This is a genomic window from Providencia sp. PROV141 (genome assembly GCF_028481645.1).
GTDB classification, from domain to species: Bacteria; Pseudomonadota; Gammaproteobacteria; order Enterobacterales; family Enterobacteriaceae; genus Providencia; species Providencia rettgeri.
Genome location: NZ_JAMPPR010000023.1, coordinates 1 through 56,863, shown reverse-complemented (window position 1 = coordinate 56,863; position 56,863 = coordinate 1). Strand labels below are relative to the sequence as shown.

The following is a 56,863-nucleotide window of genomic DNA, read 5'->3' as shown; positions in this document are numbered from 1 at the left end:
TAGTATCTACCAATAGACTCTGGATAAATATGCCCTGATTCCCTACATTGTCTGTTACCGTAACGTTTAATACATGTGAGCCATCTGCTAGGTTATCAGTGATGGTGAGTGACCAATCGCCTTGCTCATTGGCTTTGGTGAGGTACTCTTTTCCAGCCACCTTAACGATAATATTAGAATTGGGGTCTGTTTTCCCCGTAAGCGTTGGCTTGACTTTATTGGTCAAGAAAACCGCTGAGTTATCAAGCAGTACACTAGCATCGGGTTTTGATGTTTTGATGGTCACACTCTCAGTGATAGTTTTTTGGTTACCCGCTGTATCCACTGCAGTAACTTGATAAGCTAGTACACCATCAGACAGTGGCTTCTCGACTGTAATTCGCCATACCCCTTTATCATCAGCAATTGTCGATAATGTTTGCCCTGAAATCGTTAGCGTTACCGAACTCCCTGCTTCAGCTTTTCCTGCAAAAGTAGGAACTTGCTTATTCGTCAGCCTTTCTCCTGTCGTTTCAATATTTGAATGCCCATCAAGGTTAACAGAGAGGTCATCAAACTGCGTGTCCACTTCAAATTGACCACTCACGGTGACAGGCTTGCCATCACCGGAAGAAGCAACTAATGAGTATTCATATATTTTATCTTCTAACGGTTCTGTGATTTTTAATGACCATTTCCCGTCTTTATCCGCGGTTATAGGGTACTTATGATCATTAATCGTTAGATAAGCCTGACTATCGAGAGAAACGACACCCATAAATGTTGGTGTATTAATATTCGTAATGTTATCGCCCTTTTTACCTGAGTCGGACTCTTCGCTTAATTTTCCCTGAATAAAAACCTGTGCCATCGGTTTAGCTATTTGGGGCGTTGCGGATGGTTTATTGGCAGACTGAGTGGATGATGATGAGGAACTTGTTGGCATAGCGACAGGTGCAGATGGTGGAGAGAAGGTTAAGTCGCTGTCTTCTACTGGTACTTTTTCTACTTTGCTTTTTTGATTTAGCTGTTTTTTCGCTTCAGCGAGCTTTGTCAATGATGAGCTTAATAACACTTCTTTTTCATCTTTCTCTGAAGACAAGGTCTGAAGTGTCTTTTCTAATTGTTGATTTTTTTGATTTAATTCTGCCAATTTTTTACTGAAACTTTGTTCATCATCTTGCCGATTATCATCTTGCTGCTCGTCATCATCTATTTGTTTACTCTTATTTTTTGAGGCTTGATTATCTGCATATTCAACGATATCACTCGTTAATTGCTCTTTGATATAAACGGCATCGGCGCCCACATTTAAGGTTATTGAGGATAGAATTTCATCTTGTGAAAGAATCGCCCCCTGCTCAGTCGATAATGTCATATTGCCTAAAATAACTTCTGACAACCCATTTTTAATGTTCTCAATAGAGCCATCTGGCTTAGTGATAATTAAATCAAGTCCTTGAACTTTAAACTTTTGGATTTCTATATTTTTTAATTTATCTGTGATAGTTTTATCTTTCATGTTCTATATCATTATATTAATAAATGAGGTCATCAGCGAATACTCACATGCTGGCGTTAATAAAAACAATTATATCCATTTAATTAAAAATAAAACGCCTTCTAATATAATTTGGCCTGACATCCTTTCTTTTTGAGCTCAAATTCAAGTGAGTTCATTGCAATAGAGACTATAATATGAGCATGAATTAATAACGTTGTTTCTAAAATGAAAGAATCAGATATGGAAAACGATGACGATAGCTCTGATGAAGAACTCGCCCCAATGGTTGATGGGCTAAGTGGAACATTATGCATAATTATTCTAGTTTCTATGGTATTTATTTTTAGCGGAATGAAAACCGCAGAAACTTATATTCACTATGGAGAACTAAACTTTGAAAAAACAAAAATAGACATACCAAATAAACGAATTTATTTTAAAGGCGGCATTCATTTATCAAAAAGTGAAATTCCTTTAATAAAACAAGAAATAATTAAAAACAAAAGTAAAAAAATCATTATCAATGGTTATATCAATGATAAAGTCAGCCACAGTAAAGAAAAAAACATCTATAACCTTCTTTATATGGCATCACTAATTAAAAATCTGGGAATAAATAAAGAGGTTGTTCTAAAACAAGGAACAAGTGAACATTGCCCAGGTTGGAATTCATGTATTTATTGGGATTACAAATAACATGTACTATCTTGGATTATTTTTTTATGCTGCAACGTTTCTCGCTTGTTTTTTATTACAATCAGTACGTGAAATGGTTCAGCAATGTCTATTACTTGCTCCTGAAATAAGCTACACGATGATTGGGATTTATATTTACCCTTTAATTATCTTCTTATTTCATCGATTTTTTAATAAAAGTAAACAAAGCAACTATACATTGCTTTCAAACCAAACTAAATTATCTGCATCTGTCACGGTATCATTAGGGTTAATTGGAACATTTATTGGCCTAACAGGGATGATCACTGCTATCTCAGCATCGCTTGGGGGAGAAGGTGATATCTCAGAAAAAATGAATGCTATGATTTCATCTATCTCAATGGCACTGAATTCAATGTCTTTTGCATTCTTAACGTCCATTCTTGGTGTTTCTATTTCAGTTTTGCTATTAGTTAGTTTGAATTTCTTTCATTTCTTTTACCAAAAAGAAAATAAAAAAACTGCACAACAGACACCTGTAAATTACTCAGAAGAACTTAATCACATTCAAGAAACCCTAAACAAATTACAGAAAGTGAATATTACTATAGCGCAAAAAATGATTTCTGTGACTGAAAGTAATGAACTTGTGACCGATATTTCGTCACACCTCCTAACTTTATCCAACACTGTACAAGACCACTTAGCCGTTTTACAGTCAATAAAAGACGCTGATGACGACTGGAAAAGAAAATTAGCGGTTTACTTATTAGAAGAAAAAATAAACAAAAGAAATGAAAATGAGAAAATATCAGAAGAAATATTAAAAATCGACCAAACTACGCAATGGCTAAAAGAAAACACCATTGAGAGCAGAAAGAAACTTTTAACCTTATTATCAATGGATTAAGTATATGCGCCCTATCACATTAGGTTTATTATTAACTTTACTATCAACAAGTTATAGTTTTGCCAATCAAGGCACAGAAAACTTTCAAACCTTTATTAACCGAGTATTAGAAAATTCTAATCCAGTTCAAATAAAAGCGTTAGAATTAGAGGCTGAAAACCTTAGAGCAAAACAGACAGATTATTATTATCTACCTAAAATATCAGCATCAGGAAAAACAAAAAGCCATGATGGGAGTACCAGTAGTCATATTACTGCCAGTTCATTAATCTATGACACTGCGTTAAGTCACCGGTTTAATGAGAAAAACTTGAAATTAAAAATTTCCGCACTTTCACTAAACAAAGAAAAAGAAGAACTTTACACCGCAACAACAAATAATTTAATTGGTATTTATTACCTCAATGAGCTAACAAAAACAACAGCTGATTTAAATAATAATGCTAAAAATATTTTCAAGCTCATTACTCACCGTTATAAAAGTGGCATAGCAAAATACAGTGATGTTGAGCAAGCCTCTTTGTTGATGCAACGGATTGAAACAGAACTACAGAATATAGAAAAAGAGATTGAACAATATAAATCAAATATTGAGCTTTTATCTGGGATTACCTTTCCTTCGAAAGGTGTACAAGTACCAAAAAATCTATTAAAAAAATTACAAGCAACCGTTATTGATAGTGAAAATGCACAACAAAATAATGAATATAACTTGCTGCGCATGCAAGCTGAGGCAATGAAAGAAAATGCTTATCAACAAAACCCATTCTTGAATGTTAATGTTATTGCTGAAGAACGATTTATTGATCAAGTTAGAAGCCGTAACGAATCTTACATGGGAATGGAAGTTAAATTAAATATTTTTGACCTTGATAAAATACTGAGCGAAAAATCTCAACTAAAACTGTATGAAGCAACAAAAGGAAAAGCAGATTATAAATATAAAGAATCAACCGCTAAAATTAAAAATTTAAAACTAATTGCTAACTCAAATTCGACTGAACTTACAGGGCTGCATGCACAACGTAAGACTATGCGTTCAATAATTAATAGCCAACAAAGGGAATATGAGATATCACAGTCCTCTTTCTATGAAATGGTGAATACACTTTTTGATATGTTAACAATGGAAAGACGCATCGCTGAGTTAATGATTGCTGATATGAAAAACAAAATGGAATATATCCAATTAACAGGGAAGTTAACTGAAATTGAAACGTTATCTAAATAAACTAAATCAATTACCTAAAAAGGTGAAAATACTTCTCGGTATCACATCCTTATTTATTGGGTATATTTTATTAGCTAAAATCGAAATATCCTCTCCAGGAGAGGGAGTTATCTCAGGTGTCTCCAACCGACTAGAAATAGTCAGCCCAGCGTCTGGGTTTATTAACCAATTCGCGATAAAAACTGGTGATAAGGTCGAGAAAGAGCAAATTTTATTTTCCTATACGAATTTAGATGTCTTTCATCAAGAAAAAACATTAACCAACCTCGTTACATTTGCTAATGAACGTATTAATGAGTTAGAAGAAAATAAAAAATTGTTAAATAAGATCCTTGATGGAAGTATAAAAACAGAGTCTGAATATTTTTTCTTTGCGAAAGGGTTACAGAGTAAAACATTAAGCGCCTATAGAGAACTCTATGGCCACATTCTCTTACGCATGGAGATAAGCAATTTGCGAGATAAATATATCTCACAAATTAAAGAATCTAGTGAATTAGAAAAGCAGATTAACATTCTGAAAAAAAAAGATTTATTATTAAAAAATGCAAGAGCTCCTGAAATTGAAAAACTCAATAATAACGCTGAACTCAGCCGTACCAACGCACTGATGACATCAGGAGAATTAAATGCTCAAGGGCTATTACGAGAAATCTCACTGCTAGAAAAAAAATATACTGCGCGGCTTATCGGTGAGATCCAAGAAAATGAAACTCTCCTTCATCGCCTGAAAAAAGAGAAATTAGAAAACAGTGGGCAGATGGATTTACTGCGCAATAAAATAAGAGCGAATAGTGTGTTATCGCCAGCGAATGGTGTGGTACTAAGCATCGAAAAAGATTTAGAAAAAGGTTCTTATGTTGAAGCTTCTAATTTAGTGATGGTAATTAAAAAACAACAGGATACACGAGTCATTGAAGGTAAAATATTAGCGAAATATCGACCCTTTATCGCACCGAAACTGTCAGCAAAAATTGTGGTAAATTCCCCCGGATTTAAAAAAATCATTAGCGGAAAGGTCACAAAAATTAGCGCTGACTCCTTCACTGACAGAGAACGAACCAACCAAGAACGCTATTATTCAGTACAAATTACACCTGAACAAAATACCGAGCTTCTTCCAGAGCATGACGGCTTACCGGTGATGCTCTATATCTCAAGTAAAGAGATTTCAGTATTTCATTATTTAACCGCATTAGTTAGCGATAACATGACATTTAACGTTTGGTGACCCTATGTTAGGTTTTATTTCTGCATTATCTGCAGCTGTCGCAACCATGACATTACTCATGGCCGTACTCTTAGCCAATGTGTTATCGAGTACAATGGCAGCTGAACAAAATAAAGGTAAAACTGCATTTATCGGAATTGATGACAACAATACTGAAACTTCCTCATCTATAAATAACGATAGTAGCGATGTAGATGGCAATGGCAATGGCAATGGCAATGGCAATAACATAGTGAAATCATTAATGTTTAGCCACGATACCTTGAAATTAATTGTTAATAAAAAAGTTAAATCTATTGATGTTTATTGCAGTTATGGAAATAACATATCTTTTGACGCCGCAATGACCTACACCATCTATAACACAGTGTTAATTAAAAAAAACACACCTAATGTACACATTAAAGCATTAAAGCCGGTTGAAGATAATCAAGGGATTAACGCTTGCTTCCTGAAGAGTGAAGAAAATGAAAGAAAGTAATTTCCATGATGTTATTAATCAATATTTCAAGATATTAGGAGAACCATTTACCCCTCCAACACTCTCGTATGACAATAAATATATACTAAATAATATAAACGAATTTATTGATAATGATTTTTTCAATTATCAATATGTTTCTATTGTAGATTTTAGTGAAAGAAAGCTACCAGCACTGTTTATTATGGAGATAACTGATGAAAAATATATTATCATTAAAAATCATCGAGGCCAGCTAACCAATCTAACAACCGATTCTGCGATAACACATCAACTAATTGAAAATAAACATTTATTTTCATTCTCTGCACGTGAAAACATGCTCAATGAAGCGAATATATATAAATCATTGATTAAATTAACACCAAAATCAAATTTATTTTCACTACCTTTAATCGTATTTGCACTATTATTGCCTTTATATTCAAACCTATTTAATTCCCGACTCGTTTATAGCGAGTCCATAAGCTCAATCTTATATATTAGTTTTATTTTCATTGTCGTTATTGGTTTAGAGTTTTTTATTAAACACATTATTCATGAACAAAATATAAAAAAAACAAAGCTTAATATCAGCATTTTTAATCGTTATTTTGTTAACCTATTAAAACAATCTAGCTGTAAAAGTGCTTCAATTAAGGTAAGAACAGCAGAAGCGTCAATCTTACAGATATGGGAAATTAAACCACAAATTATTTATGATATTGGGTTAGCCATTTTATTTTCATTTTGCATTATTGGCATGTTAGGTTTTTATTCATTATTGCTATTGAGCTATTATGCTGGGCTTATCTTTTTATGTCTGCACGTCCGCTTTCTTTCCTACAAAAATATGCTGAGAGCTAATGCCTTAAACTATGAAAAATCAGCCATGTACTACTCATTAGAACAAAAAAAACATGAACTTTGTTTTGCCAGAGATGATCATTTTAAGCAGTACATCAGTATAAAAACTAATGAAGATGAAAAAATAAAATTAAAACTAAGCGAGGCCAATCACCATTGGATGGAAATTATCAAAGTAAATACGTTTTTATCCATGATCGTAATGTACATAGCTAGCTATTTGGCTATCGGTGAAGGGAGTTTAAGCTTAGCTTCCGTAATTGCCGTCATGATCATTAATGGTCGACTTTCTGGTGCAATCACAAGCGCGATTAATCGCTTATTTATCGTAAAAACGCACCTATTTCATATCAAATCCAGTATTGATCAGTTAAAAAACAATCAGCTTATTCATTTCAAAGTAGATGGCATAACAACAGATTCAATAACACATTTTAGTGCAAAAAATCTTAGCGTTAGTATTCATGGTAAAACGATTATTAACCCGCTCAATATTGAAGCCAAACCCGGTGATGTCATCGGTATTACGGGTATTTCAGGAGTAGGAAAGACATCATTAATGAAAGCCTTATGTGGAACTTCAGAATACTCATCAGGGGATATTACAATCAATGGTATTGGTATCGATGAAATTTCCCAATCCTTTTTAACCGAAAAAATTGCCTACCATAATGGTATTTCAGCATTCATTCATGGCAGCATTCGTGACAATTTTAATTTCTACGGTGTATTCGATAACAGTATCATTGTTCGACTAACCAAATTATGTTGCCCGAATTTACTGATAAGTAAAGAAACATTAGACGATACACTCGTCACTGACATCGCCGCCTCTACCGGGGAAAAACAAAAGTTACAGCTCGTCCTTGCTCTATTAAAACAACCTGACATGCTATTTTTAGATGAATCAACATCATTTATGGCAACCTCTGATGCACTCTCATTCTTACAATTAATGAAACAAGAGTTTAAATTAAACAAATCAATTATTTTCTTTTCTACTCACGACTTAGGGTTAGCCTCATTTTTTACAGCACATATTGAATTATCATCGGGTCACGCTAAACGCATTAACTCCCCACAGCATCACAATGAAATTGTTATTCCTAAAATTAGCTTGAGCTAATAAAGCAAAACGCCCACTTAATTGTGGGCGCTTTGCTTAAGTTTTCATTCAATGAATTTAACTTTGGTGTGTTTTTATGAACCGTATTACAAGAACATAAAGAACACCATACCAACGATTGCCCCTGTCGTACCAAGGATAGTTTCCATGACTGTCCAAGTTTTTAAGGTTTGCGCTTCTGTCGCCCCCGTAAACTTGCCATATAGCCAGAAACCAGAGTCATTCACATGGCTTAAGATCAATGAACCGCCTGAGATACAAATCGCTAAAGCCGCCAGCTGTGCTCCTGAGTAACCTAACTCACTGATAACAGGGAGTACCAAGCCTACTGCAGTTAAACATGCAACAGTGGCAGAACCTTGAATAACTCGTACTGCACCAGCTAATACAAAACAAGCAACCGCAATCGGTAAGCCAGCACCAATTAAAGAGTCACCTAACGCAGGGCCGACACCTGAATCCACTAAAATTTGTTTAAATACACCACCAGCACCCGTCACCAATAAAATGATCCCAGCTGGTTGAATCGCTGCAGAACAAACTGCCATGACCTTTTCTTTATCCATACCATAACGGAAACCTAGGCCATAAATCGCCAGTAAACACGCTAGCAGTAATGCGGTGAAAGGATGACCGATAAACTCTAACCAATGCTCAAGCGTGGTTCCTTTTTCAACTAAATGTGTACCGATGGTTTTTAAACCCACTAATACCAATGGGAAAAGCACTAAACACAAGCTAAATCCAAAGCTTGGCATTTTGCCATGTTCTGTATTTGGTGCTTGATAATCTGCTGGAATATCAATATGAACAAAGTTACTGATAAATTTACCAAATAAAGGTCCTGCTAAAATCATGCCTGGGATAGCAGCACACAGACCAATTAAAATCATCCAGCCATAATCTGCGCCCATTTGTGATGCAACCAACATTGGGGTTGGCCCCGGTAATAAGAACGCTGCTGCAGCGGCAACCCCTGCAAATAATGGGATAGCAAGACGAACAACGTTATGGCCAGTACGGTTCGCTACCGCAAACACCACTCCGATTAACAAGACAATCGCCACATCAAAGAAGAGCGGTAATGCACAAATCAGCCCTGCAACACCGACAGCATAATGTGCATTTTTTTCACCAAACAGGTTAAGTAACTTATTCGCTATCTGGTCTAATGCGCCTGTTTCATGCAGAATTTTACCGAACATAGCGCCCAATGCTACGACAATGGCTAAGAAGCCGAGTGTTCCTGCCATTCCTTTTTGCATGGTTTCAGTGATCTGTTGAACAGGCATCCCTGAAAATAGCCCAGCTCCGATTGATACGATCATTAATGCAACAAAAGCGTGCAACCGTGCATACATGACTAAAAATAAAAGTAAAACGACCGAGCCAACAGCTGTTAGCACTAAGGTTAACGTGCTAAGCGTTTCGACTGAGTTCATGATTTCTCTCCTGCGACAATTTGTTTAATCGTTGAGCAGGTATTACCGATGACATCTTCAAGTGTTTGGCGAATATCAACAACATGAACATCAGTTTCTGCTGTAGTTGGTTCTTCTAAAGTAGCAAATTGAGTTTTTAACATTTCAGGTTTGAAGAAGTGCCCTTTACGTGCTTTTAATCTTTCTTCAATGACAACTGAATCTCCTTTCAAGTAGATAAAAAATAAGTTTTTATTATCAACTCTTAAAATATCTCGATATTTTTTCTTCAGTGCTGAACAGACCACTAAAGAAACAGAATTGGTTCTCTGCATAGCAAAAATCGCTTGGTTTAATGCTTCCAACCAAGGTTGGCGGTCATCATCATTCAATGCATGACCCGATGCCATTTTTAAAATATTTGATTTAGGGTGAAGAAAGTCACCATCAAGGAAGGCAGCTTGCAGTTGCTGTGCGACACCTGTGGCAACAGCAGACTTACCACTACCCGATACCCCCATTAGTACAAATGTATAGTTTTGTTTTTGGGTATCATTCATCGGAAACTCCTCAGATATTCACTATTGTCCTGGCTTTAGTTAAAAACCGGCATTTGTTACCGGTAACAAGTTACGGGTAACATTATCATCAGTGCAGATTTATTTAGCAATCAAATTGGCGAAGAAGAGAACAGATTTGTGATAGTTATCGCAATAATATAGAGGGTGCCAAGATATAAGTTTTTAATAATTTGAAGTTCAACAAATAAAGCTATCGTAAATAATTCACACTACGGCGCGAAGTATGACGGATAAAGCTACCCTAAATAATTTGAATTAATAACTCGCATTATAGCGTGCTCTTTATCCTAAATAATTCGTGTTGTAGCTAGACGCCAATCGAGCTAACCTCTGGGAGCATACATAAGTATGTGACTAGAGTTAGCAAGTGCAGGCAACGACGCTACGGCACGAAGTATGACGGATAAAATTAGATACTTTCGCCAGTAAGGACAGAAAACCCTACATCAAAATGCGTCTCGACAAGCTTCTTACCAGACATTCTTGCCAACAAAACTTCTGCCGCCTTACGTCCCATTTGGTCTCTTGGCGTCAAAATACTTGCCAGTTTTGGGGTCATCACTTGCCCTACGTCATGGCCATGAAAGCCTGAAATAGCAAGGTCTTGTGGAATTTGAATTCCTAGACGTTGACACTCAAAAATCGCCCCTATCGCCAAGTCATCATTGGTACAAAATAAACCGTCGGTATCTGGGTATTTAGCACGGCAATCGTGCAGTAGTTGAGCGCCTAGCGAATACGACGAGCTAGCTTGTGTCATCACATTACGAGGCTCAAGATTTGCATCGAGCATGGCCTGCTCATAACCCTTTAAACGAATAAAAGTACGCTCATCATGTCTTGCTCCTAAATACACAACTTTACGGCAGCCACGCTCAATCATCGCCTGGGTCATTTGGCGAGAAGCTTCAAAGTTATCGATACCCACTGCGATATCTAAGCAAGGAGAAACGCTATCCATAATCTCAACAACAGGGATCCCCGCAGTTTTCAGCATACGTAATGTGCGTTCAGTGTGTGTTCGTTCGGCTAAAATCACACCATCAATATTATAAGAAAGTAGCGAGGTCAGCCGCTCTTCTTCTTTTTCTGCTAAATAACCATAGTGAGCAAGCATGGTTTGGTAACCATGACGATCTGTCACCGCTTCAATTCCACGGATGACTTCGGCAAAAACTTGGTTAGTCAAAGAAGGCAGTAGCACCCCAATAGCATGACTGGTTGAATTCGATAAAATATCGGGCGCCTTATTCGGAATATACCCGGAAGCCTCCACCGCTTGAGCAATTTTATCACGCAAAGCTTCTGAAACCTGCTCAGGGTTTCGTAAAAAACGGCTCACCGTCATTTTTGTGACGCCAACTTGGTCGGCAACATCCTGCAAAGAAGGTCTTTTTTTCTTCATAAGTTCAAAGCGATATCCAATTCGTTAACGATAACTATGTTCTGCTATCTATTAATGGATAGCAATCTTTGTTACTGATTTACATCACATAAACATCGAATTTTCTGAGCACGGCAACTTTTATGGTTGACTCTCTATCATGACTCCGCTAATTTTCGCGTTATATAATTATTATCATAACGAAGCAATAAAATTAGATTATGGCAATCAATCGTAGGCAGTTCCTTAAATCCAGTGCAGCGCTGGCTATTTTTTACAGCTTACCGAGCTTTGCGCAAACTCGCCTAGCCGTTGAAGCTGCCATATTTGGAAAACTCCCAGCACCAAAAAATATTCACCGAGTCATCAGTTCAGGTCCTCCTTCCGACTTACTGATGTTCGCATTAGCTCCTGAAAAAATGGTGGGTTTCGCCTCTATTTCGCTGAAAAAAGGGCAAACCGGTCTTTTTGCACCACAATGGCTTGATCTACCTGTTTATGGCCGCTTAGCAGGCCGTGGGAGTACCCTTTCTCTTGAGCAGCTGCTGTCTTATAGCCCAGACCTGATCATTGATACTGGAAACATTGACGAAACTTATCGCTCACAAGCTGAAAAGGTCGCCAAACAAACTCATGTACCTTATTTATTAATCGCAGGCGGGTTAAAAGATTCACCTCAACAACTTACACAACTAGGTGAAATTTTAGGCGTTATCCCGCAGGCTCAAACACTGAGCCAACTCGCTCAACGCTATATTAGTGATGCCACTTTATTTGCCAATCAAAACCAACAGAAATCGCTGAGTTTTTACCTTGCAAGAGGAGCAAAAGGTTTAGAAACTGGCGCTAAGGGCTCAATTCATACTGAAGCGATTGAAATACTCGGGTTACGTAATGTAGTTGATATTCCTAATTTCCATGGCCTGACTACGGTTTCTATGGAGCAATTATATCAATGGAACCCTGACATCATTATAACTCAATATGACGAATCCATTGAATTGATGACAAATTCCGCATTATGGAAAGGCCTTGATGCCATCGCCAACAACCAACTACTACTATTTAGTGGTATGCCATTTGGTTGGTTAGATGGGCCTCCAGGGGTTAACCGCCTATTGGGAATGAGGCGCCTACAAAGCCATTTTGATAAAAACATTGCAGTGAATATTAAGCATGATATTGCTGAGTTTTTTACTCATTTCTACCATTCATCATTAACAGCACAGCAAGTTGATTTGCTCATGGAAAAATCATGAATGATGTACTGAGACAAGGGAGAAGATCCCTTATATTAATCATCATTTTATTAATAAGTTTTGTTATTTCCTTAATAAGTGGTAAGTACTCACTTACATTCAATGAGCTTTATCATCTATTTGTCAGCCAGTTATCTTCTCATAGCGAGTTGAGCAACCCGCGCCATGAAACCATTTTCTGGCAAATACGATTTCCTCGCACGTTAGCCGCTATTGTCATTGGTGGAGGTCTGGCTATTGCAGGAGCAGCTTACCAAGGTATGTTCCGTAACCCATTAGTTTCCCCTGATATTTTAGGCGTTTCCGCCGGTGCTGGCGTGGGTGCTGTTATCGGTATTTTCTTTGGCCAATCCTTATTTTACATTCAACTGAGCGCATTTATTGGTGGACTAATCACGGTCTCCTTAGTCTGTTTTATTGCTCGATTAGCGCGGCAACATGATCCTATTTTATCCTTGGTACTGGTTGGTGTTGCCATCAGTGCACTATGTGGTTCAGCCATCTCTTTAATGAAAATTCTTGCTGATCCCTACACTCAACTGCCTTCCATCACATTTTGGTTGTTAGGTGGATTGTCATCGATTACCCAAGCTGACTTAGTCTCTGTGTTACCGATGATGGTTATCGGTATTATTCCGTTATTATTATTACGCTGGCGAATGAATTTACTCAGCTTATCGGATGAAGAAGCTAAAAGCCTTGGGATCAATGTCAGCTTAACCCGTGCTATCTTCATTGTTTGTGCCACCTTACTCACGGCAAGTGCGGTTTCTATTGCGGGAATTATTGGCTGGATAGGCTTGATTGTGCCTCATATCACTCGAATGATAGTGGGCGCTAACTTTCGCTATCAGCTCCCTGCATCACTGGCAATTGGTGCTATTTTATTACTCATTACAGACACCTTAGCACGGACTATTGCGGCAATTGAATTACCCATAGGCATTTTAACCTCTGCAATTGGTGCTCCCTTCTTTTTAGCTATTTTGTTGCAGACAAGGCGGGTGAAATGAGTATTTTGTCTTTACAAGAGGTCGCTATTGGCTATCATGGCATATCAATCATTGACAGTATTAATCTTTCGTTACCTAAAGGTGAGATTAGCTGCTTATTAGGCGCTAATGGCTGCGGTAAAACCACGTTAATGAAAACTTTACTGGGATTATTACCGGCAATTAAAGGTAAGGTCTGGCTCAATGGGCAAGAGATTCAGAACCTTAAACCACGCGAAATCGCCAAAACTGTCGCCTATGTTCCCCAAGCTCATGATACCCCCTTTACCTTCACGGTACTTGATATGGTTATGATGGGCTTAACACCGCATATTTCATTGTTTTCGGTTCCTAAAGAAACAGAAAAAAGTTTAGCCTATCAACAACTCAAGCATCTGAATATCTCACATTTAGCATCACGCCTATATAGCACGCTTAGTGGCGGAGAAAAGCAATTAGTATTGATAGCAAGGGCTTTAATACAAAAGCCATTACTTCTAATTATGGATGAACCTGCCGCTAGCCTTGATTTTGGTAATCAAATTCGCCTACTTGAGCAAATCGAAAAATTAAAATCTCACGGTATGACAATTTTGATGTCAACTCACCATCCACAACATGCCGCAGCCATTGCTGACAATGTTATTTTGCTTAATCAACAGCAAAAAGCGAGACAAGGGTTACCAAAATGTATGTTAACACTTACTAACTTGTCAGCCCTCTATAATGTGGATAAACATAGTATTCAAGCTCACTTTCAGCTTCCATCAACGTTTTCTAGTTAAGGTCAGAAGCCATGTTAATCAATCAAATCGATTTTGCAAAAATGTACCAGCAACATATGCAACAAGCTCAACGAAGCCGTAAAGAACCGGAACATTGGGATAAAAAAGCACAACAAATGGCGCAAACTTGCGCTAACCCTCATGACCCATATTTAGTCCAATTTCGTGAGTTAATGGATTTAACAGGTGCTGAAACGCTGCTTGATGTAGGCTGTGGTCCTGGCTCCATCAGCCTGTGCCTTGCGAATGAATTCAAAAATGTTATTGGTATTGATTATAGTCGTGGCATGCTTGAGATGGCTGAACTGCGCGCAAAAGAACTCGCTATTGCACATGCACGCTTTGAAGTACTCGCATGGGAAGATGATTGGAGTTCATTGCCAAAAGTGGATATTTCAGTGGCATCGCGTTCAACACTCGTTGATGATTTAAAAGCCGCTTTACTCAAGCTCAATCGCCAAACAAAATTACGGGTTTACACGACTCATACCATCAACCCAACATTTATTGATGAACACATTATTCGCTTGATAGGCCGCGAAGTTATTCGTCTGCCAACCTATATTTACGCCGTGAATATTTTGCATCAAATGGGCATTAATGCGCGCGTTGATTTTATCAAAAGCCCTAAGAAAGGTGGGTTTGATAGCTTTGACACTTTCGCTGACAGCGTCAATTGGTCTCTTAAAAATATCACCCCAGAAGAAACCGCTATCTTACGTAAGTACTATGATGAGCAAACGGCTTTAGGTAAAACAATCCATTATCCATCCAGAGATTGGGCAATGGTATCTTGGGATGTGGTTGATGAATCGGAACTAACATTATGATTTACCTACCCGATACATTAATCGACCAACTACTGCTAGATGACATTCAATACGGAGACCTCACCACACGGGCACTCGGCTTGCAGTCCCAAATGGGGATAATAACCTTTACATCTAAATTCGGAGGTTGTATCAGTGGGCTCACTATCGCCAAACGCATGCTAGAGAAGCTGGGGATCACATGTGATTGCCATTTTCAAGATGGCCAATTGGTTGAGCCGCAAAGTGTTTTAATTTCTGCCACTGGGCCGATTGAAGCCTTGCATCAAGGCTGGAAAGCGGTGCAAAACGTGCTTGAATGGTGTAGTGGTGTTAGCCACTACACCCAGCAAATGGTCAGTATTTTGCGGCAATATCAACCGGATGGGCAGCTTGCGTGTACTCGAAAAACCATTCCTCATACCAAGCCTCTTGCCTTAACTGCGATTTTGGCAGGGGGCGCTATTATTCATCGAGCTGGCAGCGCAGAAAGCATTTTACTGTTCACCAACCATCGTCAATGCCTTGAAAACCCAGATGATTGGGCTAGCCATATAAAAACACTGCGCCAAGCAGCCCCAGAAAAAATGATTATTGTTGAGGCCGATAATTACGAGCAGGCCATTCTTGCAATCAATGCACAAGCCGATATTGTACAACTCGATAAACTGCCCATTGAAAAAATTCAGCAATTACAAGAACTCACTAAGCAACACCACCGACCTTGTCGGCTATCCATTGCTGGTGGAGTTAATTTAAAAACAATAGAAGCATTCGCGCAAACTGGTGTGTCACTCTTAATTACATCAGCGCCTTACTACGCAGCACCGCGAGATATAAAAGTGAAGATTTTTAAGCAGTAAGCTAAGAAGTTAGCGTCAAAAAAAACTTTGTAGAAACAGCCTACCCGTCGGCTGTATCCACTGATGGTTAATGACGCATATCGTTATATAAAAAATAATATATCGCTATTCATAAAACTGGAAAGACATAATGAAAGTAAAACAAATTACCTATTGGGTTGGGATGGCTTTATTTACGACACAGGGCTACGCAGCCTCACCTAACACTGAAAAAAATACCGATGTGATGTCCGTTTGGAGCACCCCGCTTGCAGCTGATGCTAACGTCATCACAGAAAGCCAAATGAAGCAGTTGAATAAAACAAACGTCGCACAGGCGCTAAGCACAATGTCTGGAGTTTCTATTCAAAAATCAGGAAACCGCAATGAAACTCAAGTCAATGTACGTGGCTTTGATAGCCGCCAAGTACCTATTTTCTTTGATGGTATTCCAACTTACGTGCCTTATGACGGTACACTAGACCTTGGCCGCTTTATGACTAGCGAGCTAGCCAGCGTTGAGCTATCTACCGGCTACACCTCTCTATTACAAGGCCCGAACCTGATGGGCGGGGCTATCAACTTAACCACCGCCACGCCTCAAAAACCCTTTGAAGCCAATATTAGCTTAAACCAAGGTTTTGCCCGCGGTGCAGATAACGCCCACAATATCAGCGCACGTTTAGGGGGTCGTAACGATCTCGGCTTTATTCAAGTCAGTGGCAGTCAATATAAGCAGCGCTTTATGGGAATACCGGGTTCAGAAAATAATAACCCATTAGCGGGTAATAATGGTCGTCGCCCGAATTCGGCAACTGATGACAAACGTATGATGGTGAAAGTAGGCTGGACACCACGAGAAGCAGATGAATACGTCGTGACTTATTTAAAACAAGATGGCGATAAAAATAGCCCACCGAGTGTGACAAATAGCAAGCCTCAAATTTGGCAGTGGCCTGCTTATGACAAAGAAAGTATCTATTTCAACGGTACAACCCAAGTCACCGACGATATCGCCTTACAGAGTCGCCTATACCACGATACATTCAAAAATACGCTTCATCAGTATAAATCTGTCAAAGATTACGAAAAAGGCCTTTATAACTACAGCCGTTACGATGATTACAGTAACGGTGCTGACATGCGTGTTGATTTCACCGTGCGTGAATTAGATATGCTGTCATTTGCTGCACACTGGAAAGAAGACGTCCACCGTGCACGCGCCAAAAGAGATGTCCCATTCGACCGCTATAAAGATAATACCTATTCTATTGCTACCGAATATCAATGGGTTGCTATGGATAACTTAGATATTATTGGTGGTATTGGCTATGACTGGCGCAAAAGTGCTGACGGCAAGCGCTATGATTACAAATCTGGTGATTTTGAAAAATACGATGGTAATAGCCAACATGCGTTCAACTGGGAAGTCATGGCTCGCTACCACTTAGCAAATGAAGATACCGTGCAATTCTCAGTTTCAGAAAGAAGCCGTTTCCCAACGCAGAAAGAGCGTTATACCAAAGAAAAAATGAAAAGTGACGACACCTTCGTCATTAACCCACATATCGATACTGAACGTGCTCTTACCTATGATTTGACTTACAAGGGACATATCTCACCCACTTTGTCATATACTTCAAGTCTCTATTATAACCATGTAACTGATGCCATTATGGCACATCGTGTTGGTACTAATCAGGATGGAGGTTATATCCTCGAAAATCGTAACAGCGGCAAAGTTGACTACTTTGGGATTGATTTAGGGACTAACGGGCAAATTACCGATTGGTTGGAAGCGGGTTTCAGCTACGGCTACATTCATGCTGATCCAAAACACTACAGCGTTAAACATATTGCAGAATTACCTACCCACAAAGCCTTCGCTTGGGTAAAATTTACCCCTTATGAGCCATTCAGCATTACCGTAACCGAAGAAGCAAGAAGCTGGGCCTTTAATTATGTCGATGCGGATAGCAAGGTGCGTGGATATGCTAAGACTGACCTACGTTTAGATTATGATTTTGGACAAGGGATATCTGTTAATACATCAGTTAATAACTTATTCGATAAATCATATGAATATACTAATGGGTATATTGAAGAAGGCCGTAATTATTGGTTAGGTATTGAATATAAATACTAATCTAAATATATTAGGCAATGACTTTAATCATTGCCTAATAATATATAAATAAAATAAGATTAATCTGTGTCCCACAGAGATAATTAAACATTGAGCTAAGTACAAATAACTAGGAGCACTCTTAAAAAAGAACATCCACACACCACATTGGAGTTATTTAGATTAAAATATTGTTTTTACACAAAACTCACCATAAACACAGACTTCATCGCCTAAAAGTTATTTTTATATAGCTTTTAATTCCAATCAGGGTGTCGATTCAATAAATTTGCTAATTCATTACAAAAAAGCTCACCTCACAATACTTGCAGTTAATTGATTCAGTATTTAAACTATAATAAATAATAATATTTATCTAAAATTTTTATTAACTTAAATTAGCTGCAATTATTTGTAGCTTTGCTATTCGTCCTTTTAATTAGAGAGAGCAAGCGGAATCTATGAACGAGGCACATGACTATACTATTGATGAAAAATATATTTTCGAACAGAGTACAAGTTTAATATATCTAAAAAATGATCGAAATCAAAGTATTGAATTATCTAAACCTGCAGCTAGGTTATTCAATGAAATCATTTTATTAAATATAAAAAAAGGCATCGCAACACGCGATGAACTTTTAACTAGTGTATGGGAAGAATATGGACTAGTTGGCTCTAACAATAATTTAAATACTTATATTAGTGAAATAAGAAAAAAGCTGGAACAAATTGGTATCGACCCTAAGTCGATCGTTACCGTGCCTAAAAAAGGCTTTCGCCTCGATAATCATATATCCATACATGAAAATAGAGAGACTGAAAATAGTCATGTAAAAGAGGATATTATTTATCTAAATGATAAATATGATTATATTGAAAAATTAGACTCCTTTCCACAGTCAGTCGATAGCCAACTAACGACCCACCCTTCACTCATACCCACTATTGATGAACCACCAAGCTCTATTGGTAAAATAGAGAATGACCTTACTTATAATATGGTTATTGATAGCACACTCCCCCTTCAAAATAGGAAAGATGAGATAATCGATAAAAATAAGAGTAAAAAAACCTTAAAAATATTATTTTTAGCAATTTCAACATTGGCAATATGTTATTTAATCTATTTATTTATTCAGTATTCAATGGATAAACCTAACCCTGTAAATCACTATCTGACAGTGAGCTCAAATGGAAACTGCGTAATACAAACACCGATTGATATGGCGGGGAGTATTTCTAGGGATAATATTGCTATCGTAAATAAAAAACTGAATAAATATAATATTCCATGTGATGAACCAAAGAGAATTATTCTTTTATCAGATTTTAATAAATCTTATGCTATAGATAAAAATATCTCCATTAGTATTTGCAAAGAAATTAATAAAAAATACGATTGTATCTCAATAAATGACCAGAGAATCTAAATGAAAAAATATCTTGTGGCATCATTAGTTTTGATAGCAGCAGCATCGACTGCATCATTCATGATCAAAAAAAATAGTCATAGCATTCAAATTTGTCACTCTGAAATATTATGGATTAAAGATAACAATACTCAAGATGGCTTAAGTTTAAAATCAAGAGTTAATATCCAAATTTCCGCAAACCAGCAAGGTCGAATGAATATGTATGGTTACTTAAAAGATAATAACCAAATTTATCGGTTAGATAGAGCTCTTTATTTTGATTATCAAGATGTTGACCACAAAGGTAACTATGCAGTTACGTTCTCATCGACGTCAGTAACCAGTTCAGACAACATTCCAGAGAAATTATTTTCTAACTTTATCCAATTAGAAAAAGATAAAATAAAATATTATGTCAACATTACTAAAATGGACGACAATATTTATATCATAAAAGATGAATCCTACTCCGCTTTCACTTGCCAAATTCAATAAAAAAAAGCCTACCAACAATTACGTTTAAGTAGGCAAAACCGTCAACATGGGAAATGACGAATCCAAATATCTATTTAAATCATGGAATAGTTAAGACAAGGGTAATGCGGCCACTAAATTTCCCCGGAGCAACTGCACCATTGGTTCTTAGTGTTGATGCCACTTGTACTGGCCAAACTTGATTAGCTTTTACTGATTGAACCAATCCTTTTGATGCCGATTGATTATTTAATGTCACGTAAGACTGCAATTCACCATTTGGTCGTAAATACACATTATCTTGCTGTAAGTTTGAAGAAACCTTAACACTCATATCCTTATTACATTGAATATAAAATAATCCAGTTTCTACATCACCATTGAGTTCATCTGCATTTAAAGCACCGTGATTTAGTTCAAGAGAATTCGCACTACCTGTCGGTGAGGTAAAATAACATTTTCCTGCTGGAGGGGGAGCTATCCCACAAATTCCACCCGGTAATATTTTCCCTTTACTCTCACGTTGGCTATCTCCTAAAAAAAGCCCAACACATTCATCTGTTGTAATCCTTCCACTGTGCCGACTCGACCCTCTATATGGAAAAGTTAGCCCGCACAAATCTCTTGCATCACCAATGATGGCTTCCATGGTTTTATAGGTTGCAAAATTAATACGACAATCCCAATCTATTCGAGAAGCAACACCACCAGTGTCTTTACCTTCATGTAAGTGGTTTATTGTAAAGTAACATTTTTTAGCACCAACAGCCCCCAATACAGCGACACAGGGATTACCTTCTGTTGGAGAACTAGCTTTCCAATAATCAAATTGATAATGATAAGTATTATTAGTAGCGCTGGTTGATTCAACTTCTTCCACATAAGAAAAATAGGTTGAACCGTAACTTCCCACACCAAAAAATAAGAACGGTATGGCTAATATTAATTGCTGAATTCGTTTTCCCATTTTATATCTCTTTATATTCATTTGAACGTGTTGATATCACCATCGGATGAGGTTCTGAGAATAAAATTACTCGTACTCAAATAAAAAAGTTGCCGTTGCCGCAATACGCCCTGTTTTAATTTGCTTGTTATTGATCGCATCAGGGGTTGCTTTAAGAAATGTATTAAATTTCAATTCATTTTTTCCGGTTTTAAGAATCGGTACCAATGATGAAAACTGATTTACTTTAATTTCTTCACCGCTAGAAAGTTCAATACCAATTCCTAAACCTGGGTTAGATTCTGCACCTGTCAAAGCTAAATAGCCTGACATTTGCCCATGTTCAGCACCAGTAAATTTCACTTTCATTTTTTGAGCGATAGATAAATCACAATTCGATAATACAAGCGTTAGCTCTTTACGCGGTAATTGGTAGGTCGGGTCATAAATATCTAATAATCGGATATCCCCAAAATCCACATCCATCGTTTTATTTTCAGGTAAAACGACACAAGGTGAATTCACCAACGTCCCTTTGACTTTGACATTGTTTTTAGCAGCGAAAACAATATTGCTACTTAAAAATGTCATAGTTATCAAAGAAAATAATGTTCCAATTAAAAATGAGGGCGTTTTTTTCATTACTGATACTCCACGACCATGGTGCCATTAGCAATAAAATCACCGGTCTTTAATTCATTATTGCCATTTCTGACTAATACAGCCCAAAGTACACCCGGGGAGCTAGGATTAATGAGGTATTTTTTACCTAACTCCAATTCGGTATCCGCAAGCTGGAATTTTACTGCAAGATTATTAACGCCAGTATTTAACCCATTTCTATCAAAGTCACTTTTTATTCCATCTAACATCAAAAACATAGACCAATTATTTTTATTTTCGCCACATTGAATCTGGTAATTAACCTGTCTTTTTTGGTCATTACCTTGAATTGACTTTATTGATACATTGCCAAAATCGACTTCAATATCCTTACCATCATCAATATGGCAAGGCGGTGGTGTAATTAAGTTCCCTTTAATCTTAATCTCTGTTTCATAATCCTTAGCGACTGATGTAAACGATAAAATGGTACTGAGTAACACCAACCCGATTATGTTATTAACAATCTTCACATCTCAGCCCCTTATTGATACTCCACTTTCAACGTCGCATTTGCCGTAAAACTTTTTGCGGGTAAATCTGTACCACTTTTTTTCACTAATACGGCATACAGTTTTAATGGATTTGCAAAATTAAAAGCGCGTTTATTTTTCAGAGGGAAATCGCTGGTATCCTCTTTAAATAACACTGCGAGATTATCAACGTCTGTTTTTAGTAAGCGTTGATCAAAACTTGCTGATATACCCTCGATAAAAATGTTCAGTTTAGGTTGGACGCCATCTTTACACGTCACCGTATAATCAATGGGCGCTTTATAAACCTCATCTTGGACACGTGTTGTTAATACATCGCCAAAATCAATTTCAATTGTTTGTCCATTATTAATTGAACAAGGCTTTGATAGCACTTCTCCTTTAATATCAATGTACAGGAATCCTGAAAAACCAAATACATTCGATATTTGTAAAGTGAGTAATAACACAAATACCTTTGTTAATGTTTTAATAGACATCATGGCATCAAACCTTATTTTCTGGGTAGCACTGTACATTCAGCTGAACTGCAACTAAATTTCAAATCCATCGTTCCACCAAAATCATTGAGATAAACCAACGTTGGAGATGAACCTAAATCGTTAGCAACTTTGCCTAAACTTGCCTCGCTAAATGGCGCAACCATTACAGGTTCAAAATTTTGAACTTCTGTATTACCTTTTTTCAGTTTCGTAATAGATAAAAAGTAAGGCGATGGGTTTTTCACGGTATAATTCGCGCCTTGCTTAAAGATCTTCATCTCATTTTCTTGAGGAATAACTTCCATTCTTTCTTTAATCGCAATTGCTGCGGGGCGATAAAAAAGTTTAATTTTTGTCTGTAATGCAATTTGCAACACATTTACTTTTTCACTACGTGGTGGAATTTCTCTCACATTGAGGTAATAAACACTTTCCCTATCTTTAGGTAGCTGTGCTACAGCAGGAATTGCCTGTATTTTAATTTGGCTTTTAGAATTAGCTTCGATACGATGCACTGGTGGAGTCACAACAAAAGGTGAGTTTACTTTTTCATCTTTGTCATTTTCTATCCACGCCTGAGCTAAATACGGGCTAGTCAAATGTTCATTAGTCAGTCCCATACCGACTGTTTTGTCTTGTTCATTATAAATAACACGAGTTCTATCTAATGCAATTGCTGAATAAGCTGATTGCGTTAATAAAGAAAGACTTATCGCAGTTATAATTTGAACTTTACTTATAAGTTTCATATTTTCACCGTTGACGTTAAAACATATTTATAATTATTTGCATGGCAGCAACATTGTATGTTCCATGCCACTTTCTATTTTTTCAGGTAATTGAATATGACAAGATGAGTTATTACCCCAAGTCACCTCAAGAATATCTGATGGGTTAATACCCGCTAAATAAATAAATCCGTTATCTGAAACGATGCCAACTTCAACATTATTTTCATTTTTGACGGATGCACCAAATGGTGGATAACTATTATTTGCAAGATGAATTGTTCCCAATATTTTTTCACCTTGAATGACATTAAATTTCCGGTATCCAATAGCCCCTTCTGTTAATGTCGCATGCTGTGTCGATTGAACTGCTTCTGCATTATCCGGCACATTGTTTAAATCTATTCGTATATTATTACGGTTATAATCCATAACACTGGTGATAACAGCTTTACCATATCGATTGGTTCGTATCGGTGTTATCCCTGTTTGCACTGGGATATCAGCAACACCATTCGTATCTAACAATATTCTTGACCCGCCATTGATTGAAGTATTACGGTGTAAAGCACCACCTTCTTGAGTCATGGTCAGGCCCCCTTTCAGTTGCATCGAAAGAGCTGATTGATTATCTTGAATATAAGTCCCACTCAGATTAAGTTGCGCTGTATCACCATCATAGTTGTACATCCCTGATGTTGTTACCTTGTCTTTATCCCATGTACCTGCTGAAATTGAATAAGTACTGCGTTCGTTGATACGGTCATAATAATTAACGCTGTGACTGTTCGTATTTTTTGCATAAGATCCTGAGTAACTAATACTCGCTTGGTTACCATTCAATGGAATATTTAAATTAAGATAAACCCCGTCATCATCATTTTGATCTGACTTCGTTTTGTAAGCTGTCAAACTAAGGCTTAAATTTTTAATTTTTCCTAAATCAAAATAATTGGAAACCGTTAAATTGTATTGGTCCGTTGATGCTCTATTCCAATAAGTTTGATGTGAGTAGTTTAAATACATATTAGTATTATATTCAGGGAATGCCGTACCAAAGATAATCGTATAGAGCTCTTTACCACTATCAACCGTACTTTCATTATAGCGACGGTCAATAAATTGGCTCATGCTCATATAGTTTTTTTCAGAGAAACGATAACCCGCAAACGTAATTTGGCTATTAATATCATCAAATTGCTTGGAGTAAGTTAAGTTATACGAATTCCCCGTCAATGTTTGGTTATTTTCGGTTCTTCCCATTTCAGCACGAGAAATACTCAAGTTCCCTGACAATACACCAAATGGCGCTAAGTCACGGCCTAAACCAATCGCAATATTTTGATACTCTGATGAACCAAGAACACCACCATAAACGGTTGTATTATTAGTCACACCCCATGATAAAGATCCCAAGCTAAATGCTGGCCCTTGAGTATCATGTTCATTCTTAGTCGGTTTACCCACAACAAACTGGTAAATCAGCTGACCTGGTCGAGTCAATGTCCCTAAACGAGAGGTTTCCACTTTATAGTTGGTCACACTACCATCTTGTTCTTGAATAGAAACATCTAACGTACCGCCACCAAAAGAGTTCACATCCTGAATACGAAACGGCCCAGGGCTAACTTCTTTTTGATAAATAATACGGCCATCTTGCTTCACAATAACGGTCGCATTGGTTTTGGCAACTCCCGCAATTTCAGGTGCATAGCCTTGTAAACGCGGAGGTAGCATAGATTCATTGGTTTCTAAACTCGCACCAATATAACGAATACTGTCGAACAGTGTTGAAGACAGATACTGTTCACCAAACGTTAGCCTTGAATTTAAAGAGCGAATAGCTCTATATGCATATAACTGATTCCATGACCATGATTGGCCACCTTTATTTAATTGGCCTTTCTGTGTTTGCCAATCACCTCTAAAACGCCAAGCTCCAATATTAGTGCCCATTGTCCCAGTTGCGGTAATACCTGAATCTGTTCCTTTGTCACCCGTTTGTTTTTTAACAACCCGGCCCGTTGCATTATAGTCGATAAAAGCACCTAAAATGCCATCATCCCAACGTGAAGGTGGATCCCAATTCGGGTCTTCATATTCCATATAAGCTTGAGGAATACTGATGTCGACAATATTTTTTGCAAGGTCACCTTGAATTCGCATTTCGGGTACAGAACGAATATCTAGACACTGGCCATCAAGTAACCAAGTGACTTTATTTTTCCACTCTGGCTTTAATCCTAATTGCTCATATAATTCAGGCGTAATACAAGCTAATGATATTTTTTCATCATAATTAGGCGTAAAAAATATAATAGATTGTTCCATGGAAATTTTGACTTTATTTACAGAGATAGCTAAAGAGTAATTTCCAGGTGGGATATAATTGGCGTGAGAAAATTTACTAAAATCAACATTTTCAGTACTGTCTGCTTCTAAAAAGTCAGTATTAAAATCAACCGCCTCTTCAGAAAATGCAATCATTGGCGTTAATATTAAAAGCATTAATTTTGTAATTAAATTGAGTTTCATGCTTTTCATTCAACTATGCCGCCTATCAGACTAAAAATGAAAAAGAAGGTAGAAACATATGGCGTCATCAATACGCCACATGTTTTTACTTAACTAAGCTTGAACTTATTGGTAAATAATTTTGAAGTTAGCAACGGTGTTAAAGCTACCAGTTGTTGCTTTTGCGTCCGCTGCTTCATTACCTTTAACGTATGCAGAGAAATGAAGAGTGGTTTCTTTACCATCACCTGCATTTAATGCGTATCCATCACCTGTACCTGGGAATGCTTTACCAAATTCAACAACTTTGTCAGCACCATTAGTGATTACGATACCCGCATTTTTAACTTTTCCACCTAAGCCAAGTAAGTCACCAGTGAAACCTTGGAAACCAGAAATAGTTGGGCCAGTGAAGGTAATTTTTGCGTTTTTATACGTTTCAGTTGAACAGTTTTTCAATACGATATCGAAGTCTCTGTTATCTGAACGGTATTGGTTAGATGTCAGTTCATGTAATGCAATTTCACCAAACTCAACTAATTGTTTTAAGTTGTTTGCATCAATTGAACATGGAACATCATTAATGAAACCAGTGAAACGAACTTCACCTTGTGAGCTTTCAACCGTTGGTGGAGTTACTGGATCTTCAGCCACTGCAACACCAGAAATTCCAACACCTAAACCTAAAGCCAGAGTTAATGCTAATTTATTCAGTTTCATAAACATTTCCTTTAAATGAGTAGGAAGTAGCTGTCTCTTTTCTGATTTTTATTGATAAGGAATCAGTTTTATTTTTTTGATTACTTAACAGTGAAATTTTTCAGTCATCCAACATCATTAATTTCATTCAGATTAGAGGTGAATATATAAATAAGATCCTTCTCACTTATGATTTTTAAAAAGTTTAAATTTTTTAATTCATTATTTTCTATTCAATATTAATAATTCCTGTGAAAGTTAATTCTCAAAAATTGATATAGAAATAGAAAATGATTTTTTACACATACCTGCCAAAACTTTCTGATGTCAATTCTACATAACCGATATTTATTGTCAAAATGAACACAAATTTAGAGTTAAACCAGAATAAACAACCTTACAAATTAAAAGTTAAGATATATAAAACCAAAGCAATGCTAAAATATACATTTCAAATTTATTACTTAGAAAAATTTATATAAAACCATCATTTCTTACTTATAAATATCTCAAAATATGTCAAATTATAGATAAATTTATATTGGAGTTTAAATCTATATAAATTGATTTATTAGAATTTAAATCGGTTATAATTATCAAATACAAACATTAGGTTCGAAAACTGAGCATTAAGAAGTGATAAATCGAAGGTTGTAAATTACAGGTAAGATAAGTCTTAATTAAAATTACATCAAATTGAAACCAAACATTTCAATTAACTGTTCATAATTAGTTATGTATATATAATACATTTGTTTAATATATGTTTCATTTTGTCTGTTTGTTTTTAAATAAAATGAAATATCATTTTTTATATTTTATTTAATTACTCCCTGTATTTTCTTTATTAGTCAAAAAAATACTCAACAAAGCTAAAATTTTTTGATAGCAACGCATTCATCTCTTGATTCTCTATAGTTCAAGAAACTGTGATAAACTTGTGTGCAGTAAACATTTGCATTTTTCAACGGGTGGGGTCAGTAAAATGGAAAAGATGAGTGAAAAAAAAGTTCTTGCGATGGCAGAACATATTTGCCAATCAAGAGGCGTCAGGCTGACACCACAGAGAGAAACGGTATTGAGCCTAATAGCACAACAGCATGGTGCGATCAGTGCTTATGATTTACTCGACTTACTACGTGAAATTGAACCTCAAGCTAAGCCACCTACTGTTTATCGTGGCCTTGAGTTCTTAATGGAGCAAGGTTTTATCCATAAAATCGAATCAACCAACAGCTATGTTGTCTGTCACCATTTTGATAACCCAAGCCATATCTCTGTTATGTTAATTTGCGACCAGTGCGGAAGCGTAACGGAAAGTGATTGCACAACGATAGAAGCCGCAATTATTAATTTAGCAGATGAGCACCAATTCCGCTTAAGGCATACCGTTGTGGAAAACCATGGCTTATGTAAAAATTGCGACGAGGTGAATAGCTGCCAAGATCACGAACATTGTCATCATAATCATGAACAACCTATAACCCCTAAGAAGAAATAAATAGCTGTATTGCTATATCGTTTGATGAAATGCAAAGAGAAAATAGAGAAGAGAAAAAATATAAGAAAGGAAACAAAACAGGCAGACTTCAGAATAAAACCATGAAATCTGCCTGCAATCGTCTTCGCCGTCTGTAACCTACTATTACAGCTGGTTGCTAACGAAAATTAATACCAATCACTGTTACGAATAACCCCAACCGCTAAACCTTCAATAGTGAAATTTTGCTGACGCAAGTCAACAACAATAGGTTCGAATTCTGGGTTTTCTGCTATTAACTCAACACGGTTACCCTGTTGCTTAAAACGTTTAACAGTGACTTCATCTTCGATGCGTGCAACAACCACTTGCCCGTTATGTACATTTTGTGTTTTATGCACAGCTAATAAATCGCCATCCATAATACCAATATCTTTCATGGACATCCCATTCACACGCAATAAGAAATCGGCATGTGGTTTAAACAGCTCAGGGTCAACTTGATAGTGGCTCTCAATATGTTCCTGTGCTAATAATGGTTCGCCAGCGGCTACACGTCCAATCAGAGGTAACCCCTGATCTTCGGTTTCTTCTTCAAGAAGCAGACGAATACCTCGAGATGCGCCTGAAACGATTTCAATAACCCCTTTACGTGCTAAAGCCTTTAAATGTTCTTCTGCCGCATTAGGCGAACGAAAACCAAGGCTTGCTGCTATCTCAGCACGTGTAGGAGGCATACCCGTCTGCGAAATGTGGTCACGCACCAGATCGTAAACCTGCTGTTGTCGAGCCGTCAGTGCTTTCATTCCGTTCCCCTGTTTGTTTATACAGTCAAGCTGTGAGTATATACAGGTAAATGAAGATTTGGAACAGTTAAATCGCTCAATTTAAGCATTTGTTATCGATTTATTTTCTTTTTACCTGATTAAGTAACCAAACACCTTAACCAGGGAAATAGCGCTGCCATAATACGAGTACCCAAATAAACAACGCTAAACCGATACTCACAAATACTGCGGCAGAACCAATATCTTTAGCTCTCCCTGAAAGTTCATGATATTCACTTCCGATACGGTCAACTACGGCTTCTATCGCGCTATTCAGTAATTCGACTATTGCCACCAGTACAACAGAACTCACTAACAAAATTCTATCTATATAGCTGATATCTAAATAAAATGCGATAAAAATTGCAATAATCGCAGCAACAGATTCCTGCCTAAATGCCGCTTCATTAACCCAAGCTGCCTTCAAACCTTTAAGGGAATACCCCGCTGCTTTAATCACTCGCGTGAAGCCCTTAACTTGACTCGCCATATTTATTCCTTAAAAAATACAAACAATAATCGATTTTTACGGTCAAAGTGAATTGTCAGTAACAGATCTAACCATGTATTTCTGGTATGATTGTGCAGCATTGTTAACAAGAGGCTATAATCATTTATGTCACTATGGCGTAAAATATATTACAACACGTTGAATTTACCACTTAAATTATTGGTAAAAAGTAAACTAATTCCTTCGGATCCCGTCACTGAGTTGCAGCTTGATGTCAACAGGCCAACCCTATACGTATTACCTTATCATTCGAAGTCTGACCTCCTCACGCTACGGCACCAATGCTTAGCTATTGGTCTGCCAGACCCGCTGGTCGACAATGATATCAATGGAACGAAGCTTCCGGCCTACGTTTTTATCGATGATGGCCCACGTGTTTTTCGCTATTATTCACCGAATCCACGTAAGGATTCAGTAAAAACATTCCATGCTTATTTAGATTTGCATAAAAACAACCCAAATCTAGATATTCAAATGCTACCGGCATCCGTGATGTTTGGGCGTTCACCTGGCCGTGAAGGCCATACCCCAGCACCACCACTGAAACTGTTAAACGGTATCCAAAAATTCTTCGCCGTTTTATGGTTAGGACGTGACAGCTTCGTACGTTTATCTCCGATTGTCTCTATTGGGAAAATGGCACAAGACCACGGTACAGATACCATTATTGCCAACAAACTTGCTCGTGTCGCACGTATTCACTATTCGCGCCAACGTCTCGCGGCAGTTGGGCCAAAACTCCCTGCACGTTATGAGCTGTTTAATAAGTTATTGACGTCAAAAGCAATTGAAAAAGCCGTTGAAGACGAAGCGCGCAGTAAAAAAATTCCACTCAAAAAAGCTCAGCAAAATGCCGTTGGGATGATGGAAGAAATCGCAGCCAATTTCTCTTATGAAGCAGTACGTTTAACGGATAGGGTTCTTAGTTGGACTTGGAATCGCCTTTATCAAGGCATTAATGTTCAGCACGCTGAACGAGTCCGCCAGCTAGCACAAGACGGCCATGAAATCGTTTATGTGCCATCCCACCGTAGCCATATGGACTACTTACTGCTCTCATATGTGCTATACCATCAAGGGCTAGTTCCCCCCCATATTGCCGCGGGGATCAACCTCAATTTCTGGCCTGCTGGGCCTATTTTCCGTCGTTTAGGGGCCTTTTTTATTCGCCGAACGTTCAAAGGCAATAAACTGTATTCAACCGTTTTCCGCGAATATTTAAGTGAGCTATTTGCCCGAGGTTACTCCATCGAGTACTTTGTGGAAGGCGGGCGCTCACGTACCGGTCGTTTATTACAGCCTAAGACGGGTACTCTCTCCATGACGTTACAAGCGATGTTGCGCGGTGACTCACGCCCTATCACCATTGTTCCTATCTACATCGGGTATGAGCATGTGATGGAAGTGGGTACTTACGCCAAAGAACTGCGCGGTGCAGAAAAAGAGAAAGAAGGCTTTTTCTCTATGGTTCGCGGTTTACGTAAATTGCGCAACCTAGGCCAAGGCTATGTTAACTTTGGCCAGCCAATTTCGCTTCCACACTATCTCAACCAGCGTGTACCTGATTGGCGCGACTCTATCGACCCTATCGAACCACAAAGACCAACTTGGCTAAACCCAACAGTCAGTTCGTTAGCCGATAACATTATGGTCAATATTAATAATGCAGCCGCAGCCAATGCAATTAACCTGTGTGCGACTGCGTTACTGGCTTCTCGTCAACGCTCACTGACTCGTGAGCAACTGGTTGAACAAGTCGACTGTTACCTGCAATTATTGCGCAATGTGCCATACACCGCAGATGCTACAACGCCAAATAAAACCGCCGAGCAATTGTTAGAACATGCTTTGCAAATGGATAAATTTGAAGTCGAAAAAGACAGCATGGGGGATATTATCATTCTTCCTCGCGAAAATGCCGTCTTGATGACCTATTACCGTAACAATATCCATCATTTATTAGTATTACCATCGCTAATAACTAGCATTGTGTTACACCATGAACGCATTAGCCGCCAAGATATTCACTATCAAGTAGGCCAAATTTACCCATTCTTAAAAGCAGAACTGTTTATGCGTTATAACAGTGATGAGCTACATGAGACGGTAGATACGCTAATTGATGAACTGAATAACCAAAAGCTAATTTGCCTAAAAGAAGACGATATGGTGGTGCTAAATCCTCGCCGTATTCGCCCATTGCAGCTCTTAGCCGCAGGCGTTCGGGAGACTTTGCAACGTTATGCAATCACATTGTCATTACTCAATGCGAGCCCTGAAATTAGCCGTAATACATTGGAAAAACAAAGTCGTATCCTTGCGCAACGCCTTTCTGTTTTGCACGGTATTAACGCTCCTGAATTCTTTGATAAAGCGGTATTCTCGACATTGGTCGATACCCTAAGAGAGGAAGGCTACATTGATAATAATGAAAATGATATCTTTGTTACCAATGCACAGAAACTGTACGCAGTTCTGGCTCGCTTGATGTCACCTGAGATTCGTTTAACCATTGAAAGTGTTAGCCAAGACGATGAGTTTTCTGAAAAAAAACCAACTGAAAGCACGCAATCTCCGGAACAAGTGAAAAGCTAATTGCGTTTTCTCAAATCCGTAAAACCAAAAAGGTCATGTTAGAAATAACATGACCTTTTTTACTTTGGCTCAATAACGGTAATTTAAAAATAACTAATAAGAATACCAATGAACAAAATTAAGCCAACAAAGTTATTATTCATAAAGGCTTTAAAGCAAGGTGCACGTTCACGATTAACCATCAATTGCTGCTGATAGATAAATAGACCCGCAACTAACACCAATGAAACATAATAAAGAGTTCCCAAGCCCGCCAGTGAGCCAATTACCAATAATAAGCCAACCATCAATAGTTGCAGTAAGCCAATAATCAGTTTGTCATATTGCCCAAATAAAATAGCGGTTGATTTCACGCCAATTTTTAAATCATCATCGCGGTCTACCATTGCATACTGAGTATCGTAGATCACCGACCAAATAATATTAACTAAGAACAGTAACCAACAAACAACAGGCAAGGTTTCACCAACAGCAGAGAAAGACATTGGAATTGACCAACCAAAAGCCGCACCTAACACCACTTGAGGTAAGTTACTGACTCTCTTAACAAAAGGGTAAACCCATGCTAAGGCCAAACCTGCAATCGACAACCAAATAGTCATTGAATTGAGTGTCAAAACCAGCAGAAAAGAAAGGCCAACGAGGCTAGCAAACAATATTTTTGCTTCTTTTTCTGTTACGTCGCCACTCGGGAGTGGGCGGTGTTTAGTCCGCTCTACGTGGCCATCAAAATGGCGATCAGCAAAGTCATTAATGACACAACCAGCTGCACGCATAAAAAATACGCCAGCAGTAAATACAATTAAAAGATGTAAACTTGGCGTACCTTGAGCCGCAATCCATAATGCCCAATATGTCGGCCACAATAGCAACAGTGAACCAATGGGTCTATCAATACGCATTAAACGGCTGTATGCATGCCATTTACTGAGCGTCATACTTCCCTCCACTTTGTCGTGCTCCTTTTCGAATTCCATCATACTTCAAATTGGGTATATTTTAATACCACCAACCTCTGCAACTTACTGATTTATATTTGTTGGCATAGTGTCATTGCAAAGACCTGAAAATTCAAAATACTTAGAATAGTTAACGATATGCAGGTGATTCAGGTAAAAATATTTCTGTTAATAGTAAAGGTTTATCCGATAATCTTAACCGAGAACTACGTACCCAACGGTTTGCACAAGAACCAATATGAATATAATCTCGAGTTAAGCTATCACGGCTAAACAAATAACGCCCTAACGGCATTCTCCCAATATCCACCAGCTGCTGGTCATCATCGGTCAGTGTTTCTTCAGGGATTATCGTTCGGCCCAGTAGCCAAGGGATACCATCGCCATACATGACAACTTCTCTGACCCAATAACGCTGGCTTTCAGGTAAAGACTGCGCTTCATCTGCGCTCAGCTTATTTTGCGTTATATAGCGCTCTAAATAAGGTATCACGGTAACTTGCTGGCTATGTTGCTCAAAACGTTTTGTCATGGAGCCGAGCTCTAATAGCCAATCTAATACATTGGCAGGCACTATTTTATCGTTCTCCGCCAGCCAGTGAATCGGCTGAGAAGTAAAAAGCGTTTCATCCATTACTTAAAATTCCACCATGAATAACATGGTTATGATTTACTGTATTTCTTACGCAATAGGATATCACGTTGTTTTACGACAAGGTTAAAGTTAGCTAACAATTTATATAAAAAGTCACATTTTCAACACAAAATGTAAAAATATAGTGAAAAGTTTTTTAATTACTAGCTAGTTATCGATAATAATAAAATTCATTAATATCATAATAAACTAGATTTGATTGCTTAAAAAACAATCGAATAAACAATATATCAACCAAACAATATAAGGTAGGAAGCTCCTACCTTATATTGAAGTATTTAAGTAATACGTTAGTAATTTATCGCCAAGCTTTATAACTGTTAATCAAACCATTGGTCGAACTATCATGGCTACTCACGGTATCACTATTTTCTAATTCAGGCAGGATACGGCTTGCGAGCTGTTTACCTAATTCAACCCCCCATTGGTCGAAAGTGAAGATGTTTAAAATCGCCCCTTGGGTGAAAATTTTGTGCTCATACATCGCAATCAATGCACCTAACGAGTATGGTGTGATGGATTTCAATAAGATAGAGTTAGTTGGACGGTTGCCTTCAAACACTTTATAAGGTGCAACATATTCCATATCCGCGACATTTTTACCTTGTGCAGCAAACTCGGCATCGACCACTTCACGCGTTTTACCAAATGCCAGTGCTTCGGTTTGCGCAAAGAAATTCGATAACAATTTTTCATGGTGATCCCCTAACGGGTTATGCGTTACCGCAGGTGCGATAAAATCACATGGGATCATCTTCGTTCCTTGGTGGATCAACTGATAAAACGCATGTTGGCCATTGGTTCCTGGCTCACCCCAAATAATCGGGCCTGTTTGATAAGTAACAGGTTTTCCATCACGGCTAATATATTTACCGTTCGACTCCATATTGCCTTGTTGGAAGTATGCAGCAAAGCGATGCATGTATTGGTCGTATGGCAGAATCGCTTCAGTTTCTGCTTCAAAAAAATTGTTGTACCAAATGCCAATCAAACCTAACAACACAGGGATATTCTTTTCTAATGGAGTTTGGGTAAAATGTTTATCCATCGCATGGGCGCCGCTCAATAATTGAACGAAATTATCAAAGCCAACCGATAAAATAATTGATAAACCAATTGCTGACCATAATGAATAGCGGCCACCAACCCAATCCCAGAATTCAAACATATTGTTGGTATCAATACCAAACTTCGCAACTTCTTCGCTATTCGTTGAAAGAGCCACAAAATGCTTAGCCACTTGGCTTTCATCTTTTGTCGCAGCCAAGAACCAATCGCGAGCAGAATGCGCATTAGTCATCGTTTCTTGCGTTGTAAACGTTTTTGACGCAATTAAAAACAGTGTCGTTTCTGGGTTCAGTTTTTTCAGCGTTTCCGCAATTTGTGTACCATCCACATTCGATACAAAGTGCATATTTAGGTGGTTTTTGTATGGACGTAGTGCTTCTGTCACCATAAATGGACCAAGGTCTGAACCACCAATACCGATGTTCACCACATCAGTAATCGCTTTACCGGTGTACCCTTTCCAATCACCGCTGATAATGCGCTGACTAAATTGCTGCATTTTATCCAATACCGCATTCACTTCAGGCATGACATCTTTGCCGTCGACATAAACAGGGGTGTTATCGCGGTTGCGCAAAGCAGTATGTAATACAGCACGGTCTTCAGTACGGTTAATTTTCTCACCTTGGAACATGCTGTTAATAGCGCTTTCTAGCTCTGTTTCTTTTGCTAAGGCTAATAAATGTTCCAATGTTTCTTGTGTAATTCTATTTTTGGAGAAATCCACTAAGATTTGACCATCGAACGTCGCCGAAAAATGAGTAAAGCGGTCTTTATCCTGTGCAAACAAATCGCGCATATGGACATTTTTCATTTGCGCAAAATGTTGCTCTAGCGCCCGCCATGCAGCCGTTTGGCTTGGATTAATACTTCTCATGGATAACACTCTCCAAATAATATTAAATAGAAATAGATTGTACCCCGTCACGAAAACGAGACTTATCGGTTTTCTGCGTTACATTGATATTCCCCAATTCTGCCGCACTTTTCCAGACTTAATTACCCCTTTTATTAAAATACGCACTTTCAATGCATACCACTTAAAAAAACAGCGGGTATATGTTCTCAATAATTCAATGAACGCAGCCAACACCCATGTAGCTTGCAGTATGACGAGTATATTGAGAAAACCGATAATAAATTACCTATCATTAGAATTACTGATTTACTTCGATTCTTGATTGACGCAATCCCATTTACCCGATAAATCTATATAAAGATTAGGTTTAACCAAAGGGATTGACACCATGAATACCGCAGCGCCTTCAACAGGCAACCATCAGTATGTTATCGCCAAATTTGGCGGCACCAGCGTCGCTAACTTTGAAGCGATGAACAACAGCGCCAATATCGTTCTTTCCAACCCAAATGTGCGAGTTGTGGTACTTTCAGCTTCTGCTGGCATTACCAATTTATTAATCGAACTGGCTGAAGGCTGCGATGCGGATAAACGCAATGAACTGCTAAAAAAAGTGAAGGATATTCAATACGCAATTATTGATAATCTACAAACAGCTGATGTTATTCGTGAAGAAATCAATCGGTTACTCGATAATATTGCACATTTAGCTGATTCGGCTGCTTTAGCCACTTCCGATGCATTAACGGATGAAATGGTCAGCCATGGCGAATTAATGTCAACCTTACTATTTGTTGAAGTCCTACGCCAACGTAATGCTAATTCCCAATGGTTTGATGTACGCAAAGTGATGAGAACGAATGACAGTTTTGGTCGTGCTGAGCCAGAACTGACTCAGCTAAAAGCATTGTCAGAACAACAACTCATGCCGCGCCTTTCCGAGTCGGTTGTGATCACCCAAGGGTTTATTGGCCGTGATGAAAAAGGCCGTACGACAACGCTTGGACGTGGTGGAAGTGACTACACCGCCGCTCTGTTAGCTGAAGTACTTAATTTATCACGCGTCGATATTTGGACTGATGTTCCTGGAATTTACACCACAGACCCTCGCGTCGTACCGAATGCCCAACGCATTGATGAAATTGCTTTCGATGAAGCGGCTGAAATGGCGACTTTTGGTGCAAAAATTTTGCATCCAGCGACACTCCTTCCTGCAGTACGTGCCGGGATCCCCGTTTTTGTTGGTTCAAGTAAAGCACCCGAAGCTGGCGGTACCATTGTGTGTGATAAAACCACTAATCCACCACAATTTAGGGCATTAGCACTGCGCCGCAAACAAACATTACTCACCTTACACAGCCTAAAAATGTTGCACGCTCGAGGTTTCTTAGCGGAAATTTTCACCATTTTACTGCGCCACAATATTTCCGTGGATTTAATTACGACGTCAGAGGTCAGTGTCGCACTCACCTTAGATACAACGGGCTCAACGGGAACTAACGGCAGCTTACTCACCAATGCGCTGATGACAGAGTTATCCGCATTATGTCGTGTCGAAGTGGAAGAGAATTTAGCGCTCGTTGCAATCATTGGTAATGAACTGTCGCAAGTGAACGGCCTAGGAAGGCAAATTTTTGGCGCACTTGAGTCATTCAATATTCGCATGATCAGCTATGGCGCAAGTAGCCACAATATTTGTTTATTGGTCCCAGGAAATGATGCTGAAGAGATCGTTCGTACCTTGCACAGTAACTTATTTGAATAGTGTAGAAGTTTGATCAAAATACCAAAAGGCGATCATCACGATCGCCTTCTTTTTTATAAAATTAATCCCTTCTAGTATTTTTGTTGGGTTGTGCAACACTGCTGGTGTATTGCAACATTTTACCTGTCACACCTTTATTCTGTGTTAAAAGCGCTAAATTCCCTTTTGCTGTTTCATTATCGAGCTCTACCGCTCGTTCAAACCACATTACCGAACGGAAAATATTTTTTTCCCCTCCCTCGCCTCGTGCATACATCACCGCAAGGTTATTTTGTGCATCACTGTTCTTTTTAAATGCCGCTTTTTCCAGTAATTGCCGAGCTTTCTGCGAATTTTTCGCCACACCCGTTCCCGTTAAATAAAAGATAGCTAACTGGTTTTGAGCTTCGATGCTATCTTCTTGTGCCAGTTGCAGCCAACTCACAATTTTATTTACATCCACATTTTTCAATTCACCAGACACATACATCTTCGCTAACTTAATTTGAGCCGCATTATCATCACTATTAGCAAGTGACATATACCACTCAATGGCCTTTTCTGGGTCTTTTTTAACGCCACCTAACCCTTTTTCATAGAATTCAGCCACTTTCATTCCTGCATCTTGGGATTTGTTTTGTGCCGCACGTTCATACCAGATAAAGGCTTCGGCGAGGTCTTTACCAACGCCATCGCCTTGTTCATAGGCTTTCGCAATCGCCAGTTGCCCTGCAATATTGTTTTGTTGCGCAGCACGTTTATACCAGTACATCGCTTGGTAGCTATTCTTTTCTATTGCACTATGGCCTTCTTGATAAAAGTCACCCATATTCACTTGTGCTGTCGCAGAACCCATATTGGCGGCTTGGCGATATAAGTAAATCGCCATTTCGTCGTCCGGCTCTACACCTTCGCCATTTTCATACATCACCGCTAAGTTATTCACAGCAGCGGCAATATTATTTCCCGCACTTCTTTCATACCATTCTCTCGCCTTTTGGTAGTCGGTATCACCACCTAGCCCATCATGATAAAACAGCCCCATCGCAAACTGTGCGTTAGCGTGCTCTTGCTCTGCGGCTTCTGCATACCATGCTTTCGCTTGTTTTAAATTTTGCTCCACCCCAATACCATGTTCATATAAGTAACCCATCGCATATTGGCAATATGCGTCGCCTTTTTCGGCGCCTCGGCGATACCATTGTTCCGCTTGCTGGTATTTTTCCTGATTGTGCAACAACATCCCAAGATAGTAATCGCCATCTGTATTATCTCGGTCAGCCACCTTTTTGAACCAGCGATAAGCTTCTTGCTCATTGACAGCTAAAAATTCAGTCCCATCCATATAAGCAAGCCCAACATCCACCATCGCTTCTTCATCTCCGGCAGTCGCTAACTTCAATTTTGCTTTGAATTCATCAGGTATAGGCGTACTTTTAGGCTGCGCCTGTAGCGCATTCGGCTTATCTTTCACAGAAGGTGCTTCAACGATATTGCCAGCTTGCGCAAGGGAAATACCGCTAACATAGAGAACTAACAGAAAAGAACGTAATTTCATCACCATGACCTATTTATTGGCGTTATCTCATTAACATATCACTCCAATAAAAAATTCATAAGGGATGTTGGCTGAAAAAGTAGAATTACAAAAGAATTATTAAGAAAATGGAGGAGACGCCAGCTTCTTACCGAAACTTTTGTCTCCAAAATAAACCGCAGAGCTTAATTAACGCGGTAACCACCATGTTTACTGGCAAATAAATTAAATTTACCCCACTCAATTAACAGGGCTTCCAATGTGCGGTGGCTAATTTTACACAGCTCAGAAATCTGAGAAACAACAAAGTGATTTTCACTCACGAGTTCTGGTGAAAACACTTCCGCAATCCACTCACACTCTTTCGTGGTCACCAACCAACCGTCATTAGTCGAAAATTTATGTACGGGTACCATACCGTCTTTAGGGCTTTCTTGGGATAACAGTTTATTTTCATCAACTTGGGCTTGATGAAAAGCAGCGATTTCTTCCTCTGAAGGCACGGGTTCTACCGCTAGATTTTCTTCTAAAAACAGATAAATTTCTTCTGCTCTTGCCGGTGTTAGCTCGCTTTTCAACCAAATTTGATTAAAACAGTGCTCATTCAGTGAATCATCGGTATCAAGCTTATCCATGATCTGTAAAACACTCATCATGGCGCTCACCGCGTCTTCACTCATCATAAACGTTTCAGGCGCCGCACTGTTTTGGATCTGATAAGGAAAAACTGCCGAACGCGGCAGCTCCTCTTCAATAATAAATTCATAGCTCATCATTGGACCCCTCTAATGTATTACCTATAAGATGGTGCCGAATACATGAAAAATCAATGTATTGATCTGGTTTTTAATCTTCAGGGTCATAAGCTAAGTTTGGTGCTAACCAACGCTCCAACTCGGTTACCGACATCCCTTTACGTTCTGCATAATCCTCAATTTGGTCTTTTTGTAGCTGAGCTACTGCAAAATATTTACTTTCGGGATGGCTAAAATACCAGCCTGATACCGCAGCACCTGGCCACATCGCATAAGAACTGGTGAGTTTCATGCCGATTTGCGTTTCCACATCCAATAACTGCCAAATTTTGGCCTTTTCTGTGTGCTCAGGACAAGCCGGATACCCCGGTGCAGGGCGGATACCTTGGTAATTTTCACGAATAAGCTCTTCATTACTCAAGTTTTCATCAGCTGCATAACCCCAATATTGCCTGCGGACTTGTTGGTGTAGATATTCAGCAAATGCCTCCGCTAGCCTATCCGCCAGCGCTTTAACCATAATTTTATTATAATCATCATGCTGTTGTTCATATTCATCAGCAAGCGCGTCTTCTTCTAAGCCCCCTGTCACAGCGAAAGCTCCAATATAATCGGCTTTACCACTATCTTTTGGCGCGACAAAGTCAGATAAACAATAGTTTGGAAACTCAGTTTTTAAGGTTTGTTGGCGTAAATTCAACCCCATCACTTGTACATGGCTTCTTGACTCATCGGTATAAATTTCTACATCATCGCCAACTCGGTTTGCAGGGAATAAACCAAAAATACCTTTTGGTGTTAGTAAGCTTTCTTTATCAAGCTTATCTAACATATTATTAGCATCTTTCAATAGCTTACGCGCTTCAGAACCAACCACTTCATCTTCTAAGATCCGCGGGTATTTCCCCGCCAGCGACCAAGTCATAAAAAATGGTGTCCAATCAATATAGTCTCTCAGCGTTGAAATAGATGCTGTGACTTTTTGAATACCCAGAAATTTTGGTACAGGTGGTTGATAGCTTTGCCAATAAATATTTACCGCATTCGCACGTGCCACATCCAGTGCCACTGGGGGTGTTTTTGGCCTTCTTCGGCCATGCTGTAAGCGCACAGTGTCATATTCACGGCGCGTACGCGCAACAAAATCTGCTTTTTGTGTTGCTGACAATAACGCCGAGACAACCCCCACTGTTCGAGAAGCATTTTGCACGTAAGTTGTTGGCCCACTGTAATTTGGCTCAATTTTCACGGCAGTATGTGCTTTTGATGTCGTCGCCCCACCAATCAGTAATGGTAAGGTAAACCCTTGTCTTTCCATCTCTTTAGCGACATGCACCATTTCATCAAGAGATGGTGTAATCAAACCAGATAACCCAATAATATCGACGTTTTCTTCACGCGCTGTTTTTAGAATAGTTTCACATGGAACCATCACGCCTAAATCAATGATTTCATAGTTATTACACTGTAAAACAACGCCAACAATATTTTTACCAATATCATGGACATCGCCTTTTACCGTAGCGAGTAAGATTTTTCCTGCACTGCTACCTGATTGTTTAAGCTCTTGAATATAAGGCTCTAAATAGGCTACTGCTTGTTTCATTACACGGGCGGATTTCACCACTTGAGGTAAGAACATTTTGCCTTCCCCAAACAAATCTCCAACCACATTCATACCGTTCATCAAGGGGCCTTCAATCACTTCGATTGGGCTAGAAGCACGTTGACGAGTCTCTTCAGTATCTTCAATAATAAATTCAGTAATCCCTTTCACTAGTGCATATTCAAGACGCTTTTCAACTTCCCAACTACGCCATTCCGCTTGTTGAACTTGCTGCTCTCCTGCCCCGGCTCCACGGTATTTTTCCGCCAGTTCAAGCAAGCGTTCCGTACTGTCATCACGACGATTTAAAATCACATCTTCAACAGCGTCTTTTAATTCAGAAGGTAAGTCATCATAGATAGCGAGCTGCCCCGCATTAACGATCCCCATATCCATTCCATTACGAATGGCGTAGTACAAGAAAACAGCATGAATCGCTTCGCGTACAGGGTCGTTCCCTCTAAATGAAAAAGAGACGTTGGAAACCCCACCAGAAATCATCGCATGAGGTAACTGAGCCTTGATATCCTTACAGACCTCAATAAAATCAACTGCATAGTTATTATGCTCTTCAATTCCTGTGGCTACGGCAAAAATATTTGGGTCAAAAATAATATCTTCAGGAGGGAAGCCGACCTCTTCGGTCAGGATCTGATAAGCACGACGACAAATTTCAATTTTCCGCTCGCGTGTATCTGCTTGGCCAACTTCATCAAATGCCATGACGACCACTGCAGCACCGTATTTGCGTAATAGTTTAGCGTGCTCAATAAATGCCTCAACTCCCTCTTTCATTGAGATTGAATTGACGATCCCCTTACCTTGTATGCACTTAAGCCCCGCCTCGATGACCTCCCACTTTGAGGAGTCAATCATAATCGGCACGCGTGCAATATCTGGCTCGCCAGCAATCAAATTCAAGAAACGTACCATCGCCGCATGGGAGTCCAACATTCCTTCATCCATATTGATGTCGATGATTTGTGCACCATTTTCAACTTGCTGACGTGCCACATCTAAAGCTTCTTGGTAATTTTCTTCTTTAATCAGCCGCTTAAATTTTGCCGAGCCTGTCACGTTGGTTCTTTCCCCAACGTTCACAAATAATGATTTTTTGCCAATATTTAGCGGTTCTAAACCAGATAAACGGCATTCAACAGGTAGTGACGGTAATTGGCGTGGAGTGATGCCTTTTACTGCATCTGCCATTTTTTTGATATGTAATGGCGTTGTTCCACAACATCCACCAACAATATTTAAGAACCCTGCGGTTGCCCATTCATGAATTTGTTCGGCCATATTTTGCGCATCAAGGTCATACTCACCAAACGCATTGGGTAGCCCTGCATTGGGGTGCGCACTGACATAACATTCAGCAATTCTTGATAATTCGGCAACATACTGGCGTAACTCATCAGGACCTAATGCACAATTCAAGCCAAATGATATCGGCTGTGCATGGCGCAATGAATTATAAAATGCTTCTGTTGTTTGCCCTGATAATGTTCGACCGGAGGCATCCGTGATCGTCCCCGAGATCATAATCGGTAGAGATACGCCCAAAGCTTCCAATTCGGTTTCTACCGCAAAGATCGCTGCCTTCGCATTTAATGTGTCAAAAATGGTTTCGATCATGATCAGATCTACCCCACCTTTGACTAAAGATCGGGTAGATTCTCGGTAAGCTTCAACGAGTTGATCAAAGGTGATATTGCGATAAGCGGGATCATTAACATCCGGAGAAATAGAAGCGGTACGGTTTGTCGGGCCTAAGACTCCAGCAACATAACGCGGTTGCTCTGGCGTTTTACGTGTCCACTCGTCAGCACATTCACGGGCAAGACGCGCAGCAACTTCATTAATTTCAGCGGAAAGAGATTCCATTTTATAATCAGCCATCGCAATGGATGTTGAGTTAAAAGTATTGGTTTCAACAATATCCGCTCCAGCTTCAAAGTATTGAGAATGAATATCTCGAATAATATCTGGTTGAGTTAAGACTAATAGATCATTATTTCCCTTTAAATCACTCGGCCAATCCGCAAATCGCTCTCCGCGAAACTGGGCTTCCGACAACTTATGTTGTTGGATCATTGTTCCCATAGCGCCATCTAATACCAATATACGTTTTTTTAATTCTTGTTCTAATTGATTAACTTTTGCGGACACTGCACTGCCCTCCTGAAATGGAACACTGAGAAATAAGTCAAATTTTTACCTTTAACATCCTATCACAACTTTTCTCGTGAAAATTCGCTGTTATGATGAGAGTTTTTCAAGGTTGCACAAGAGCACACTTTTCACTGATCCGATGAGTATTTTCAAGTGAAATAGTTCATAATAGAAGCTAAATGACAGTCAGGAGAGACTTAATGGCAACGGCACCAATTACTAAGAAACTTAAAAAAGCAAAAGGGCCGGCAAGTGGCGCAGCTGCAGCAGGACAAGTTCAATCATTAAGTCGTGGATTAACACTGTTGGAATATATTTCCGAATCAACAGGGGGAATCGCCCTCACTGACCTTGCGATGCAAGCTGGCTTACCAAACTCAACAACACATCGCCTATTAATGACGTTGGAACAACATGGATTTGTTCGCCAAACCGGCGATTTAGGCCTATGGGTTATTGCTTCTCATGCCTTTATCATTGGTAGTAGCTTCTTAGAGAGTCGTAATTTGTTAGCTCTCGTTCACCCGATACTGCGTCGCTTAATGGATGAATCTGGGGAAACCGTCAATTTAGCTATCCTAGACCATACAGAGTACGATGCCGTCATTGTTGACCAAGTACAATGCAATGCGCTAATGAGAATGTCAGCACCGATCGGTGGAAAACTGCCATTACACGCTTCGGGTGCAGGCAAAGCGTTTATTGCTAATTTAACAGAAGACAAACTGATTCCACTTTTAAGCCGTAAAGGTTTACATGCTTATACGCCTTATACATTAACTAACCCATCCGCCTTAAAAGAGAATTTACAACAGGCTAAAAAACAAGGTTTTTCTTATGATGATGAAGAGCATGCTTTAGGGCTACGCTGTATTGGGGCTTGTATTTATGATGAGCACAAAGAAGCGTTTGCAGCTATTTCTATTTCAGGCCCATTATCACGTATCACGGATGACCGTATTACTGAATTAGGCGCCATGGTAATCAAGGCCGCAAAAGAAATAAGCCATGAATATGGTGCAAACCGCTAGCTTAACGGTGAAAAGTGAAATACAAAGCAACCTGTATTTCACTTTAGCTTAACCTTACAGAGCTTTTACTGCCCTCTAATCACCTTGCTGGTTTGTTGATACATTAGGCAACAGCGAGGTCTTTTCAAATAACTTAAATTTTTGCATATCACGGTACTTTTCAATGAGTGCCAACGCGATAGCCTCTGTTTCAGCATCCGCTTGTCCTTCAATATCTCTCGGCCGGAAATGCAGTTGGAAAGCACGTAATGTTTTTTTCGTCTGTGAATCTAACTGACCTGATAGAGGAATTGTTGAATAGCCGTAAAAATGAAGTGCTTTTTGAATGTGTAACACGCTTGCAGGCTCATTAGCATTACGCCCCGCCAAAAATTTAGTCACGGTTTTAGGATCTGGCCAAGCCCCTATACCATGTTGAGCAAGACGTTGCCATGGAAATGCTTTACCTGGATCTTGCTTGCGCAGTGGTGCGATATCACTGTGACCAATAATATTTTCTGGGGGAATGCTATAGCGCTTCATAATATCTTGGAGGAGAGGGATCAATGCAGTAATTTGCGCTTCATTATAAGGAGCCCAATATCGTTTTCCTTTTACATCTTTTTGTAATCCAGCATTGACGATTTCAATCCCAATAGAAGTATCATTCAAACCATTATGCTGTAGCCAATAACTTTCACCTGCATGCCATGATTTTAATGACTCAGGAACGAGTTGTAATACAACAGGCCGGCCATTTTTAGTTTCAGGTACACTTGGAATGAGGTAATGGGAGCTCACCTTACCTTGCGTTAATGTGACTATAGAATGCGCATCATCAGAAACGGTGTAGTGAATAATGACATATTGAATACGTTGACTACTATTTTTTGATGGGTAACGGTTATCGAGATAGTAACCCTTGTTCGAGGCCGAACAGCCTAGTAGTAAAAAGGTAAATAATATCCCTATATATTTGAACATCGAACCATAACCTTACTCTACTATTAATTAAGCTATATTTAAGCATTCCGTGGTCAACAATACTATCAATTTTCATACACCAAAAACCTAATAATATAGATAAAACAATAAAATAAATGTTAAAATACATAGTGTTAAAACCTTTTCAGTTCATATTAGAAACAAAAAAGGTTTCATTACTCCGTAGAAAGTTCCTTTTGCATTAAAAAGTAGGAGATATCACAAAAACAGAAGTAAGTACTAGAAAAGTTATCATTATGAGTACCAACAAATTCATCGACCATTAAAATAAAGATAAATTGAATTGATTATTTTTATTTCTAGAAGCTAGATTTTAAATTATTTTCAATTTTAAGTACTTATCATAAAAAATAATTTTCCAGCTACTATGTAAAATTAATCGTTTAGTTCTCTGTAACGTATAAGTTATAAACTATTTTCTTATACTGGAGATTTCTATAAAGAATAAGGTAATTCATAAAATTTTATAAAGAGAAATAAAAAAATAATCTTACTTAGTTTACTGCTAGCTCATTTTTTCATACTCAACCTGCTTAGCAATTATTTTAGTAACTTCATTAATATCAATATCTAAAAAAATGACAATTTCAATTAGTTTATCTAAGCTCAACTTATTAACACCTAATTCATACCGTGATACCTGCTGTTGACTCAAATGAATAATTGAACCTAACTCATTTCCTGACAATCCCTTACTTACTCTAGCCTTACGTAAATGATTACCTAATAATGCATAAACATTTTTCTTTTTAGCTATATGCATAACCATCTCCTAAATTTAAATAAGAAAAATAATTTAGCTAGTCTTATTCATTATAAAATTAATCATAACTATTTAAAATAGTTATGAGCAATCAAATGTCACAAGATTGATAGGCAAATATCATTTTTATATACAAAAAAAAAGACCTGCATAATATGCATAAAGCAATCTATTGCTTTACAATAGTTTTTTTATTTTTATAAAAAAATCATCACCCTATATTTTTTTTGATCAAATCGATAATTTAATATACTTTTACATTTTAAATGTTACTAGCAATAATTAGTAACCAATCAAAATAATTGTATGTTTTTTATTATTAATTATTTTCCATTTTATGTGTTAATTTTATACAGACATAAATATTGGATTTACTCATTTTTTAAATCAAAAAAACAGGCTAATAATTTATTTTATTATTATAATTCCCATAATAACCAGATTAATAATCTGATTTAGGCCTAAAAACAACAATCCCTGCCTTCCCTTTTAAATAACTATTCAGTTCGATATCAATAACCTGAAAACTTCTACGCAGTGAAGAAGCATTTCTAAATATTGTTTTATTCTCTTTACGTATTACAACCCCTACATGGCTCACATCTAACCCATGATTTTCTGAATAAATACCAATGTAATCCCCCGTTCTTAATCTTGACACTAAATCATCATCTATATATTTAACTGGAATATAGTTTATTACTCTATCCTTTATAGGCAAACCCGATATATATCGCTGATCATGATATTTTAAATTAAGTTGTTTATTGACTTTAATGGTATGTGAACTTAGTTCGTTAGTAATATCTACCACAATAGCTTCAGGTTCTTGCGCCCAATCAGAAAAAAAATGCCGACGATGCTTAAAGGTAATATTTTGGTTGATATACCGAATATTGGTTAAGTTTAATACAAACTGTTCGTAATTTTTTGAACGCTTAAACGCTTCGGTGTACTCTATGAATGTCATACAGTCCATCTCTTTCAAATTAATCACTAATTCTTCGGCTAAAAGTGGGCTCATATTCAATGTTTGTTTATTGTAAGGTGTGGTTAAAAAGTATTGTGTCAATGCATCAATTTTTTCTGCTTGTGAGGCATTGTGTAATTGCATTGCCACTTGTCCATTAAAAACCTCAGTTAAAATGTTATATGACCCCGAAGCTAAAACAACCTCAGCCCTAACAAAATTTGCTAATAACAATATAAATGCAGCTATAGCTAACCTTAACATTCCACCGTTCTTCTCATTAATACAACCTAATCTTCGACAATTATCTAATTGAATTTTGATGATAAAATCACCAAACAAGCCACTATAGCATGCTTATTTGTCTATTTCCTACCCTGTCCATACCATATTATAAATTTGATTCAGATCACAGATAGCTTCGAATATTCATTTTCTATATTGCAACGCCTTCGCTTTCATTTAACAATGTTACCGGTAACATTAGTGCTATAGTACTCGAGTAAATAACGATAGGCATAACCCAAATTGACTTGCAGTTTGATTCATCTTTTTACTGCACTATGGAGCAATTATCATGAGCGTGACCACCTCTAAAGAGACAAATCCTTCGGTGATCAATAAAGAACTTGATCGCATCACTCAACGTATCATCTCTCGTTCAGTGAAAACTCGAGCTGCTTATCTCAAAAAAATAGAGCTGGCTCGTAGTATGACCGTCCATCGAGCATCACTCGCTTGTGGTAACCTTGCCCATGGCTTTGCAGCATGCCAAAGCGAAGAAAAACAAATTCTTAAAAGCATGACTCGCTCTGATATTGCTATCATCAACTCCTACAATGATATGCTTTCAGCGCATCGCCCCTATGACAAGTACCCAGAACAACTCAAAAAAGCATTATTAGAAGCAGGCTCAATTGGCCAAGTCGCTGCAGGTGTTCCCGCAATGTGCGATGGTGTAACACAAGGTCAAGATGGGATGGAGCTATCGATGCTAAGTCGAGATGTCATTGCAATGTCAACTGCCATTGGCTTATCCCATAATATGTTTGATGGTGCGCTCTATTTAGGTATTTGCGACAAAATTGTTCCAGGTTTAATGCTTGGCGCACTTTCATTTGGCCACCTTCCTGCGATATTTGTCCCAGCAGGCCCAATGGCAACGGGTTTACCAAATAAAGAAAAGGTTCGCATTCGCCAGCTGTATGCTGAAGGCAAAGTTGATAGACTCGCCTTATTAGAAGCGGAAGCTGCGTCTTATCATGGTATCGGTACTTGTACTTTTTATGGTACTGCCAACTCAAATCAAATGATGATGGAAGTGATGGGATTACATCTACCCGGCGCATCATTTGTACCACCTGATTCTCCACTACGAGATGCATTAACAGAAGCTGCCGCACGACAAATTACGCGTTTAACTGAACAATCAGGTCAGTACTTACCTATCGGTCAACTGGTTAACGAAAAAGTGATTGTCAACGGCATCGTCGCATTACTTGCAACGGGCGGCTCAACTAACTTAACTATGCATCTTGTGGCTATAGCTAGAGCGGCTGGGATCATTATCAATTGGGATGATTTCTCCGATATTTCTGCCATTGTTCCACTTATTTGCCGTATCTATCCTAATGGCCAAGCGGATATCAACCAATTCCAAGCCGCAGGTGGCGTCGCTTTGCTTATCCACCAGCTATTGCAAAAAGGTTTATTGCATAATGATGTCCACACCGTCTCAGGGTTTGGACTAGCACGTTATACTATGGAACCATGGCTAAATAATGGTCAATTAGAATGGAGAGAAGGCCCTAAAACCTCATTCAATCCTGAAGTTATTGCTGAAATAGACCGCCCTTTCTCGCCCCATGGCGGTACAAAATTACTCTCAGGGAATTTAGGACGCGCTGTGATGAAAACATCAGCAGTTCCTGCAGAAAATCAAATCATTGAAGCTCCAGCAGTCGTATTTAATAACCAAAATGAGATTGCAGCACACTTTGAATCAGGCGAACTCAATAAAGATTGTATCATCGTTGTCCGCTTCCAAGGCCCATCTGCAAATGGTATGCCTGAGCTTCATAAGCTAATGCCACCTCTTGGTGTCCTTATGGATAAAGGCTACAAAGTCGCGCTAGTTACTGATGGCCGCTTATCCGGTGCATCCGGCAAAGTACCATCCGCAATTCATGTCACACCTGAAGCTTATAATGGCGGACTGTTAGCAAAAGTAAAAAATGGCGATATCATTAGGGTAAATGCATTGACTGGAGAATTACAATTACTGGTTGATGAAGAAGAACTCAATAAACGCCAATCCTTTGAAGCTGATTTAACTGCAGAACGTAGTGGTTGTGGAAGGGAACTTTTCGGTGCATTAAGAAGACACTTATCAGGTGCCGAAGAAGGCGCTTGTAGCATTGATTTTTAATCTATTTTCATTGAATAGGAATAGAAAATGAATAATTGGAAAATGACCGCTGAAAGCGTATTAAAACAAGGCCCTATTGTCCCTGTTATTGTTATCAAAAAATTAGAACAAGCGGTTCCTCTTGCAAAAGCATTAGTCAAAGGTGGCGTTAAAGTTTTAGAAGTTACTTTACGTACTGAGTGTGCTATTGATGCTATTCGCCTCATTGCCAAAGAAGTACCTGAAGCGATTATTGGTGCAGGTACTGTTATCAATGCAAAACAACTCGCCGAAGTCACTGAAGCTGGAGCACAATTTGCAATTAGCCCCGGCTTGACGGATGAATTACTCAATGCCGCTACCAAAGGAAATATTCCTTTAATCCCTGGTATTTCAACTGTTTCTGAACTTATGCTTGGCATGCAGTATGGTTTGAAAGAATTTAAATTTTTCCCAGCGGAAGCCAACGGTGGCGTTAAGGCGCTAAAAGCTATTGCCGGCCCTTTCTCACAAGTCAAATTTTGCCCAACGGGTGGAATATCACTCGCTAATTACCTTAGCTATTTAGAGCTAGATAGTGTTATGTGCATTGGCGGCTCTTGGTTAGTTCCTGAAGATGCTTTGAATTCAGGTGATTACGAAAAAATTACCCAGCTTGCACAAGAGGCTGTACAAGGCGTAAAAAAATAACGCCTCGAAAAACGACTCAGTCCCTTGCTGGGTCGTTTTTAACTGCCTTTAATGAATACTATTATAATGATGCAACCTCATTGAAGTTATGACAAAAACGTAATTCTTCTCGGTAGGCATAAACATCTTCTACATGCCCCGCTAAAATCCTATTTTGTAACTTTTGCCAATAATCTGCTGAAAATAAATCTGCATGATATTGTTGCAAGTAATGACGAATTTTCTCATTTTGACAAATAAAAGAGGCAAACTCTTCAGGAAAAACATCTTGCTCACCAATGCTATACCATGGCTCACTAGACAACTCTTGCTCAGGGTATAATGGCTCAGGAATTTTACGAAAATTCACTTCAGTCATATAACAGATTTCATCATAATCATAGAAAACAACACGGCCATGACGCGTTACCCCAAAGTTTTTAAATAACATATCTCCAGGAAAAATATTTGCAGCCGCTAATTGCTTAATCGCCCAGCCATATTCATTTAATGCATTATGCAATTGTGTATCAGAGGCATTATCCATATAGATATTCAATGGGATCATCTTTCTTTCCATATACAGATGACGAATCAATATGTTATCACCTAAATCTTCAATTTGAGATGGAGTCTCTTTCAATAACTCCGTCATTAGTTCATCGCTGATAGAGGATTTACTAATCACAAAATTTTCAAACTCTTGGGTGTCAGCCATACGACCAACTCTATCGTGCTCTTTAACCAAACGATAGCATTCTAAAACCCGCTCTCGTGTTACCTGTTTTTGTGGTGCAAATTGGTCCTTAATAATTTTAAAAACCCGATCGAAAGAAGACGATGTAAAGACCAGCATCACCATTCCTTTCACACCTGGTGCAACCGTAAATTGCTCTCGTGAAAAATTAATATAGGCGAGGTATTCTCTGTAGTACTCTGTTTTTCCATGCTTTTGACAGCCAATTGCCATATATAATTCAGCAATTGATTTACTGGGTAAGATCTCCCTCAACCAAAAAACCAGTGCTGCAGGAAAAGGGGCATACACCATAAAATAGGAACGAGCGAAACCAAACACAATACTGGCTTCATCAAACTCGGTTAAACACGTATCGATATAAATGTTCTGGAAATCATCATGATGAATAGGAAGTAAGAATGGATAAGCCTCATCATTAATATAAATTTTACCAATCAGCCAAGCGGCCTTATTACGATAAAATAGCTCATTTGCGATATGAAAGCTGACTTTCTGGCTTTCAATATTGGGAAATTTTGTTTTTAATACATTGATAATACAATGAATATCTAAATTCAAATCCCGCCATTTTAGCCTTAGTGGCAATCCACTTAATATTGCAAACAATAACTCACCTAAATTATTATTAACAACGTATTCTCGAGCTAGAGGCCTAGGAGCAATAGAAAAGCGTCTCGCAGGCTGAGACGTAAAAATAAATAGGTTATCTTGTGTCAGCTCCCGATGCTGAAATAGCCGGCAGTAAACTGAATTAAAAAAGCTTTCCGCAATTTCAAACCTTGGGTAATCCGGTAATAAGGTTTTATAAACATTTTTTATCTGTGCCAGTTTATCTGGCGTTAAAGATTGAACTAACCCCATAAACTGTAGCTGAGCGACAACTAACCCAACATGGTGGTCATACAGTTGAATTCGCCTTTTCATTGCATGCTGAATTGCATGCCAATCTGCCTGTTCAAACCTTTCTTGTGCACCTGAGGTTATTTCAAGGAAACGACCATATTGAGCATCAAACCCCTGTAAAATAGTCTGAGCTATTATCTGTTCTGTCGTCAATATCATAACCACCCCTATTAGAATACAGACTCATTTTGAATAAAAAACAGGCACTAAACGTGCCTGAAAAATTAACAGATATAGCTAACCAACAAAGACACCAGAAACACCGATCAAAAGGAAAATAATCTGACTAGAATTGCTCTTCTTCAGTCGACCCAGTTAAAGCCGTCACTGATGAAGTACCACCTTGAATAACGGTTGTCACTTTATCAAAATAACCTGTTCCCACCTCTTGCTGATGCGAAGAGAAGGTATAACCCTTATTAATTGCAGCAAATTCGCATTCTTGAACTTTTTCAACATAATGCTTCATGCCTTCACCTTGTGCATAGGAGTGGGCTAAATCAAACATGTTGAACCACATACTGTGAATACCTGCCAGCGTAATGAATTGGAAGCGATAGCCCATTGCTGAAAGTTCATCCTGAAAACGCGCGATCGTGCTGTCATCTAAATTCTTTTTCCAATTAAATGATGGAGAGCAGTTGTAAGCTAACAATTTACCAGGAAATTTAGCATGAATAGCCTCAGCGAACTGCCTTGCTGCTTCAAGGTCAGGTTTTGACGTTTCACACCAAACAAGATCTGCATATGGTGCATAAGCTAGCCCGCGGCTAATCGCTTGCTCAATTCCTGCTTTGGTACGGAAAAAACCTTCAGAGGTGCGCTCTCCAGTAACAAAAGCCGCATCATAAGCATCGCAGTCAGATGTTAGGAGATCTGCTGCATCGGCATCCGTTCTAGCAACCAAAATAGTTGGTACACCTGAAACATCCGCCGCTAAACGAGCAGCAACCAGCTTCTGAATAGCTTCTTGAGTAGGTACAAGGACTTTCCCACCCATATGACCACACTTCTTAACCGCGGCTAATTGATCTTCAAAATGGACAGCCGCAGCCCCTGCCTCTATCATATTTTTCATGAGTTCGAAGGCATTTAATACCCCACCAAACCCAGCTTCCGCATCCGCGATAATAGGTAAAAAATAATCAATATACTCTTTGTTGTCAGGGCCAATACCATTCGCCCACTGAATTTGGTCTGCACGACGGAAAGTATTATTAATTTTCTTAACTACCGATGGCACTGAATCAACAGGGTAAAGTGATTGGTCTGGATACATACTTGATGAAGTATTTGCATCCGCGGCTACCTGCCAACCTGATAAATAAATAGCTTCAATACCTGCTTTCGCTTGTTGTAGCGCTTGCCCACCCGTTAAAGCTCCCAGTGCATTTACATAACCTTTCTTTGAACCGCCATGTAATTGATCCCAAAAGCGTTCTGCACCTTTGCGTGCTAAAGAGTGTTCGATATTCACAGAACCACGTAATTTCACTACTTCTCCCGCAGTATATGGGCGAGTAATACCTTTCCAACGTGGTTTTTTCCATTCACTTTCTAATTGGGCAATTTGTTCTAAGCGCGATGTTGTCATGATCCAATTCCTTTATAAGAATATGTAGGGTTTATCGAATTTTCTATTTACTATGCTTAATCTAATAATTGGTATCCAGGGATAGTTAGGAATTCTATAAGTTCATCCTGCGTTGTAATGCGCCTCATTAATTCCGCAGCCTCACGAAAGCGGCCGCTTTGAAAACGCTTATCACCAAGTTCTTTTTGGATAACCTGTAACTCTTCATCCAGCATTTCTTCAAATAATGCCTTAGTGACTTTTTCACCAGTGGACAATGTTTTACCGTGGCGGATCCATTGCCAAATTGAAGTACGTGAAATTTCTGCTGTCGCAGCATCTTCCATCAAACCATAGATAGGTACACAGCCATTCCCTGAAATCCATGATTCAATATATTGCACAGCAACACGAATGTTAGCCCGCATCCCTACTTCGGTTCGCTCGCCCTCACAAGGCTCTAACAGCTGATTAGCAGTAATTTCTTCATCTAAATCACGAGATACATGTAGCTGGTTTTGGTGCCCAGCAAGTGCTTGATCAAACACGTTCATAACGGTATCTGCTAAACCTGGGTGCGCAACCCAAGAACCATCGTGCCCATTCTTCGCTTCTAATTCTTTGTCTGCTTTTACTTTCGCTAAAATAGTTTCATTTTCTTGAGGATCTTTGCTCGGTATAAAAGCAGACATTCCCCCCATCGCAAATGCGCCACGCCGGTGGCATGTTTTAATTAATAAGCGTGAATAAGCACTTAAAAATGATTGTGTCATTGTGACAACTTGGCGGTCAGGCAATACTCGGTCTGCATGCTCTTTCAGTGTTTTGATATAACTAAATATGTAGTCCCAGCGCCCACAATTTAGCCCCACGATGTGGTGACGCATGTGATACAAGATTTCATCCATTTGGAATACTGCGGGTAATGTCTCAATCAGTACGGTTGCTTTAATCGTTCCCCGAGGTATGCCCACCAGATCCTCTGCCATACTAAAGACATCGCTCCACCATTTAGCTTCCTCCCAAGACTCAAGTTTTGGGATGTAAAAATAAGGACCACTTCCTTTTTCTAATAACGCTTGGTAGTTATTAAAAAAGTAAATAGCGAAATCAAATAGTCCACCAGGAATCGGTTTGTCGCCTAATAAAACGTGTTTTTCATCTAAATGAAGACCACGAACACGTGCAATCAAAACTGCAGGAGCTGATTTTAATTGGTAGACCTTTCCATTTTCATTGGTATAAGAAATATCACCGCGAACTGCATCCCTTAAATTGATTTGTCCATCGATCAATTTTTCCCATGAAGGTGAGAGGGAATCTTCAAAATCTGCCATAAATACTTTTACATTAGCATTCAAAGCATTAATAACCATTTTACGCTCAACCGGCCCCGTAATTTCGACACGGCGATCTTGTAAATCTTTAGGAATACCTTGTATTTTCCAGTCTGATTTTTTTATGGAATTAAATTCCGAAATAAAATTAGGCAAAGAACCTGCGTCTATCTTTTGCTGTCTGAGCACTCTATCTTTTAATAGTTTTTCTCTATGAGGAAGAAACTCTTCAACCAGCCTAGAAAGAAATGCAATGGAATCAGTATTTAATACTTGATTATCAAGCTGTTTAATATTCTTTGTGAATGTTAATTCCGATATAGATAATTGCTGCTCCATCGACCAAACCCTCATTCATCGTTGACTATGAATTAAGCATAAGATCAAAATAGAAATAAATCAAAAACGATTTCCATTATATTTAAAAACAATCATATCGTATTGATAAAAATGAATTTTTAAAAAAATTACAAATTGACTATCAATTCCTTTAACTATATTTAAATGTTAAATAGTCGTTAAATCAACTAATTATAGAAAACTGTATTTTTAAAATTTTTCTTTGGAAACAAAAAAAGCAGCTAAAAATAGCTGCTTTCAGACTAACTATGGTTCCACTTTTTACTATATAAGCTTGATTTAAACTGGTATAACCAGTTTAAATTCTTATTTAATTGTAATTCTTAAATTTATATTTCTTTTTTTAATCTAATGTTGGTTCCATATTCGTAAGATCAAACGGTGTGATCTGATACACATAATAATTCAGCCAATTTGAGAACAACAAGTGCCCATGACTACGCCAACTCACGATCGGAGGGCCGTTGGGATCATCATTTTTGAAATAATTACATGGGATCTCAGGCGAAATTCCAGCCTCTAGGTCACGCCAATATTCTTGTGCCAGAGTGTCACCATCATATTCAGGATGGCCAGTCACAAATGCTAAGCGTTTATCTTTTGACCCAAATAAATAAGCGCCTGCCTCCTGTGAACTTGCTAAGATCTCTAGATCAGTATGCTGTCGGATAAGATCTTCAGGAAAATCAGCGTAACGAGAGTGAGGTGCATAAAATGATCCATCGAACCCTCTAGTCAATAAAGCGTACGGTTCTAACGTATCATGCTGATAAATCCCTGATAATTTTTCTTCTCTGGTCCATTTTGGTAAGTCATACAATACCTTTAAAGCAGCTTGTACAGCCCAACACACGAAAAGCGTTGAAGTAACATGCTTTTTTGCCCATTCGATAACTTTTTCAATCTGCTCCCAATAGCACACATCAGTAAATTCAACTAGCCCAAGCGGTGCACCAGTTACAATCAACCCATCAAAGTTTTGATCTTTAATATCTTCAAAATCACAATAAAAATTATTCAAATGCTCAGTAGGGGTGTTTTTAGACTCTCTCTGATCGATACGCAATAATTGGATATCAACTTGCAAAGGCGTGTTTGATAAAAGCCTAAGAAACTGATTCTCCGTTTCTATTTTTTTAGGCATCAAGTTCAGAATCAGCACTTTCAAGGGACGGATCTCCTGAAGACTCGCTCTTGTCGTTGTCATGACAAAAACATTTTCTTCACGCAAGAAATTAACAGCAGGTAACTCGTCTGGTAAACGAATTGGCATCATTCATCCCCTTTTACACATATATACGTTTAGACTTCTAGAATGCTAAATAATCTAACCAATGTTATTCGTCTTGTCGAGCGTTTCAAGGTTAAATGAAATAATTTCAAGCACTGTAATTTATAGCTTATTCCTAATGATTATATACAAACATTAATCTTTTTATTTTCAATATATTGTATTAATGACTGCTATTTTTATTTACCATAAACTATTTAAATTTTTCGATAAATTATATCTAAGATACCGTTATTTGATTGGCCTATCAGGTTAACTTCTATACCACCGGCCAAGTTATGGTGATGATTTAATTTCCATTACAAATATGAAATCAGAGTTGTTACTCACTACTTTATATCCCTCAATCGCATTCCTCCCCTGAATGCTAAGGGTGTAGCTCCTTGATTTAATTCTCCCCTCTTAACTCCCCAGCCCTCTTTGCAGCCCAAATAGAAGTGAGTTGTTACTCACTACTTTGACTCAAGCC

Annotated in this window: 46 protein-coding genes; 20 read left to right on the top strand and 26 right to left on the bottom strand. The window is 38.5% G+C overall.

Annotated features, from left to right (window positions below; all coding sequences use genetic code 11):
• Positions 1-1,501, bottom strand: a 1,501-nt coding sequence (locus tag PSF09_RS16060) for an Ig-like domain-containing protein (RefSeq protein ID WP_272684153.1), incomplete at its 3' end; no start/stop codon positions are given.
• Positions 1,502-1,723: 222 nt separating this feature from the next.
• Between PSF09_RS16060 and PSF09_RS16055 the strand changes: the two genes are divergently transcribed.
• Genes PSF09_RS16055 through PSF09_RS16030 form a run of 6 tightly spaced genes read left to right on the top strand, consistent with a single transcriptional unit; the run spans position 1,724 to position 7,965 of the window.
• Positions 1,724-2,179, top strand: coding sequence for a hypothetical protein (locus PSF09_RS16055; RefSeq protein ID WP_198641979.1), 456 nt, complete (start codon positions 1,724-1,726; stop codon positions 2,177-2,179).
• A complete protein-coding gene (locus PSF09_RS16050) occupies positions 2,130-3,050 on the top strand; it encodes a hypothetical protein (protein ID WP_272684152.1) in 921 nt (306 codons plus the stop codon). The genes PSF09_RS16055 and PSF09_RS16050 overlap by 50 nt, the downstream gene beginning before the upstream one ends.
• A gap of 4 nt (positions 3,051-3,054) precedes the next feature.
• On the top strand, positions 3,055-4,281 hold the full coding sequence (locus PSF09_RS16045; protein WP_198641978.1) for a TolC family protein: 1,227 nt from the start codon (positions 3,055-3,057) through the stop codon (positions 4,279-4,281).
• A complete protein-coding gene (locus tag PSF09_RS16040) occupies positions 4,262-5,512 on the top strand; it encodes an HlyD family efflux transporter periplasmic adaptor subunit (protein ID WP_238563033.1) in 1,251 nt (416 codons plus the stop codon). Before PSF09_RS16045 ends, PSF09_RS16040 begins: the two co-directional genes overlap by 20 nt.
• Positions 5,513-5,516: 4 nt before the next feature.
• Positions 5,517-5,993: a hypothetical protein gene (locus PSF09_RS16035; protein ID WP_210839318.1), complete on the top strand. Its 477-nt coding sequence runs from the start codon at positions 5,517-5,519 to the stop codon at positions 5,991-5,993.
• Positions 5,980-7,965 carry an ATP-binding cassette domain-containing protein gene (locus PSF09_RS16030; RefSeq protein WP_272684151.1) on the top strand — a complete coding sequence of 662 codons (1,986 nt, stop codon included), beginning with the start codon at positions 5,980-5,982 and terminating at the stop codon, positions 7,963-7,965. The genes PSF09_RS16035 and PSF09_RS16030 overlap by 14 nt, the downstream gene beginning before the upstream one ends.
• Positions 7,966-8,051: 86 nt before the next feature.
• Here the strand turns inward: PSF09_RS16030 and gntU are convergent, their stop codons facing one another.
• The 3 genes from gntU to gntR all read right to left on the bottom strand — a co-directional run bounded on the left by gntU (position 8,052) and on the right by gntR (position 11,372).
• The gene (gene gntU / locus PSF09_RS16025; protein ID WP_272666295.1) at positions 8,052-9,407 is read right to left on the bottom strand and encodes a gluconate transporter; all 1,356 of its coding nucleotides are present in this window, start codon (positions 9,405-9,407) and stop codon (positions 8,052-8,054) included.
• A complete protein-coding gene (gntK, locus tag PSF09_RS16020; protein ID WP_210839312.1) occupies positions 9,404-9,946 on the bottom strand; it encodes a gluconokinase in 543 nt (180 codons plus the stop codon). The genes gntU and gntK overlap by 4 nt, the downstream gene beginning before the upstream one ends.
• Before the next feature lie 430 nt (positions 9,947-10,376).
• Positions 10,377-11,372: a gluconate operon transcriptional repressor GntR gene (gntR, locus tag PSF09_RS16015; RefSeq protein WP_004915189.1), complete on the bottom strand. Its 996-nt coding sequence runs from the start codon at positions 11,370-11,372 to the stop codon at positions 10,377-10,379.
• 200 nt (positions 11,373-11,572) lie between these two features.
• Here gntR and PSF09_RS16010 point away from each other — a divergent pair, with 200 nt between their 5' ends.
• The 8 genes from PSF09_RS16010 (at position 11,573) to PSF09_RS15975 (ending at position 20,073) form a co-directional block, all read left to right on the top strand.
• Positions 11,573-12,610, top strand: coding sequence for an ABC transporter substrate-binding protein (locus PSF09_RS16010; protein ID WP_272666296.1), 1,038 nt, complete (start codon positions 11,573-11,575; stop codon positions 12,608-12,610).
• Positions 12,607-13,623 carry a FecCD family ABC transporter permease gene (locus tag PSF09_RS16005; RefSeq protein WP_272684150.1) on the top strand — a complete coding sequence of 339 codons (1,017 nt, stop codon included), beginning with the start codon at positions 12,607-12,609 and terminating at the stop codon, positions 13,621-13,623. Before PSF09_RS16010 ends, PSF09_RS16005 begins: the two co-directional genes overlap by 4 nt.
• Entirely contained in the window at positions 13,620-14,387 is a 768-nt protein-coding gene (locus PSF09_RS16000) for an ABC transporter ATP-binding protein (protein ID WP_272666298.1), read from the top strand. The genes PSF09_RS16005 and PSF09_RS16000 overlap by 4 nt, the downstream gene beginning before the upstream one ends.
• 11 nt (positions 14,388-14,398) lie before the next feature.
• Positions 14,399-15,217 carry a class I SAM-dependent methyltransferase gene (locus PSF09_RS15995; protein WP_272666299.1) on the top strand — a complete coding sequence of 273 codons (819 nt, stop codon included), beginning with the start codon at positions 14,399-14,401 and terminating at the stop codon, positions 15,215-15,217.
• Positions 15,214-16,059, top strand: coding sequence for a ModD protein (gene modD / locus PSF09_RS15990; protein ID WP_272666300.1), 846 nt, complete (start codon positions 15,214-15,216; stop codon positions 16,057-16,059). The genes PSF09_RS15995 and modD overlap by 4 nt, the downstream gene beginning before the upstream one ends.
• 130 nt (positions 16,060-16,189) lie before the next feature.
• Complete coding sequence (locus tag PSF09_RS15985; RefSeq protein ID WP_272684149.1) at positions 16,190-18,184, top strand: TonB-dependent receptor plug domain-containing protein; 1,995 nt, start codon at positions 16,190-16,192, stop codon at positions 18,182-18,184.
• A 440-nt stretch (positions 18,185-18,624) separates the two neighbouring features.
• A complete protein-coding gene (locus tag PSF09_RS15980; protein ID WP_272684148.1) occupies positions 18,625-19,596 on the top strand; it encodes a winged helix-turn-helix domain-containing protein in 972 nt (323 codons plus the stop codon).
• Positions 19,597-20,073: a FidL-like protein gene (locus PSF09_RS15975; protein WP_272684147.1), complete on the top strand. Its 477-nt coding sequence runs from the start codon at positions 19,597-19,599 to the stop codon at positions 20,071-20,073. It abuts the gene before it with no gap.
• A 79-nt stretch (positions 20,074-20,152) separates the two neighbouring features.
• On the opposite strand, the gene PSF09_RS15970 is transcribed toward PSF09_RS15975, so the two are convergent.
• The 7 genes from PSF09_RS15970 to PSF09_RS15940 all read right to left on the bottom strand — a co-directional run bounded on the left by PSF09_RS15970 (position 20,153) and on the right by PSF09_RS15940 (position 26,599).
• The gene (locus PSF09_RS15970; protein ID WP_272666304.1) at positions 20,153-21,019 is read right to left on the bottom strand and encodes an MrpH family fimbial adhesin; all 867 of its coding nucleotides are present in this window, start codon (positions 21,017-21,019) and stop codon (positions 20,153-20,155) included.
• Positions 21,020-21,085: 66 nt separating this feature from the next.
• A complete protein-coding gene (locus tag PSF09_RS15965; protein WP_272684146.1) occupies positions 21,086-21,640 on the bottom strand; it encodes a fimbrial protein in 555 nt (184 codons plus the stop codon).
• Entirely contained in the window at positions 21,640-22,134 is a 495-nt protein-coding gene (locus tag PSF09_RS15960; RefSeq protein ID WP_272684145.1) for a fimbrial protein, read from the bottom strand. Before PSF09_RS15960 ends, PSF09_RS15965 begins: the two co-directional genes overlap by 1 nt.
• A gap of 11 nt (positions 22,135-22,145) precedes the next feature.
• Positions 22,146-22,637 carry a fimbrial protein gene (locus PSF09_RS15955; protein ID WP_272684144.1) on the bottom strand — a complete coding sequence of 164 codons (492 nt, stop codon included), beginning with the start codon at positions 22,635-22,637 and terminating at the stop codon, positions 22,146-22,148.
• Positions 22,638-22,648: 11 nt separating this feature from the next.
• Positions 22,649-23,386, bottom strand: a complete 738-nt coding sequence (locus PSF09_RS15950; RefSeq protein ID WP_272666308.1) for a fimbria/pilus periplasmic chaperone — start codon at positions 23,384-23,386, stop codon at positions 22,649-22,651.
• A gap of 33 nt (positions 23,387-23,419) precedes the next feature.
• A complete protein-coding gene (locus PSF09_RS15945) occupies positions 23,420-25,909 on the bottom strand; it encodes a fimbria/pilus outer membrane usher protein (RefSeq protein ID WP_272684143.1) in 2,490 nt (829 codons plus the stop codon).
• A gap of 96 nt (positions 25,910-26,005) precedes the next feature.
• The gene (locus PSF09_RS15940) at positions 26,006-26,599 is read right to left on the bottom strand and encodes a fimbrial protein (protein WP_125894947.1); all 594 of its coding nucleotides are present in this window, start codon (positions 26,597-26,599) and stop codon (positions 26,006-26,008) included.
• A 964-nt stretch (positions 26,600-27,563) separates the two neighbouring features.
• On the opposite strand from PSF09_RS15940, the gene zur reads away from it, so the two are divergent.
• Entirely contained in the window at positions 27,564-28,079 is a 516-nt protein-coding gene (gene zur, locus PSF09_RS15935) for a zinc uptake transcriptional repressor Zur (RefSeq protein WP_272666310.1), read from the top strand.
• Between the two features lie 167 nt (positions 28,080-28,246).
• Here zur and lexA read toward each other — a convergent pair whose 3' ends face one another.
• Both lexA and PSF09_RS15925 read right to left on the bottom strand, forming a co-directional pair.
• Entirely contained in the window at positions 28,247-28,864 is a 618-nt protein-coding gene (gene lexA, locus PSF09_RS15930; protein WP_004915217.1) for a transcriptional repressor LexA, read from the bottom strand.
• Positions 28,865-29,000: 136 nt separating this feature from the next.
• Entirely contained in the window at positions 29,001-29,375 is a 375-nt protein-coding gene (locus tag PSF09_RS15925) for a diacylglycerol kinase (protein WP_004915220.1), read from the bottom strand.
• Between the two features lie 126 nt (positions 29,376-29,501).
• Here PSF09_RS15925 and plsB point away from each other — a divergent pair, with 126 nt between their 5' ends.
• On the top strand, positions 29,502-31,991 hold the full coding sequence (gene plsB / locus PSF09_RS15920) for a glycerol-3-phosphate 1-O-acyltransferase PlsB (RefSeq protein ID WP_272666311.1): 2,490 nt from the start codon (positions 29,502-29,504) through the stop codon (positions 31,989-31,991).
• 83 nt (positions 31,992-32,074) lie between these two features.
• Here the strand turns inward: plsB and ubiA are convergent, their stop codons facing one another.
• From ubiA to pgi, 3 genes are all read right to left on the bottom strand, one after another.
• Positions 32,075-32,929 (bottom strand): 4-hydroxybenzoate octaprenyltransferase, encoded by an 855-nt coding sequence (gene ubiA / locus PSF09_RS15915; protein ID WP_272666312.1) that lies wholly within the window; start codon positions 32,927-32,929, stop codon positions 32,075-32,077.
• Between the two features lie 151 nt (positions 32,930-33,080).
• Positions 33,081-33,584, bottom strand: coding sequence for a chorismate lyase (ubiC, locus tag PSF09_RS15910; protein ID WP_272666313.1), 504 nt, complete (start codon positions 33,582-33,584; stop codon positions 33,081-33,083).
• A 319-nt stretch (positions 33,585-33,903) separates the two neighbouring features.
• Positions 33,904-35,550, bottom strand: a complete 1,647-nt coding sequence (gene pgi, locus PSF09_RS15905) for a glucose-6-phosphate isomerase (protein WP_272684142.1) — start codon at positions 35,548-35,550, stop codon at positions 33,904-33,906.
• Positions 35,551-35,920: 370 nt separating this feature from the next.
• Here pgi and lysC point away from each other — a divergent pair, with 370 nt between their 5' ends.
• A complete protein-coding gene (lysC, locus tag PSF09_RS15900) occupies positions 35,921-37,297 on the top strand; it encodes a lysine-sensitive aspartokinase 3 (protein WP_210838982.1) in 1,377 nt (458 codons plus the stop codon).
• Positions 37,298-37,358: 61 nt separating this feature from the next.
• Here the strand turns inward: lysC and PSF09_RS15895 are convergent, their stop codons facing one another.
• From PSF09_RS15895 to metH, 3 genes are all read right to left on the bottom strand, one after another.
• Complete coding sequence (locus PSF09_RS15895; RefSeq protein ID WP_272684141.1) at positions 37,359-38,834, bottom strand: tetratricopeptide repeat protein; 1,476 nt, start codon at positions 38,832-38,834, stop codon at positions 37,359-37,361.
• Between the two features lie 164 nt (positions 38,835-38,998).
• Positions 38,999-39,589, bottom strand: a complete 591-nt coding sequence (locus PSF09_RS15890) for a hypothetical protein (RefSeq protein WP_181937095.1) — start codon at positions 39,587-39,589, stop codon at positions 38,999-39,001.
• Between the two features lie 70 nt (positions 39,590-39,659).
• On the bottom strand, positions 39,660-43,343 hold the full coding sequence (gene metH, locus PSF09_RS15885; protein WP_272684140.1) for a methionine synthase: 3,684 nt from the start codon (positions 43,341-43,343) through the stop codon (positions 39,660-39,662).
• A 203-nt stretch (positions 43,344-43,546) separates the two neighbouring features.
• Between metH and iclR the strand changes: the two genes are divergently transcribed.
• A complete protein-coding gene (gene iclR, locus PSF09_RS15880) occupies positions 43,547-44,377 on the top strand; it encodes a glyoxylate bypass operon transcriptional repressor IclR (protein WP_210838990.1) in 831 nt (276 codons plus the stop codon).
• A gap of 75 nt (positions 44,378-44,452) precedes the next feature.
• On the opposite strand, the gene PSF09_RS15875 is transcribed toward iclR, so the two are convergent.
• The 3 genes from PSF09_RS15875 to PSF09_RS15865 all read right to left on the bottom strand — a co-directional run bounded on the left by PSF09_RS15875 (position 44,453) and on the right by PSF09_RS15865 (position 47,358).
• Positions 44,453-45,340 carry an N-acetylmuramoyl-L-alanine amidase gene (locus PSF09_RS15875; protein ID WP_210838992.1) on the bottom strand — a complete coding sequence of 296 codons (888 nt, stop codon included), beginning with the start codon at positions 45,338-45,340 and terminating at the stop codon, positions 44,453-44,455.
• A 526-nt stretch (positions 45,341-45,866) separates the two neighbouring features.
• On the bottom strand, positions 45,867-46,124 hold the full coding sequence (locus tag PSF09_RS15870) for a helix-turn-helix domain-containing protein (protein WP_238563030.1): 258 nt from the start codon (positions 46,122-46,124) through the stop codon (positions 45,867-45,869).
• 442 nt (positions 46,125-46,566) lie between these two features.
• Complete coding sequence (locus PSF09_RS15865) at positions 46,567-47,358, bottom strand: N-acetylmuramoyl-L-alanine amidase-like domain-containing protein (RefSeq protein ID WP_272684139.1); 792 nt, start codon at positions 47,356-47,358, stop codon at positions 46,567-46,569.
• A 313-nt stretch (positions 47,359-47,671) separates the two neighbouring features.
• Here PSF09_RS15865 and edd point away from each other — a divergent pair, with 313 nt between their 5' ends.
• Both edd and PSF09_RS15855 read left to right on the top strand, forming a co-directional pair.
• Positions 47,672-49,522 carry a phosphogluconate dehydratase gene (edd, locus tag PSF09_RS15860; protein WP_371032014.1) on the top strand — a complete coding sequence of 617 codons (1,851 nt, stop codon included), beginning with the start codon at positions 47,672-47,674 and terminating at the stop codon, positions 49,520-49,522.
• Between the two features lie 27 nt (positions 49,523-49,549).
• Positions 49,550-50,191 carry a bifunctional 4-hydroxy-2-oxoglutarate aldolase/2-dehydro-3-deoxy-phosphogluconate aldolase gene (locus tag PSF09_RS15855; RefSeq protein ID WP_272666316.1) on the top strand — a complete coding sequence of 214 codons (642 nt, stop codon included), beginning with the start codon at positions 49,550-49,552 and terminating at the stop codon, positions 50,189-50,191.
• 61 nt (positions 50,192-50,252) lie between these two features.
• Here the strand turns inward: PSF09_RS15855 and aceK are convergent, their stop codons facing one another.
• The 4 genes from aceK to metA all read right to left on the bottom strand — a co-directional run bounded on the left by aceK (position 50,253) and on the right by metA (position 56,376).
• The gene (gene aceK, locus PSF09_RS15850) at positions 50,253-51,992 is read right to left on the bottom strand and encodes a bifunctional isocitrate dehydrogenase kinase/phosphatase (RefSeq protein WP_272666317.1); all 1,740 of its coding nucleotides are present in this window, start codon (positions 51,990-51,992) and stop codon (positions 50,253-50,255) included.
• A gap of 127 nt (positions 51,993-52,119) precedes the next feature.
• Positions 52,120-53,427: an isocitrate lyase gene (gene aceA / locus PSF09_RS15845; protein ID WP_272684138.1), complete on the bottom strand. Its 1,308-nt coding sequence runs from the start codon at positions 53,425-53,427 to the stop codon at positions 52,120-52,122.
• Positions 53,428-53,483: 56 nt separating this feature from the next.
• On the bottom strand, positions 53,484-55,082 hold the full coding sequence (aceB, locus tag PSF09_RS15840; protein ID WP_272684137.1) for a malate synthase A: 1,599 nt from the start codon (positions 55,080-55,082) through the stop codon (positions 53,484-53,486).
• Between the two features lie 364 nt (positions 55,083-55,446).
• Entirely contained in the window at positions 55,447-56,376 is a 930-nt protein-coding gene (metA, locus tag PSF09_RS15835; protein WP_210840517.1) for a homoserine O-acetyltransferase MetA, read from the bottom strand.
• Between the last annotated feature and the right edge of the window lie 487 nt (positions 56,377-56,863).

Excerpts from the sequence above, each read along its gene's own strand:
- PSF09_RS15975 (WP_272684147.1), top strand. The coding sequence starts at position 19,597 with ATGAAAAAATATCTTGTGGCATCATTAGTTTTGATAGCAGCAGCATCG.
- pgi (WP_272684142.1), bottom strand. The coding sequence starts at position 35,550 with ATGAGAAGTATTAATCCAAGCCAAACGGCTGCATGGCGGGCGCTAGAG.
- PSF09_RS15970 (WP_272666304.1), bottom strand. The coding sequence starts at position 21,019 with ATGGGAAAACGAATTCAGCAATTAATATTAGCCATACCGTTCTTATTT.
- plsB (WP_272666311.1), top strand. The coding sequence starts at position 29,502 with ATGTCACTATGGCGTAAAATATATTACAACACGTTGAATTTACCACTT.
- gntK (WP_210839312.1), bottom strand. The coding sequence starts at position 9,946 with ATGAATGATACCCAAAAACAAAACTATACATTTGTACTAATGGGGGTA.
- lexA (WP_004915217.1), bottom strand. The coding sequence starts at position 28,864 with ATGAAAGCACTGACGGCTCGACAACAGCAGGTTTACGATCTGGTGCGT.
- PSF09_RS15995 (WP_272666299.1), top strand. The coding sequence starts at position 14,399 with ATGTTAATCAATCAAATCGATTTTGCAAAAATGTACCAGCAACATATG.
- PSF09_RS15985 (WP_272684149.1), top strand. The coding sequence starts at position 16,190 with ATGAAAGTAAAACAAATTACCTATTGGGTTGGGATGGCTTTATTTACG.
- gntR (WP_004915189.1), bottom strand. The coding sequence starts at position 11,372 with ATGAAGAAAAAAAGACCTTCTTTGCAGGATGTTGCCGACCAAGTTGGC.
- iclR (WP_210838990.1), top strand. The coding sequence starts at position 43,547 with ATGGCAACGGCACCAATTACTAAGAAACTTAAAAAAGCAAAAGGGCCG.
- edd (WP_371032014.1), top strand. The coding sequence starts at position 47,672 with ATGAGCGTGACCACCTCTAAAGAGACAAATCCTTCGGTGATCAATAAA.
- PSF09_RS15945 (WP_272684143.1), bottom strand. The coding sequence starts at position 25,909 with ATGAAAAGCATGAAACTCAATTTAATTACAAAATTAATGCTTTTAATA.
- zur (WP_272666310.1), top strand. The coding sequence starts at position 27,564 with ATGGAAAAGATGAGTGAAAAAAAAGTTCTTGCGATGGCAGAACATATT.
- PSF09_RS15980 (WP_272684148.1), top strand. The coding sequence starts at position 18,625 with ATGAACGAGGCACATGACTATACTATTGATGAAAAATATATTTTCGAA.
- PSF09_RS16010 (WP_272666296.1), top strand. The coding sequence starts at position 11,573 with ATGGCAATCAATCGTAGGCAGTTCCTTAAATCCAGTGCAGCGCTGGCT.
- PSF09_RS15870 (WP_238563030.1), bottom strand. The coding sequence starts at position 46,124 with ATGCATATAGCTAAAAAGAAAAATGTTTATGCATTATTAGGTAATCAT.
- PSF09_RS16045 (WP_198641978.1), top strand. The coding sequence starts at position 3,055 with ATGCGCCCTATCACATTAGGTTTATTATTAACTTTACTATCAACAAGT.
- metA (WP_210840517.1), bottom strand. The coding sequence starts at position 56,376 with ATGCCAATTCGTTTACCAGACGAGTTACCTGCTGTTAATTTCTTGCGT.
- PSF09_RS15950 (WP_272666308.1), bottom strand. The coding sequence starts at position 23,386 with ATGAAACTTATAAGTAAAGTTCAAATTATAACTGCGATAAGTCTTTCT.
- PSF09_RS15865 (WP_272684139.1), bottom strand. The coding sequence starts at position 47,358 with ATGTTAAGGTTAGCTATAGCTGCATTTATATTGTTATTAGCAAATTTT.
- lysC (WP_210838982.1), top strand. The coding sequence starts at position 35,921 with ATGAATACCGCAGCGCCTTCAACAGGCAACCATCAGTATGTTATCGCC.
- PSF09_RS16035 (WP_210839318.1), top strand. The coding sequence starts at position 5,517 with ATGTTAGGTTTTATTTCTGCATTATCTGCAGCTGTCGCAACCATGACA.
- PSF09_RS15940 (WP_125894947.1), bottom strand. The coding sequence starts at position 26,599 with ATGAAACTGAATAAATTAGCATTAACTCTGGCTTTAGGTTTAGGTGTT.
- ubiC (WP_272666313.1), bottom strand. The coding sequence starts at position 33,584 with ATGGATGAAACGCTTTTTACTTCTCAGCCGATTCACTGGCTGGCGGAG.
- aceA (WP_272684138.1), bottom strand. The coding sequence starts at position 53,427 with ATGACAACATCGCGCTTAGAACAAATTGCCCAATTAGAAAGTGAATGG.
- gntU (WP_272666295.1), bottom strand. The coding sequence starts at position 9,407 with ATGAACTCAGTCGAAACGCTTAGCACGTTAACCTTAGTGCTAACAGCT.
- PSF09_RS15955 (WP_272684144.1), bottom strand. The coding sequence starts at position 22,637 with ATGATGTCTATTAAAACATTAACAAAGGTATTTGTGTTATTACTCACT.
- PSF09_RS16055 (WP_198641979.1), top strand. The coding sequence starts at position 1,724 with ATGGAAAACGATGACGATAGCTCTGATGAAGAACTCGCCCCAATGGTT.
- PSF09_RS15895 (WP_272684141.1), bottom strand. The coding sequence starts at position 38,834 with ATGAAATTACGTTCTTTTCTGTTAGTTCTCTATGTTAGCGGTATTTCC.
- PSF09_RS15855 (WP_272666316.1), top strand. The coding sequence starts at position 49,550 with ATGAATAATTGGAAAATGACCGCTGAAAGCGTATTAAAACAAGGCCCT.
- PSF09_RS15965 (WP_272684146.1), bottom strand. The coding sequence starts at position 21,640 with ATGAAAAAAACGCCCTCATTTTTAATTGGAACATTATTTTCTTTGATA.
- PSF09_RS16000 (WP_272666298.1), top strand. The coding sequence starts at position 13,620 with ATGAGTATTTTGTCTTTACAAGAGGTCGCTATTGGCTATCATGGCATA.
- PSF09_RS16005 (WP_272684150.1), top strand. The coding sequence starts at position 12,607 with ATGAATGATGTACTGAGACAAGGGAGAAGATCCCTTATATTAATCATC.
- PSF09_RS15875 (WP_210838992.1), bottom strand. The coding sequence starts at position 45,340 with ATGTTCAAATATATAGGGATATTATTTACCTTTTTACTACTAGGCTGT.
- PSF09_RS16030 (WP_272684151.1), top strand. The coding sequence starts at position 5,980 with ATGAAAGAAAGTAATTTCCATGATGTTATTAATCAATATTTCAAGATA.
- aceB (WP_272684137.1), bottom strand. The coding sequence starts at position 55,082 with ATGGAGCAGCAATTATCTATATCGGAATTAACATTCACAAAGAATATT.
- ubiA (WP_272666312.1), bottom strand. The coding sequence starts at position 32,929 with ATGACGCTCAGTAAATGGCATGCATACAGCCGTTTAATGCGTATTGAT.
- PSF09_RS15925 (WP_004915220.1), bottom strand. The coding sequence starts at position 29,375 with ATGGCGAGTCAAGTTAAGGGCTTCACGCGAGTGATTAAAGCAGCGGGG.
- aceK (WP_272666317.1), bottom strand. The coding sequence starts at position 51,992 with ATGATATTGACGACAGAACAGATAATAGCTCAGACTATTTTACAGGGG.
- modD (WP_272666300.1), top strand. The coding sequence starts at position 15,214 with ATGATTTACCTACCCGATACATTAATCGACCAACTACTGCTAGATGAC.
- PSF09_RS15890 (WP_181937095.1), bottom strand. The coding sequence starts at position 39,589 with ATGATGAGCTATGAATTTATTATTGAAGAGGAGCTGCCGCGTTCGGCA.